This window comes from Pararhizobium sp. PWRC1-1 (assembly GCF_049897905.1).
Taxonomy (GTDB): domain Bacteria; phylum Pseudomonadota; class Alphaproteobacteria; order Rhizobiales; family Rhizobiaceae; genus Pararhizobium.
On the sequence record NZ_JAFCXE010000006.1, the window covers coordinates 223,501 to 280,225 of the forward strand.

Genomic DNA, 56,725 nt, shown 5'->3' on the forward strand with positions numbered 1-56,725 from the left:
GACAGGCGCTTGCCTTCGATCAGATCCTTGATCTGCACGAGGCCCTGTGCGCGTTCGTCGCCGCCCTGGATGATGGCGAGTGGCGAGCCGCGGCGGTCGGCATATTTCAGCTGGTCGCCGAAGTTCTTCTTGTTGCCCTGGTACATTTCGGCGCGGATGCCGGCATGGCGCAGAGCTTGCGTGAACTGCTGGTACTTGCCGAGGCTTGCCGTGTCGCGGTCCATGACGCAGACGACCACCGGGGCGATGACCTCTTCCATGCCGACCTTGCCGAGGTTCTTCAGCGCCGTCATCAGGCGCGAGACGCCGATGGAAAAGCCTGTCGCGGGTACCGGCTGGCCCATGAAGCGCGAGACCAGGCCATCATAACGGCCACCGCCGCCGACCGAGCCAAACACGACCTTTTCGCCCTTTTCGTTGGTGACGGCGAACTGGAGCTCGGCTTCGAAGACGGGGCCAGTGTAATATTCGAGGCCACGGACGACCGACGGGTCGATCTTGATGCGTCCGGAATCGTAGCCAGCGCTTGTCACCAGACTGCCGATCAGGTTCAGCTCTTCCACGCCCTCGGCGCCTTTCGACGTTCCGGCCACCAAGGCGGCCAGATCGGCGGCACTCTCCGCGTAATCGGTGATGCCGATGAAGAAGATCACTTTGGCGATCTGATCCTCGTTCAGCCCCGCGCCCTTAGTGAAATCGCCGCTCTCGTCCTTGCGGCCGGGGCCAAGCAGCAGCTTGACGCCTTCCGGACCGAACTTGTCGAGCTTGTCGATGGCCCGCAGCACACTCAGCCGACGCCCAGCATTGTCGTCGCCACCAAGCCCGATGGCCTCGAGCACGCCGTCCAGAACCTTGCGGTTGTTGACCCGGATCACATAGTCGCCGCGCGCAATGCCCAAGGCTTCCATCGTGTCGGCCATCATCATGCACATTTCGGCATCCGCCTGAACACCGGCAGCGCCGACCGTATCGGCGTCGAACTGCATGAACTGGCGGAAACGGCCCGGACCCGGCTTTTCGTTGCGGAAAACGTAACCGGCGCGATAGGTGCGGTAGGGCAGCTGGATATCGTTGAAATTTTCAGCGACATGACGGGCGAGCGGCGCGGTCAGGTCGTAACGGGCGCTCATCCATTGCTCGTCATCATCCTGCAGCGAAAAGACACCTTCGTTCGGGCGGTCGCTGTCGGGCAGGAATTTTCCGAGCGCATCGGTATATTCGAACAGCGGCGTTTCGACCGGATCGAAGCCGTAGCGCTCGTAGACTTCGCGGATCTTCGCCGTCATCTCATCGACGGCGCGGATATCAGCGGCGTTGCGATCGACGAAACCGCGCGGCAGGCGGGCTCTCAGCTTCTGTGGCTTCTTCTTTTTGTCGTTCATGGCAGCAGCACTTTCAGCGTCGATCGGTCGTGCCCGATCCGTCATGGGAATTGGCGCTTTCCCTATCCGATCAAGGCCAAGGCGGCAAGTCTTTGCGCTGTCTGGCCCGGTCTAAACCCGCCGCGACAGGGTATCCCAGGTGTGAACGATGGTGCCCTCGCTCATCGTTGCTTCGGCCACGGGAATGAGGATCGAATGCGTGTCGCCGCGGATGACGCCTCTCACTTCCGACTGGAAGCGCATCCGCTTGAACTGCACGAAGCCGTCGGGAATGCTGGTGACCGACATGGCCGCCCCGCTGTAAAAATCGATACTGGCCAGTTTGCCGGATTTCAGGCTCGAAACGATTGCCGGATCCTCGATGAAGTCTTGGTACAGCCCGGTCATGTAGCGGCGGATGCCCTTGCCGACCATCGCCCGCATCAGCGGTGTCTCGACGAACTCCTGCCGCGAGCCTGCGAGATAGCGGATGTCCTCGCCCTCCCAGAGATTGCGGCTGTCGTTGGCCGAAAGGATCGACCGTAGCAGGACCTTCTCGGTATGTGCGTCAGCGCGCCGCAGGAAATCGACGATGGCCCCGATGGCGCGCAGGTCCGGCGTTGCAGATACCGCGCTCCCAGCGGGAGACGGTTGGCAGCGAAAAGCCCAGTTTCCAGGCGATGTCGCCCTGCGTCAGCCCGGCCTTCAGCCGGTAGGCGTGCAATTGCCCGACCAGTTCGCCCCGAATGAGATACACAGGATGCAAGTTTTCATAAAATCATGAGTTGTGTCTAGTATTTTTAATGGGCTAAAGGGAGAGTCAATGATCAATTGCCGCCGTTTCGGCGAAAGCTTTTGTCGACTATTTTTTGAAACCATGAAGACCAATTTCTGCTGACTGCAACGCCGCAGCGAACCACCAGACTCAGCGCTTTTCCGGCTGCCGGTAAAGCGCTTTTTGACGAAGGCGCCGAACTCGCTGCGGAAAGTGTCTCAGACTTGAAAATGCCGCGCGCAAGCGGCCGTGGGAAACGGAATAGCATGCTCAGATTCGTGAAACCCGGCTTCGGTACGATCCTTCCTGAGGACACGCGCGCCCACGAAGAGTGGATCGCCGAACTCACCGGGCATGACTATGTCATCGAGGGCTGGCACTGCGATCTTTCCACCGGCATCTTCTCCGTCGGCAAGATGGCGCAGCGTATTCACACGCTTGAGCAAAACCTCTGCGGGTTGCTCGATATCATCCGTGGATATGCGGAAAATCATCGCAAGATCGTTCTGAGCATTCTGGAAGAGGCAACGGCTTCGGCCTCGTCCTTCTGTTATTGCACGGATGTTACGCAGGCATCTGCAGGTCCTGTCCACTGCATCGGAACATCAAGGATCGACATCGCGGCGGCGTCCGGCCTTATGCAGGGTGTCTTTGCGTTTTCAAACGTGGGTCGCTGACCGGACAGCCTCCTTTTGAAAAAAGTCTGTGCCATCAGCCTTTTAATCGACATCGGCAGCCTCTATGTTTACGTCATGCGTATCGTGATCCTTACCCTTGCCCTCTTCTGCGCCTTGATCAGCGGCTGGACGGCGGCGCTCGCCCAGGTACAGGGCCTGAATGGCAATGCCGCGGGTCATCATAGGATGACCGCGATCCATCACGTGGTCTCGGCGGATGCCAGCGATCACACCTGCGCAACCGCAAAATCCTGCTCCCATCAGCCGAAGTTGGTGCATCCGATCTCCTGTTCGGCCTGTTTTGCCGTCATTCTGGATGCGCACAGCATCGACCGTGTCGAGCTTCCGACAGCTACCATCCTTCCCGCATTGCAAAAACCAATGCTGGCGACGCTCCTCAAACCGCGTTTCCCGCCTCCCAAGATCCCCCTTTCGTTTTCCTGAACGCGGGCCAACAGCCTGCACATTGCGATTTTAGAAACGAAAGAGAGCACATGATGTCTCTGAGAACGATCACGGCTGCAACATTGCTGGCCATTGCCTTCACCACCCCTCTTGCTGCTCAAGAAATGGACCACAGCAAGATGAACCATGGCGCCATGACAATGGACGGCATGGCGGAGCCGAAAGGTGACACAAGCGCGCCCAGCAAAGCCTTCACAGAAGCCAACGCCAAGATGCACGCCGGCATGGACATCGCCTTTACCGGCAACGCCGATATAGACTTCGTCCGCGGCATGATCGCCCATCACCAGGGTGCGATCGACATGGCGAAGATAGAGATGGAATACGGCAAGGATGCCGGGCTTCGCAAACTGGCCGAAGGCATCATTTCCGCCCAGGAAGCGGAGATCAAGACGATGACGGATTGGCTGGCCAAGAACGGCGGTTGATCGCCGATGATATGCGGCGCCGGGGCTTGTCTCCGGCGCTTGTCCGACCTTCCTCTTGACGGATGTTGACCGAACGCGGCCTTGCGCACATAATTTCCTCCAGTGCGTGGGAGGACGTCATGAAGGTATTCAAGAATATCGCAGGCATCGTCATCATCTTGCTTGGCGGCCTATGGATGCTGCAAGGCTCCAACATCATTCCCGGCATGGCCATGTCGGGCAACAGGGAGTGGCTGGTGATCGGCGCCATGCTGGTGATCTTCGCCATCGGGCTGCTCTACCAGAACAACCGGCCGACAACCCGGTTGCACGGCATGCCCGACGATCTCTTTTAGGACACTCCATCCTGATCAGGACGGCGTGTTTAGGGCCGCACGAACGCGCTCCGCAGGTCTTCGATCCTGCCGCGGCAGTAGCAGCCTTCGATGTGATCGTTGACCAGGCCCATCGCCTGCATGAAGGCATAGACCGTAGTCGGTCCGACAAAGGTCCAGCCGCGCTTTTTCAAGTCCTTGGAGATGAGCGTCGAGGTCGGCGTGGTCGGGTTGGCGACGATCGCCTCCCAGGTGACGATCTTCGGCCGCTCGTTGCCACCCGGCTCATGGCTCCAGAAATAGCGCGCCAGCGAACCGAACTCGGCCTTCAACTCCTGTGCCCGCTTGGCATTGTTGATGGTCGAGACGATCTTGCCGCGATGGCGCACGATGCCGGCATCGGCAACGCAGCGCGCAATGTCCTCATCGCCGAAGGTTGCCACCACATCGAAGTCGAAACCGGCAAAGGCGGCGCGAAAGGCCTCGCGCTTGCGCAGGATGGTCAGCCACGAGAGGCCGGACTGGAACCCTTCCAGGCAGATCTTTTCGAACAGCCGGATATCGTCGGCCATCGGCTTGCCCCACTCTTCATCATGGTAGCGCTGATAGTCCGCCAGATTGGCATGCCAGGCGCAGCGGTCTACGCCGTCCTCTCCGGTGATGATGCCCTTTGCCGTCACGCGCTTCTCCCTGAATTGTTTCAACTTCCACGGCGACCTTTGCGCGTGATGAACGTGCGGCGCTGTCGTTTACCGATTGCCAACCATAGTCATAAAGCCGGCGATAACCCTACCCAAAGCTTTATCCGGGCGAACGGCTTTTAATGAACCGGCATTTACCATTCGGTTGCTGCCAGGTGCCACGATCTTTCCATTCCGCCAATGGTTTTTTGGCGTCCGTAACGCTCGTCATCCGCGTAACCGCGGACGGCGAAGCTATGAGATATCCCGGCGAAAGGTAGTGAGTCCGTCCGATGCTGAAGAAAACCCTTATCCTTGCCACATCCCTGCTCGTTGCGTTGACTAGTCTGGCGCAAGCGCAGGACCGGTACCAGAACCGTCCGCCTGTCGTCATCAGCCCGGACCTGACAGCCCCCTGGGTAACCCAGCTCGGCGGCACACCGGAGCGGGTCGTCTATCGCCAGCAGCGGCCTATCGCGGTTCAGCAGCCGGGCGCCACCCGAAAACAGTATCTGTTCCAGAAGCGCGTTCAGCGTTCCGGCGCCGGCGTCGCACAGCCGGTGGCGATGACCCGCGCCCAGAGGCCGGTGCGGCAGTTGGACCCGCAGTTCCTGCCGCAGACCGTTGCCTATAACAGCAAGGAAAAGGCCGGCACGATCGTCATTGATACCAATAACCGCTTCCTTTATCTGGTCACCGGCAATGGCGAGGCACGGCGTTACGGCGTCGGCGTCGGCAAGCCGGGCTTCGAGTGGGCCGGCGCCCACAAAGTGACCCGCAAGGCGGAATGGCCAAACTGGACGCCGCCTGCCGAAATGCGCGCTCGCGAGGCGGCCAAGGGGCACTATCTGCCGGTCAGCATGAGCGGCGGCCCGGAAAACCCGCTCGGTGCGCGCGCCATGTATCTCGGCTCGACGCTCTACCGCATCCACGGCACCAATGCGCCCTGGACGATCGGTTATGCCGTTTCGTCAGGTTGCATCCGCATGCGCAACGAGGACGTCACCGACCTCTACGAGCGCGTGAAGGTCGGCACCAAGGTCGTGGTGATCTAAGCTGCCGCTTACCCGCCGGAGGGCCACAACGTGGCCTTTCGGCAACAGCGGTTCCAGCGATACTGCCATGTCGATCACATTTTCTCTATCCAGAACCCATAAGACTTGCGTAAAACGCGATATTGAATAGCGTTTCGCAGCTTAGGGCTGGAGAGGGAATCCATTGATGAGATATGCGTTGAAATCGTTGGCCGCGGCCGGATTTGCGGCCGCTGTCGTGCTTGGCGCGTCGAGTGCATCGGCCTTCATGCCGGGCGAACCGGCAGGCGCAAAGCCAAACTCCGACGTCACGCTGGTGGCGATGGAAAGGAAGCCGGCGCAAAAGTTTTGGCGCACCAAGGTTCGGCTGAGCACGGATGAGGCACCGGGCACCATCATCGTCGATACCAACAACAAATATCTCTATTACATCGAAGGCCCGAACCGGGCGACCCGCTACGGCATCGGCGTCGGCCGCGAAGGCTTTGGCTGGTCCGGCGTCGTCAAAGTGCAGCGCAAGGCCGAATGGCCAGGCTGGACACCGCCAAAGGAAATGATCGCCCGCGAACGCAAGAAGGGCCATATCCTTCCGGCCTTCCAGGAAGGCGGCATCGACAATCCGCTCGGCGCCCGTGCGCTCTATCTCTACAAGGGCGGCAACGATTCCGGCTTCCGCATCCATGGCACCAACCAGCCCTGGACGATCGGCCTCAACATGTCGTCCGGCTGCATCCGCATGATGAACAAGGATGTCGAGCACCTCTACGAGCGCGCCTCGATCGGCACCAAGGTCATCGTCGTCGGCCCCGGCAACAAGCAGGGCAATGTTTCCTACAATGACCGTGGCGTCGACCTCCTGCGGACGATCTTCGGCGGCTGAGGGTCTATCTCCCTCTTCTCCCCAGCGGGGAGAAGAGCCTGATGTAGCGAGGCGATGAGGGGGATGCTTCGGCAAACTCGGAGCGTACCGCCCCCTCATCCGGCCCTGCGGGCCACCTTCTCCCCGGCGGGGAGAAGAGGGATTTTTACCTCCCCCTTGAGGGGGGAGGTCGCGGCGCAGTCGCGGGTGGGGGTGACCACCGCGAACACCACAAGCCATTGGTTATGCCGCAGATCACCCCACCCCGGCGCTTTGCACCGACCCTCCCCCTCAAGGGGAGGTTGGAATGCCGGCGGGCTGCTCGCCACCATAGGCCCAGTCCAGCAATTCGACCGTGTGCAGGATCGGCATGGCTGTGCCGGTGGAGATCTGGGTGATGCAGCCGATATTGCCGGTGGCGATGATGTCGGCCTTGGTCGCCTCGATATTCTTCACCTTGCGCGCCTTGAGCGTCGCCGAAATTTCCGGCTGCAGGATGTTGTAGGTACCGGCCGAGCCGCAACAGAGATGGCCTTCCGCCGGATCGCGGACGGTGAAGCCGGCATTGCGCAGCAACAGTTTCGGCGCCAGGGTGATCTTCTGGCCGTGCTGCATCGAGCAGGCCGAATGATAGGCGACGATCAGGTTTTTTGGCTCCTGGCGGGGCAGATCGAGCGTCGCCAGATATTCGGTAATGTCCTTGGCCAGAGCCGAGACACGCGCGGCCTTTTGCGCATAGGCCGGATCGAGCCGCAGCATATGGCCGTAATCCTTGATAGTGGTGCCACAGCCCGATGCGGTAATGATGATGGCATCGAGCCCGCCCGTGTCCGCAGCCTTCACCCAGACATCAACATTGCGACGGGCAGCAGTCAGCGCCTGCTCTTCGCGGCCCATATGATGCACCAGCGCGCCGCAACAGCCCTCGCCTTGCGGCACCACGACCTCGACGCCGAGCCGCGTCAGTAGCCGGATGGCTGCCTCGTTGATCCCGGGCTTCAGCACCGGCTGGGCGCAGCCGGTGAGAATGGCGACCCGGCCGCGTTTCTCGGTTTGGGCAGCACGGATGCCGGGCACGGATGCCGCGGAAGCCGGGGCTATGTCTGAGGGTGCAAGGTCCAGCATGACGCCGAAGGTCTTCAAAAACGGCACCCGCTTCACCGCCGCCGCGAGCGGCTGACCAAGCCGGGCCGCCTTCAGCGCCAGCCGGAACCGGCCGGGATAGGGCAATACCGCCGCCAGCACGCTACGCACCAGCCTGTCCCTCAAGGGGCGCTTGTAGGTCTGCTCGATATGGACGCGGGCGTGATCGACCAGATGCATGTAATCGACGCCGGACGGACAGGTGGTCATGCAGGCCAGACACGACAGGCAGCGGTCGATATGGGTGACCACTTCCTCATCGGCCGGGCGGCCGTTTTCCAGCATGTCCTTGATCAGATAAATCCGTCCGCGCGGACTGTCGAGCTCGTTGCCGAGCGTCACATAGGTCGGACAGGTGGCGGTGCAAAAGCCGCAATGCACGCATTTGCGCAGGATCCCCTCGGATTCGGCCACATGCGGATCGGTGAGCTGATCGGGGGTGAAGTTGGTCTGCATCAGGTGGCATTCCCCATGTCTGGCCCCTTATCCGGGGACGCATACCCCCCTCTGTCACTACGTGACATCTCCCCCTCAAGGGGGGAGATCATTCTTTTCCCAAGTTGGCCCTTTGGTAAGGCGGGCTTGGGGCTAGCGAGCAATCTCCCCCCTTGAGGGGGAGATGTCCCGGAGGGACAGAGGGGGGTGGACCGCATGCGCATCATCACCCCATTCTCCCCGGATTGAATATCCCCCTGGGATCGAATTTTTCCTTGATCCGCGCCGACAGCGCCGCAACAGGAGCAGGCTCCTGCTCGAAGGCCGGGGTAACCGCGCGAACCGCATCTGACGCCCGCAACAGTGTCGCATGACCGCCGCCGACACCCTTCACGAAGCGGCGCAGCATGTCGGCTTCGGCATCGGCTTCCATGCGCAGCCAGACGAGGCCGCCCTGCCAGTCGTAGAAGGCGTCGACGCCGGTTTGCAGCCGCAGGGCCGCGACCAGTTGATGGCCTGCGGTTGGGGCGACGGACACGCGCCAGAGCGGCTTTTGCGTGCCGTCGGCATAGGGTTTGACATCGCGGATGTCCCGCCAGAGCTTTTCCGTCGCCTCGTGATCAAGCACCGTCGCGGGCGCGACCTGGGCGAAGGCGGCTTTGAGTTTTTCGGCCCGGACAGCAACCGAGGCCGGTAGCCCCTCAAGCCGCAGGACCGTGGCCGCGCCCTCCGGATGACTGCTACCGACGAAGCGGTAACGGACGCTCTCCGTCAGGTGGGCGGCGCCGGACACCTCGACCGGCATGGACAACGCATGCGCCATGGCAGCGGCGGCCTGCGCGTCATCGAGGCCGAACGCCACGATGGTCGCGGCGGCAGGCGGCAAGGGCAGGACCTTGAAGGTGACTTCGGTGAGGAGCCCCAGCGTGCCGTGCGATCCGCACAGCAGCTTGACCAGATCGAGCCCGGTGACGTTTTTCATCACCCGGCCACCAGATTTGATCGCCTCGCCCGCGCCGTTGAAGAAACGGATGCCAAGCAGGTGATCGCGGGCGGCACCGGCGGTGATGCGGCGCGGGCCGGAGACATTGGCGGCAAAGACGCCACCGATGGTCGGCTCGCCGCTGGTGCCCATGACGCCGCGGTGATCCATCGGCTCGAAGGCAAGCATCTGCCGATTGGCGGCAAGTGCTGCCTCGATCTCGGCCATCGGCGTTCCCGCCTTCGCGCTCATCGTCATCTCGGCCGGATTGTAGCTGACGATGCCGGACAGTTTCCGCGCCGAGAGCACCTGTTCTGCCCGGACGCGGTTTCCAAAACCCGAACGTGTACCGCCGCCGGTGATCGCCAGCGGCATTCCCGATCCCGCAGCCTGCCGGATGATATCGGCGGCTTCCATTTCTGATGTCGGTTCGAAGTCCATGCTCATGCGGCTGGGCGTCCTTCCAGCGGAAAGACTTTTGACGGGTTCATGATCCATTGCGGATCGAAGGCGGCACGCGCGGCCATCTGCTGGTTCAGATCGACCTGGGTAAACTGGTGCAGCATCAGGTCGCGTTTCTCGATACCGACGCCGTGTTCGCCGGTCAGGCAACCGCCGGCATCGACGCAGAGCCTCAAAATATCGTTGCCTGCGGCTTCGGCGCGGGCGGCGTCTTCCGGATCGTTGATATTGTAGAGGATCAGCGGATGCATGTTGCCGTCACCGGCATGGAAGACGTTGGCGACGCGCAGGCCGTAGCCGTCGATGATCTCGGCGGTTTTCTTCAGGACATAGGGTAGCTGGCTGAGCGGCACGGTGCCGTCCATGCAGATATAGTCGGCGATGCGGCCGGTGGCGCCGAAGGCGGATTTCCGGCCTTTCCAGATCAGCGCGGCTTCCGTTGCCGACTGACTTTCGCGGATGGTGGCGACGCCATGGCGGCGAGCGATTGCGATGATGCTCGCCAGCATCGCCTCCATCTCGGCTTCCGATCCCTCGACCTCGATGATCAAAAGCGCCTCGACATCCATCGGATATCCGGCCTGCGCGAACGCCTCGCAGATGCCGATGGCCGGCTTGTCCATGAATTCTATGGCAACCGGGATAATGCCGGAACCAATGACTTCGGCGACACAAGTCCCCGCCTCTTCCGAAGACATGAAGCCGAAGAGGACCGGCCGCGACCCTTCCGCCTTGGCAAGCAACCGCACAGTCGCCTCGGTAACGATGCCGAGCTGGCCCTCCGAGCCGCAAACGAGGCCGAGCAGGTCATAGCCCGGTGCGTCCAGCGCCTTGCCGCCGAGTTCGATCACCGTGCCGTCGAACAGCACCATCTTGACGCCGAGCAGATTGTTGGTGGTGACACCGTATTTCAGGCAATGGGCACCGCCGGAATTCATGCCGATATTGCCGCCGATGGTGCAGGCAAGCTGCGAACTCGGGTCCGGCGCATAAAAGTATCCGTCAGTGGAGACCGCTTCGGAAATGTTGATATTGGTGACACCCGCCTGCACCGTCGCAGTGCGGTTGGCAAAATCGATATCGAGGATGCGCGACATTTTTGACAAGCCGATCACCACCGCATCGGATTGCGGAATGGCGCCGCCCGACAGCGAGGTGCCTGCCCCGCGCGGCACGACGGGAATGCCGTAGCGGCTGCAATATTTCAACACGGCCGCCACCTGCGCTGTGGTTTCAGGCAAGGCGACGGCCAGGGGCACCTGGCGATAGGCGATGAAGGCATCCGTCTCGAACGGCACCAGCCCACGTTTTTCGCTGATCAGGCAGCCGGCGGGCAGAATATCGGCGAGATCCTCGACGATCTGATGGCGGCGCGCGAGCACGGATGGTTTCGGCTCCAGAAAGGCAATCGTCTCCGGCATATCGGCCTCCCGGCGTAGTCGTCCTGCAGCATGATTGGTATTTTTTCTTTACCACTTTCACCATGACGCAGCAAATGCTAATCAGTTTTTCTGTTTTCGAAACAATGGTCAAGATTGATGACAAATCTGGGCGATCTTGAGGTGTTCACGCGTGTCGTATCCTCCGGCAGTATGTCGGCGGCGGGGCGGGCATTGGGGTTTTCCCCAGCTGTTATTTCCAAACGCATCAAGCGGCTGGAAGACCGGCTCGGCACGCGGCTGTTTCAGCGAACCACACGGCAGATATCACTGACCGAAGCCGGACAGGGATTTTACGACCGGGTGCTGGGGATCATGGCCGGCATCGAGGAAGCGGAGGCTTTTGCCTCCGGCCGCTCGGGGCAGCCGCAGGGCACGCTGCGCATCACCGCCCCCACCTCGTTCGGCCGCATGCATGTGGCGCCGCATCTCGCCCGCTTCATCGAGGCGCATCCCGATCTCATTTTGAATATCGTGCTCTCCGATGAATTTACCGACATCGTCGCCGAAGGCTTCGACCTTGCCATCCGCATCGGCGAACTCAGCGATTCGACGCTGGTGGCGCGTAAATTGGTGCCGGTTCGGCGCATCCTCTGCGCCTCGCCGGCCTATATCACTCGATATGGCACGCCGGACACGATCGACGACCTCGGCGACCATATCTGCCTGCGCCAGCATAATCACGACACCTGGAAGCTGGAAAGCGAGGCGGGCTCGATGAGCTACAAGCCGCAGGGACGGCTGATCACCAATTCATCGGAAGTGGTGCGCGAAGCCGTGCTTTCCGGCGCGGGCATCGCCCTGCGTTCCACCTGGGATGTCGGCAGCGACCTGAAATCGGGAAAACTCGTACAGGTCCTGCCCGAATGGGAGGGCTCCCGCAACCTGTTCGTCTCGGCACTCTATCCCAGCCGCCAGTTTCTGCCAGCCAAGGTGCGGCTGTTCATCGATTATCTGGCCGGGCTCTATGGACCGGAGCCTTACTGGGAGCGGTAGGTTTCCGGTGGAATGCGGTCCCAGAAACCGTGCCGGCGGATATGCTGCCTGCGCAGATCCGCGACATAATCGGCGTGTGACATTAAACCGTCATTGCCACCGGGACGTTTGGCTAGCGCCGCAAGCCGTGCAAGATAATCGGCGCCGTATCCATAGGCCTCCGACAAGCCCCGGCCGATGATGCGATCAAGCAGGGCGCGGTAGAGCGCGGTTGCCGCCGCGGGATAATCGGTAGCTTCGAACGCTTCGGCAGCGGGCAGAAGAAACTCGTAGAACTCTCCTTCCCAGACGCCCCAGCGGGCGACGACATAGCGCGCCGCGAGATCAAGCCTTGGCCAAGCCAGATAGAAGCGCAATGCGGCATGCGGTTCGCGGTGCTGCTCGACAAACGCGAAGGCCTTGTCCAGCGCCTCGAATTCCTCGAAATCGCCAGCCTTGGCGATATATTCGCGCAATATCCCGGCATCGAGGCCTTGTTCGAAAATCTTCCAGCGCACGGCCTGCGATGCGGCGCGATCCTTCATCCCATCCAGAATGGCGGCCTCGAGCCGGTCCTTGTCCGGCAATGCCTTCAGATCACCGCTGAGAATATCGGCGCGGCGGGCAAAGCCGATCCGCGATTTGCGGGGCTTGCGCACCCAGATCAAGGCTTCCGCCTGACGGTCGGCGGCATGCAGCCGCTCGGCAACCACGACAGGTTCGCGCAACGCCTCGGGCAGGCTCTCCTCGATCGCCACATAGGCATCGAGATCGGTGCGGGCATCGGCAATGGCGCGGCGCACATGGACGATGGCCGGCAGAATGGTGGTTCCGGCCGGTATCTTCGTGGCCGCAGCCAGGGTTTCGTCCCAGGATTTCAGGACGCCGGGCGATAGCGCAGCCGCAATCCGCACCGCCAGCAACGTCTTGACGCCGTGATAGTCCATGCCCTGCAGGCCAGGCGTCAGCAATGGCGGGATACGCGCCTGCTGGTCGAGGGGTACGAGTGGGGCGAGACGCCCAGCGGCCTCGCAGGCCTGGACATAGATGTTGGCGATGCGGCCGCTGGAATCGTTGACGCGCTCGGAAATCCCCTCATAGCCGAAGACGAAACGGATCAGCCGTTCCAGTGCCATGCCGGGATCGACGGCGCCGAATTCCTTGACGATGCTTGCCGCAATGCTGTCGAGGTCGTTGCCGAAGGCGCGTTCCTTCTGCCAGCGGATGCGCGTGCCCGATTTTTCAAGCGCCGTCAGGCGGCTGTCGATCAGCTTGGCCACGCCAGCGGCACCGCTGATGCCGGCAAGCGCCGCGCTCAGCCGTTTCTTGAAGGATGTGTTGAGGGCCGCCTCATCCAGCGCGATCTCGATCAGACGCTCCAGCCCGAGCGCCGTCAGGCCATCCCGGTCGAGTTTTGCCTTCTTCGCCGCTTTTACCGCTTTTGCCATGGTGTCGCCGGGTCGATTCGTTTCGAATATCCCAAAGGCTTAAAGACTTTCGCGGTCCTCGTCAGCATGGTGCTTGCGGATGCGCCTGACGACCAGCCACATGGCGAGAACGGCGACCGGCACGAAGAAGCCGGTCAGCACGCTCGACTTGATCGGAATGCCCTCGCTTTCCAGCGCCTTGGCAATGTAGCCGAACAGGCCGACGACATAATAGGAGATCGCGGCGACCGAGAGGCCTTCGACCGTCTGCTGCAGGCGCAGCTGCAGCTTGGCGCGGCGATCCATCGAATTGAGCAGCACGGTGTTTTGCCGCTCGAGCTCGACATCCACCCAGCTTCTGAGAAGCGCCGTAGCACGGGTGAGTTTTCGCGATAGGTTGGCCTGGCGCTCTTCCACCGACTGGCAAGTGCGCATGGCCGGCGCCAATCGCCGCTCCAGGAAGGTGCCGAGCGTTTCATAGCCCGGCACGCCGGTTTCGATCAGCGAGCGGATGCGCTCCTGAACGATGCCGTAATAGGCGCGGCTGGCGCCGAAACGATAGAGGCTGAGCGCCGCACCCGCTTCGAGTTCGGCGGCCAGAAGGGTGATTTCAGCCAGCATCTCGTCGGCCTTTTCGCGGGCGCTGGTGCGCATCCGCTGGGTGACGCCGGTCAGCCCGTCCTCGATCCGGCGGATATCCGGCGATAGCGATTGCCCCAGCGGCAGGCCCAGCATCGCCAGCGTGCGATAGGTTTCGATATCGAGCAGCCGCTGGACCAGCGCGCCGGTTCCGGCCTCGGTCATGCCGCGGTCGATGACGAGGATCTGCGTCAGGCCGTCGCCGTTCTGGCGGAAATCGGTCAGCACCACCGACTGGCCGTTCTTGATATCGCTGTAACAGAGGCTGGTCGGATCGAACGCGCTCATCGCCGCGCGCGTTTCCTCCGAATCCGGGCGGATTTCCAAGCGGATGCCGGAGATCAGCGTTCCCGGCGGCGAAAAACCATCGCCGAAGGGATGGGTGGTGACCTCGCCGCCAAACTGATCAGGAATGACGCCATCCCAGAAATAGGTCGAGAATTCGGTGTGGCGCTCCCAGCGTAGCGTGCCCTGCCCCCAGGACAGCGCATGATGGCTGGCCTCACGGCTGGGTGGCGAGACGCCGCGGGCACGCGACAGTTCCGAGAGCACGGCATGATCGACAGCAGCCCCGCCATCCGTCATGAAGGCGAGCTGGAAGATGACGCGCGGCGACGTCACCAGCGCATATGGACGCGCATGGATCTCGCCCAGCGCCTGGGCGCGGGCCGGAGCCGACGGAAATGCAAAACTGCGTTTGACCATGAAGCGTTTTCCCCTCTCACGCATCAATCAGAACTGTCTTATCAACAGGATGAGCAAAAGGGAAAGGACGCTTTGACGCAGGCCCGCGTTTGTTTCGGCCAGCCCACCATTGCATGGCTTTGAAAAGTGGCTAAAGAAATTGACCACTTTCGATGGGGTGACTAAGTTGGTGCTAAGGAGAGCTGCCGTGACAGACGACACCATCGATGCCTTTGCCCGCATCCCGCACAGCCGGACCTCCGGCGAAATCATCCAGCAGATCGAACTCCTGATCCTTGAAGGCGTGCTGCGCGACAGCGAACGGCTGCCAAGTGAACGGGATCTGTCGCGCCGCTTCGATGTCTCACGGCCGATCCTGCGCGAGGCGCTGAAGGAACTGGAGGCGCGCGGACTGCTGGTCAGCCACCATGGCGGCGGCACGTTTGTTGCCGATGTCATAGGCCAGGTGTTTTCCAGGCCGGTGATCGACCTGATTTCGCGCCACCAGAAGGCAACGCAGGATTACCTCGAATACCGCCGCGAGCTGGAAGGCATGACGGCGGAACTGGCCGCACGCCGCGCCACCCGCTTCGACCGGGATATGCTGACCCGCATCATGGAAGAAATGCGGGCGGCGCATCTGTCCGGTTCTGCCGAGGGCGGGTTGAAGACCGATGTCGAACTGCACAGTGCCATCGGCGAATGCGCCCACAACATCATCCTCTTGCACACATTGCGCGCCTGCTACCGGCTTTTGAGCGGCGGCATTTTCTTCAGCCGCGAGGTGCTGTTTGCAGCACCGGGAGCCGGCGACATGCTGCTTGCCCAGCATGAGGCAATCTATGACGCGATCATGGCCGGCGACCCGGCGCGTGCCCGTGAAACGGCCCAAGCCCATATCGACTTCATCATCACCGCCACAAGGGATGCCGAGCGCTCTGGCGAATGGGCCCGCATCTCGCAGTTGAGAATGCAGCAGCGCGACCGGCAGGCCGGCGCCTGAACCGTATATCAGCGACACAGAAGACACGCTCCCGGCAAATTTCTGTGCGTATCTCGCCAATGCCGTAAACATGCCTTATAAAGGCGCAATCGACACATCCCGGTGGTGCAATCCTACTAAATTGCCGGTCTTTCGCGTTGTCGCCCCCTTCATCAGAGGCGCCGCGATAACTATATGTGTCTCACCAAATCTGCGCGTTTACAGGCCGTTTAAAGCGAGCATATTGAAACGATATTGCAGACTAAAATGATTCGTTTTTTGAAAGGATGCCCCGACGTTGAATATTCTGAATCGCATTGTCACTGATGTACGCCTGATGTTCCGCCGTCCGGTGCGAATGCAGTGTGCTGCGCTGTGCTACCGGTTCAAGAAGAAAAGCGCGGTGCCCGAGATGCTTTTGATCACCAGCCGCGACACAGGCCGCTGGGTCATCCCCAAGGGCTGGCCGATGGAAGGCAAGATGTGTCATCAGGCTGCCGAACGCGAGGCGTATGAAGAAGCTGGCGTTAAAGGCGAGACCGGCGCAGAGCGGATCGGCTTCTACATGTACGACAAGGGCATGGATCAGGGCCTCAAGGTCCAGTGCATGGTTCAGGTCTATCCTCTGGTTGTTCTGGATATGCTCAAAAGCTTTCCGGAAAAAGGTAGCCGGAAGATGGAATGGGTGAGCTTTCAGGAAGGTGCCAAGCGGGTAGCCGAACCAATGCTCAAGGACCTCATCCTGAGTTTCGAACAGCGTCTGCTTGCCACCATGAACCCGGTTCAGAAAACCGCAGCGCAATAAACGTCCGAACATGACTGACCATGGGCGACGTGAGGCATACCCGACCCTGCTGCGCAGACTGGTGCTTGCTCCATGCGGGCAGGCTGCCTGAATTGGAGAACAGACGGTGACAAAACCGCGCCCGAGCCTCGAAAAGCCGACCCTCGACAAGTACCTGGACAAGGTGACCCTGACGGAGGAAGCAACGCACCATGTGTTGCGGCCGTGGGCCGGTGTCGGCCTCGGGCTTCTGTTCATGCTAGTCAGCGTGATTTTCGCTGCCGCCTATGTTTCCGAAGAGCCCAAGTACCTGATCATTCTCGCCGCCGCGGCCGTCGCCGGTTACATGGCGATGAACATCGGCGCCAATGACGTGACCAACAATGTCGGTGCTGCCGTGGGATCCAAAGCGATCACCATGAGGACGGCGTTGATCATCGCGGCCATCTTCGAGGTCGCGGGCGCCGTGTTTGCCGGCGGGCGCGTTGTTTCGACGATCGAGGCCGGCATCGTCGATGCGACACAGATGCCGTCCGGCGAGGCATTCGTCTGGGTGATGATGGCCGCTCTGGTTTCGGCCGCCGTATGGATCAACATCGCCACCTGGTCCGGCGCACCGATTTCGACCACCCACTCGATCGTCGGCGGTATTCTCGGATCCGGCGTTGCGGCAGCGGGCTTTTCCTCGGTTCACTGGGTATCGCTTGCGGGAATAACGGCAAGCTGGACAGTATCGCCGATCCTCGGCGGCGGCATAGCCGCACTGCTTCTAGCCTTCATCAAGACCTTCATCATCTATCGCGAAGACAAGATCGAGGCTGCAGTTTTCTGGACACCGATCCTGCTCGCCGTCATGACGGGATCGTTCGCCACCTATTTTACCGTGATCGGCATCGAGAAGGTGGCTCACATTCCCATGACCCAAGGCATCCTGATCGGCCTGGCCGTGGCGGCGCTTACCATTGTTGCAGGCAAGCCCTGGATCGCGCGGCAGGCTCAGGGGCTCGACAATCGCAACCAGTCGCTGCGCAAGCTATTCCAGATGCCGCTGATCCTGTCGGCAGCGCTGCTCTCTTTTGCCCACGGTGCCAACGACGTGTCGAATGCGGTTGGCCCGCTTGCGGCCATCGTTGCCAACGTCAACGGCCTCGCCATCGTGCAGACGACCTATGTGCCCCTTTGGGTCATGCTGATCGGCGCATTCGGCATTTCCTGCGGACTGCTGCTGTTCGGCCCGAAACTGATCCGGGTCGTCGGTGAGGAGATCACCAAGCTCAATCCGATGCGGGCCTATTGCGTGGCGCTGGCAACGGCGATCACCGTTATCATCGCCACATCGCTCGGCCTGCCTGTCTCGACCACGCACACCGCCGTCGGCGCGGTTTTCGGGATCGGCTTCTTCCGCGAATGGTACACCCGCAACTCGAAGCGGCGGCTGGAATATGTGCGCCAGAAAACCGGGCATCTGGACTTCGAACGGCGCGTCCAGCACAGTCCGGAAGAATCGCACCGCCGCCGCCTGGTGCGGCGGTCGCACTTCATGACAATCGTCGCTGCCTGGGTTATCACCGTTCCCGTTTCAGCGCTGTTGTCGGCGGCGGTCTACATGGTTTTCGCAGTACTCTTCATCTAAGGACTGATCTATGCGCGCCAACTTCCGCATGCAGCGGCTTTTCATCGACGTGCCGCTGGTAAAGGGGACGATCTACGAAGTCTCGCGGGAGCAATTCAACTATCTCGTCAATGTACTACGCTTCGAGGCGGGCGACGCTGTGCTCGTCTTCAACGGCCGTGACGGCGAATGGCAGGCGGAACTTTCATTTCCGACCAAGAAGCGCCTTTTCCTGACGGCGACCGAACAGGCCCGCCCACAACCGGCGCCGTGCGATCTGCACTATCTGTTTGCGCCGCTGAAGGTCGGCAGGCTCTATTATCTGGTGCAGAAGGCCGTGGAGATGGGCGCCGGCCTGTTGCAGCCGGTGATGACCCAGCATGTGCAGGGCAAGATCAGTAATCTCGACCGCGTCCGGGCCAATGTCATCGAGGCGGCCGAGCAATGCGGCGTTCTCGGCATTCCCGAGGTCGCCGAGCCGCGCAGGCTGGAAGACGTTCTCAACGGCTGGCCGAAAGACCGCCGGATCATCTTTTGCGACGAGGGCGATGCCGGACAAAACCCGCTGCCGGTTCTGGCGGCGGTGAAGGAACGCAAATTGGCGCTGCTGATCGGTCCCGAAGGCGGTTTTTCGGATAGCGAACGGTCTCTGCTACGCAGTCTGGATTTCGTCACCGCTATCCCGCTTGGCCCACGAATCTTGCGGGCGGATACGGCGGCGGTGGCAGCGATGGCCGTCATTCAGGCAGCGATTGGCGACTGGCAATAGGAACTGAGAAATTCAAGCCGTTTCGAGGTGTTGAAAATTTGAACCGGTCTTGAAACAATTTCACTTGCACCACACCTCAATCCGGTTCAATCACCCTCCTGATGTCTGCCGTCCGGCAGGTCCAGCCCGCTCAAAAGAAGACGCCCATGGCCAGAGACACCACCGACCAGACGCCGGTTACCTCGCTTGCAGACCTGACCGAATATCTGGCCGAGGGCAACAAGCCCAAGGACAAATTCCGCATCGGGACGGAGCATGAAAAGTTCGCCTTCTTCAAGGCAGACAACAGCCCAGTTCCCTATTCCGGCGACGCCAGCATCTCGTCGCTTCTGAACGGCATGGCGCAGAAAAGCGGCTGGGAACCGATCATCGATGCCGGCAATATCATCGGCCTTGCCGAACATTCCGGCCAGGGCGCGATTTCTCTGGAGCCCGGCGGCCAGTTCGAACTATCCGGCGCGCCGCTCGAAAATCTGCACCAGACTTGCAAGGAATCCAACCGCCATCTGGCCGATCTGCGCGAGATCGCCGAGCCCCTCGGCATCCGCTTCCTTGGCATCGGCGGCTCGCCGAAGTGGACGCTGGCGGAAACGCCGCGCATGCCGAAATCCCGTTACGACATCATGAGCCGCTACATGCCGAAGGTCGGCACGCAGGGCCTCGACATGATGTATCGCACCTGCACGATCCAGGTTAACCTCGACTTCTCGTCCGAAGAGGACATGCGCCGCAAGATGCAGGTGTCGTTGAAGCTGCAGCCGCTGTCGACGGCGCTGTTTGCCAGCTCGCCTTTTACCGACGGCAAGCCGAACGGCCTGCTCTCCTGGCGCGGCGATATCTGGCGCGACACCGACAACCAGCGCGCCGGCGTGCTGCCTGCGGTCTTCAATGCCGATTTCGGCTTCGAGGATTACGTCAAATGGGCGCTCGACGTGCCGATGTATTTCGTCGTTCGCGACGGCAAGTACCATGACTGCACGCATGTGACCTTCCGCCAGTTCATGAACGGCGCGATGAAGGGCGAGCTTGCCGACTGGGAGCCCAATATGGGCGACTGGACCAATCATCTCTCGACGCTGTTTCCGGATGTACGCCTGAAGCGCTTCCTTGAAATGCGCGGCGCCGATGGCGGCCCGTGGCGCCGCATCTGCGCGCTGCCGGCCTTCTGGGTTGGCCTGCTTTATGACGATGCAGCCCTTGACGCCGCCGAAGACCTGACCCGCGACTGGACCTACGAAGAAACGCTTGCCATGCGCAATGCGGTCCCAGTGCAGGGCCTGTCTGCCACCCATCGCGGCACGTCGTTGTTCGACGTCGCGCGCGAAGTGCTGGCGATTTCGCGGCTTGGCCTGAAGAACCGCAACCGGCTGAATGGCGACGAGGTCGATGAGAGCATCTTCCTCGCCCCGCTCGACGAGGTGCTGGCCAAGAAGGCGACACTCGCCGAGGATCTTTTGTCGCTCTACAATGGGCGCTGGAACGGTTCGGTCGAGCCGGTGTTTACCGACTACCAGTATTAAAATCGCTTCTTCAGGAAGTAACGGGGAATAGCGTTCGGGGCGCCTTCAAGCTCGCCGAACACCGTGTAGCCGAGCTTTTCATAGAACGGCCGCGCCTGAAACTCGAACGTATCCAGCCAGACGCCGATATAGCCGCGTGCCCGCGCAATCGCCTCCGCCTCGGCAAGCAGGCGCGAGCCCAGACCCTGGCCGCGATATTCATCCGGAACAGCCAGGTATTTGACGAAGGCCCAACCGAACCCGTCCATCCCATAGAGACCGCCGACAACCGCTTGCGTGTCCGGATCGCGCAGGAGAATGGCGAAATCCGGCTGTTCCTCGATTGCGCCGATATGGAGCGCTGCATGCTGATCCAGCACGGCAAGGATCGTTGCGGCATCCTGCTGACTGGCGTTTTCGGGGATGATGTCGATGATGGGGCGTTTCATGCCGGTTCGGTTCCTGGCTGTGCCTGAAAAGAGAATAGGCGAGCATCCGAACCGTGTGGAGGGTGAAATTCTGCCCGCATTGGCCGTGTGCCGGGCCGCATTGTCCCGGCTAACAAAAAGCGGTGTTCTCGCAGGTTTTTCCCGTTATAGTGCAGACACATGCGTGGCGCTGCCTGCTGGAGAGGACGAAAAGATGATCCCGCTTTTTGATATGATGATGCAGGCGCAGAATGGCAATGCCATGGATGTGATGGCCAAGCAGTTCGGTCTCGCCCAGGAACAGATGGCCAAGGCAACGGCGGCCCTGATGCCGGTCTTTTCCACCGCACTCAAGCGCAACACCGCCAATCCCTACGACTTCAGCACCTTCCTCGCTGCCATGTCGAGCGGCAACTACGCGCAATATTTCGAGGACATGAACAAGGCCTTCACGCCGCAGGGACTGGCGGACGGCAACACTATTCTCAATCAGCTTTTCGGCTCCAAGGACATGCTGCAGGCCGTCTCCGCACAGGCCGCCCAGATGACCGGCATCGGCCAGGACATCTACAAGCAGATGCTGCCGGTGGTGGCGAGTGCGATCATGGGCGGGCTGTTCAAGCAGGCATCCGGCCAGATGAGCGGCTCGATGGGGGGAATGGCGAACCCCTTTGCCAATACGCCGATGGAAGCGATGATGAAGCCGTGGCTGGAAGCATCCGGTTTTACCAAGAAGCCGCAGGCGGCGCCCAATCCGTTCACGCAGGCGATGCAAGGCTTCTTCGGCATGGGAAAGCCCGAGGAAAAACAGCAATCCTCCCCGGACATGTTCGCCGCCAATCCTTTCTTAAAGGCCTTTCAGGACATGATGAGCGGAAAGCCGCAAACTGCGGCCGCACCGGAGCCGGAAAAAAAGCCTGCCGACACCAATCCGATGGCGCCGTTCAGCGAGATGTTCAACAGCATGTTCGACAGCGGGCTGGAGGCGCAGAAGGAATACCAGAAGAACATCGATGGGCTGTTCGAGACGTACCGGAAAAATACGCCTGCCTGATCATCGGGGTTAGCCCCCTATAACGCCTTGGGCGATGGTTCTGCCGGAAGTTTAAGGTCCATCCACTCGGCATATCTGGACAATTGCATCGACAATTCCTTTGCGGCGGAACTTGAAAGCGACACCTGGATCTGATGCGGTGCCTGGTCCGTACCGTTGTAGATTTCGTGCTCTCGCTGCGAGCGGACGTAGCCTATGCGCAATACAATCTGCCCCAAGACCGATGCTACGCCCCATTCGACCAGCCCTTGGGTCGTCATTTTCCCGTTGTCATCGAAATCCCACTTGCTCGTATCGGAATTGCTCACTGCAAAACTCCTATTGGAGGACGTTGCAGGGATACAATACGTTGAATTAGACTGATACACTATCAACCTTGAGGTGTATCCCGAGGTATACTTAATCCCCCCGCAGCTCGTCTGAGCGAGAAGGCGCCGATCCTTGGTATAAGTGCCTCCTACGATAAATGAGGCTCTAAGCCCTTCGCTCGGATCCCCGGCATCCCTTTGCCAATCCCCAAAAAAGAAAAAGCCCGGCACCGGGTCTTGGGGACCGGGCACCGGGCAAGCAGCAGGGCAATTGGCTCTAACCCTGCGGGGAACGGTAACGCGCAGAGGCGGCTGCGCGTCCCTGTTGCGTGGAACGTTTTTCAACGTCTGAGGCACGCAACAAAACTCTTCAAGCGCCGTCCTGGAAACTCTTCAAGCTCCAGGAGAGGCAGCGAACGCACAGCTCAGTCGAGGCGCGCCTTCCGGTAAAACGTGTTCGCCCGGTCGCGGGACGCCTGCGTCAGATGACGGCCCGGATCGTCGAAGAAGGGCGAGGTCATCGCCTCGCGCACTTCATGGCGGCTAAGCCCCATGTCGAGCAGCTGGTGATCGTCGAGATCCTGGAGGCTGCCGATGGCATTTCGGTTTCGCAGCTGGCGCCATACCGACGCCAGCACGCCCATCCGCCCCGTCTGGCGGGATGGCGCGGACAGCTTCCCGGCTAGGGTGAGGTCAAGTGCGTGGTCGGTCGTGCGCATGATGCTTACTCCTTTTTCAGGGCACGTCAGCGCCGCACGTCTTTCCAACGTGCAAGGTCGCTGTCATTCTCGATTTTGCATAATTTCCCAGATCGATTCCGATCTGGGAAATTATACAAGGGCGACCCATCCCCCGCAGGGAGGTCGGCGCGGGGGTTGGGTCGAAACTATGATTGTGGACCGGTTTTGCAGAAGGCTCGCCGGAATGGTTCAGAATGCGATTTGCCAGGCCAAATTCGCAAATCCTTATTGATCAGTCCAACGAATGTTTCTAATGGTATTCATCAAACAATTTTATGAGTGCTCTTTTTGAGGACCAAAGCCATGTCCGCACCGCTCGATATCGATCAACTGCAGACTTTCGTTGCCATCGCCGATACCGGTAGCTTCACCAAGGCGGCCGATCGAGTTTTCAAGACGCAATCGGCGGTGTCGATGCAGATGCGCCGGCTGGAAGAGCGCATCGGCAAGCAGCTTTTCGCCAAGGATGGACGCGGCAACCGCTTGACGACGGAAGGCGACCGGCTGCTCAATTTCGCTCGGCGGATGATCCGGCTGAATAACGAAGCCATCGCCTCCTTCGACGACAACCGGCTGGAAGGCACGCTTCGCATTGGCACGCCTGACGATTATGCCGATCGCTACATGCCGGAAATCATCGTCCGCTTTGCCAAGACCCATCCGAATGTCGAGCTCAACATCGTCTGCGAGCCCTCGGTGGATCTTGCCGAGAAGATGGCCAAGGGCGAACTCGACATCGCGCTGGTGACGCACAATCCGCGCGCCCGCGCATCCGACGTCGTGCGCACCGAGCCGCTCTGCTGGGTCAGCTCGATCAATCATCCGCTGCCGGAAAATGCGCCGGTGCCGCTCGCCGTCGGCAAGCGCGACTGTGCCTGGCGCCAGGCCGCCTGCTCGGCACTCGATGCCACCGGCAAGGAATACAATATCCTGTTTACCAGCTGGTCCTCGACGGTGGTGGCGGCTGCGGTCCTGGCCGGCATGGCCGTTTCGGTGCTGCCGGAATCGGCGCTGCGCACCGGCATGAAGGTTCTGACCCAGGCAGACGGTTTTCCCGCGCTGGCCCCAGTTCAGATCGGCATCATGAAGCGTCCGGGCCTTTCGCCCTCGCTGTCGAATGCGATCACCAATCACATCACAGCCTGCCTCGACAACATCACGCCGACGACAAGCACCGATGATCTCGACGGCGACATGAAGAACTTTCCGCGCTATCCGCGGCTGCGGCAGAGCCATATGCTGCCTGGCTGGTAAGCACTCACGACAGACCAGCAAAAAGGCCGTGCTCGTTGTGGAGGCGCGGCCTTTTTGTATCTGCTAATATTGATACTCAGCCATAAAACGCGGCCGTAAAAATCGACTGCAATATAGTTTGGTCATACGCAGCCCCAAAAAGTGCTACCGAGCTTTTATACGCTAGTTTGAATATATGCCCAAGGGGCCAGGATGGACCATTTTTGGTGGAATCCCCTATCAAATTAGGGGTTGGTTAACGATAAAAATGCTTTCATCTCGCCCTCTCAACGCAAAGCGGGCCCTTTTCAGAGCCCGGCTTCTTAAATCCCGATAGGGAACCCGCCGCCTGCGGCATGGATCGCGTATCGTAAACCGGATCAGGCGATATCGAACCGGTCGGCGCTCATCACCTTGTTCCAGGCAGCGACGAAATCACGAACGAATTTGCCCTGTGCATCGTTCTGGCCATAGACCTCGGCCAGAGCGCGCAGCTGGGAATTCGAACCGAAAACCAGATCGGTGCGGGTGGCGGTCCATTTCAGCTCGCCCGTCGCCCGGTCACGCCCTTCGAAGACTTCCTTGTCCGGCGAGGCCGCCTTCCAAACCGTGCCCATGTCGAGCAGGTTGACGAAGAAGTCGTTGCTCAGGGTTTCAGGGCGTGTGGTGAAGACGCCATGCTGGGACTGGCCGTGATTGGCGTTCAGCGCCCGAAGGCCGCCGACCAGAACCGTCATTTCCGGAGCCGTCAGGGTCAGGAGCTGTGCCTTGTCGATCAACAGTTCCTCGGCCGATACCGTGAAGCTTGCCTTCTGATAGTTGCGGAAACCTTCCGAAACCGGCTCGATCACCGAGAAGGATTCGATATCGGTCTGTTCCTGCGACGCATCGGTGCGGCCGGGCGTGAAGGCAACGGCAACATCCTGACCGGCATTCTTTACTGCCTTCTCGACAGCGGCTGCACCACCCAGCACGATCAGATCGGCCAGCGACACTTTCTTGCCGCCCAGATGGGCGTCGTTGAAGGCTCTCTGGATGCCTTCGAGGGTAGCGAGGACCGTCGCCAGCTGCTCGGGCTGATTGGCCTCCCAATCCTTCTGCGGGGCAAGGCGGATGCGTGCACCATTGGCACCGCCGCGCTTGTCCGAACCACGGAAGGTCGAGGCCGACGCCCAAGCGGTCGACACCAGCTGGGAGACCGACAGGCCGGATGCGAGGATCTTTTCCTTAAGGTCGGCAATATCGGAAGCATCGATCAGCGGATGGTCTGCTGCCGGGATCGGGTCCTGCCAGATCAGGTCTTCGCTTGGCACTTCCGGACCGAGATAACGCACCTTCGGACCCATGTCGCGGTGGGTCAGCTTGAACCAGGCGCGGGCAAAGGCATCGGCGAACTGATCCGGATTTTCGTAGAAGCGGCGCGAGATCTGCTCGTAAGCCGGATCGACGCGCAGCGCCAGATCGCTGGTCAGCATGGCAGGCGCATGGCGCTTTTCCGGATCGTGGGCATCCGGCACCGAGCGGGCACCCATGCCGTGCTTCGGCGTCCACTGATGCGCACCGGCCGGGCTCTTGGTCAGTTCCCATTCATAGCCGAACAGGTTCCAGAAGAAGTTGTTGCTCCAGCGCGTCGGCGTCGAGGTCCAGGTGACTTCGAGGCCGCTGGAAATGGTGTCACCACCCTTGCCGCTGCCATAGCTGCTGGCCCAGCCGAGACCCTGTTGCTCGATATCAGCACCTTCCGGCTCCCGGCCGACATGGGCTGCGTCGCCGGCACCATGGGTCTTGCCGAACGTGTGGCCGCCAGCGATGAGGGCAACGGTTTCCTCGTCGTTCATGGCCATGCGGGCGAAGGTTTCGCGGATGTCGCGGGCCGAGGCCAGTGGGTCAGGATTGCCGTTTGGGCCTTCCGGGTTGACGTAGATCAGGCCCATCTGCACGGCTGCAAGCGGGTTTTCGAGATCGCGGTCGCCGCTATAGCGCTTGTCGTCGAGCCAGGTGCGTTCCGCACCCCAATAGATATCTTCTTCCGGCTCCCAGACATCGGCACGGCCACCGGCAAAACCGAAGGTCTTGAAGCCCATCGATTCCAGCGCGCAATTGCCGGCGAGGATCAGAAGGTCTGCCCAGGAGAGCGTGTTGCCGTATTTCTGCTTGATCGGCCAGAGCAGACGGCGGGCCTTGTCGAGGTTGACGTTATCCGGCCAGCTGTTGAGCGGCGCAAAGCGCTGGGTGCCGGAAGACGCACCGCCACGGCCGTCGCCCGTGCGGTAGGTGCCGGCGCTGTGCCAGGCCATGCGGATGAAGAAGGGACCGTAATGGCCGAAGTCGGCCGGCCACCAATCCTTCGAGTCCGTCATCAGGGCAAAGATGTCCTGCTTGACCGCGGCGAGATCAAGCGTCTTGAACGCTTCGGCATAATTAAAGCCAGTGCCCATCGGATCGGAAAGCGCGGAATTCTGATGAAGAATCTTCAGGTTAAGCTGGTTCGGCCACCATTCCCGGTTCGATGTCCCCTCGCCGGAGTTGCTGGTGAGCGACCCGTGCATGACCGGACACTTGCCCGTTTTCTCGACTTTGGCGTCCATTTCTGCCTCCTGTTTGAAATGCAATTGTTTTGGTTCCGCCGCAACATCCTCCATAAGTTCCATAATTTCCAATTGTATTTAATTGAAATATCGATAGGATAAACTTATCATGATCACCATACGCCAAATGCGCTATTTCGATGCGCTCGCCAGCGCCCGGCATTTCGGACGGGCAGCCCTGATGGTCAATGTCAGCCAGCCTGCACTCTCGGCGCAGATCGCCGAAATGGAACGCGAACTGAGCGTCAAGCTGGTGGAGCGCGGCAAAGGGCCGACACTGCTGACGCGCGAAGGCGAGGCTCTGTTGCCGGAAATGCGCAAAATCCTCGGCGGTATCGACCAACTCTACCAGCAGGCGCGGCAGGTCACCGGGGTCCTGGAGGGCAAACACCGGCTGGGGATCATCCCGACCGTTGCCCCCTATCTCGTGCCCGTCCTCATTCCACTGGTTCGCCAGCGCTATCCCAATCTGCAGATCGAACTGAAAGAGCTTCTGACCGGCCCCCTCCTCGACGACTTGCGCCACGGACGGCTCGACAGCGTTATCGTTGCGCTTCCGATCGACGAGGAAAACCTGTCGAGTTCGCTGCTGTTCGAGGACCGGTTCCTGATTGCCAGCACGGCGGATGAAAACACCATCCTGATGTCGCCGATGACCGAGGACAAGGTCGATGTCGAGCGGTTGCTTCTGCTTGAGGAAGGCCACTGCCTGCGCGACCATGCGCTGGCGGTCTGCGGCATCCACTCCGGCAAACGCGTCGCCAACTATGGCGCAACCTCGATGGCCACCCTTTTGCAGATGGTCAGCCACGGCATGGGCATCACGCTGATCCCGGAGATTGCGGTCAACGACGAAAAGACCCGCAACCGCATGCGGATCGTTCCCTTCGCCGAGCCGCAACCGTCCCGCAAGATCGGGCTGGTCTGGCGCACGCGCAGCGGCCGCCAGAACGACCAGCACGCGCTGGCCAGCCTGATTTCGGAGGCCGCCAAACGCCTGCTGCAATAGGTCAGACGACCTTGGCTTTCAAGAACTCCACCGTCCGGCCCCAGGCGAGATCGGCAGCTTTCTTGTCGTAGCGGGCGGCCGACGTGTCGTTGTTGAAGGCGTGGTTGACGCCGTCGTAGATATGGATGGTGAAGTCCTTGCCGTTGTCGGTCAGCGCCATCTTATAGGCATCGATGCCGGCATTGATCCGGTCGTCGAGGCCGGCATATTGCAGCAGAAGTGCCGCCTTGATCTTTGGCACGTCTTCAGCCGGCGGCTGGGCGCCGTAATAGGCGACACCGGCTTTCAGGTCGGGTGAGGCAACGGCCAGCTTGTTGACCATGCCACCGCCCCAGCAGAAACCGATGGCGCCGGCCTTGCCGGTGGTGAGGTCATTGCCTTCGAGATAGGTGACGGTCGCAACCGCATTATCAACGGTGTGCTTGCCATCCAGCGCGCCGATCATTTCGCGCGCCTTGTCCTCGTCGGCCGGAGTTCCGCCGGCGGGCGACAGGAAGTCCGGGGCGAGCGCCACGAACCCTTCGAGCGCCATGCGGCGGGCGACATCCTTGATATGCGGATTGAGACCGCGGTTCTCGTGAATGACGATGACGGCGGGAAGCTTGCTGGTCGCATCGGCCGGGCGGACCAGATAGCCCTTCATCTCGCCACCGACGCCCGGATAGGTGACATCCTCGGCTTTCACCCGCGGGTCGGCTTCAGGGATCATTTCAGCCTGCGCGCTGTTGGCGGCAAGCAGCGGGGCGATTGCCGCGGCGGTTGCGGCGGATCCCGTCAGTGCTGTCAGCGTGCGCATGAAGGCGCGGCGGTCGAGGCTCAAATGGGTGTACTCGTCATAGGCGTTGATCATCGCCTGGGTGATCTGCGGCTTGTCCATGCTTTCCTCCTGTGGCCGGCGCCATCAGGTCCCAAGGACATGCAGGCGCGCTGTGATGGCGTTCGGTCACGACACAGTGCGAGCATGACCGGCCAAGACACAGAATTGCGGCACTTGCAGATTTAGACAATGACAACACCGTCACGTTGACGCAAACGTGATCCGGACGATGCCGGCCGGATCACGTTTGTTGCCTATTGCATGTACCAGCCGTGGCTGACGACGAGCGACTGGCCGGTCAGCGCATTGGTCTCGAAGCCAGCGAACAAGAGCGCCACTTCGGCGACATCCTCGACGGTGGTGAATTCCGTATCGACGGTGCCGCCGAGCATCATCTTCCTGACGACTTCTTCTTCCGAGATGCCGAGAGCCTTCGCCTGTTCCGGGATCTGCTTTTCAACCAGCGGCGTTTTCACGAAGCCCGGGCAGATGACGTTGGCGCGCACACCGTCCGGTCCGCCTTCCTTGGCAACCACGCGGGCAAGGCCGAGCAGGCCGTGTTTGGCGGTGACATAGGCGGATTTCAGCGGTGAGGCCTCGTGTGAATGAACCGAGCCCATATAGATGATCGCCCCGCCTTTCTGCGCCTTCATATGCGGAATGCAGGCCTTGGTGGTCAGAAACGCGCCGTCGAGATGAATCGCGAGCATCTTCTTCCAGTCGGAAAAGGCATAATCCTCGATCTTGTTGACGATCTGGATGCCGGCATTGGAGACGAGCACATCCACCCTGCCCCATTTGGCAACGACAGCGGCGACGCCGGTGTTAACAGCGTCTTCGCTGGTGACGTCCATGGCAAGGCCGATCGCCTCGCCCGGTCCCCGCGCCGTCAGGTCCTTGGCCGTCGCTTCCGCCGCTTCGAGCTTCAGGTCGGCGATGACGACCTTGGCGCCTTCCGACACATACTTCTTGGCGATCGCCAAGCCGATGCCGCTGGCCGAGCCGGTGACGACGCAGACCTTGTCCTTGAGTTTCATGGTTTTAACTCCCTATTTTGCAAGATAATCATGGACCACTTCGCCGAGGCCTAGCGTCAGGTCGGAGAGAATATGGACGGCGGATCTGACCTCCAGCACCGGCAGATCGGCGACCGGGGCAAGCGCGTGCGGAAACAACGCTAAGGCCCCCGGGCCTTCCCAGGCGCCCTTCACCGTCAGGTCTTCGAGATAATAGCGGACGAGCTCGCAGATGCGCGGCGTGCAATCGACATGCGGAATGATCTTCAGCATGAAATTCGGCTGTTTCAGACTTTCCAAGACCTTGGCCTTGTCGAGCGTGCGGTGCTTGAAACCCATGGTCGCGGTTGCCACCCGCTGGCCGCCATATTCAAGCGTGCCGACCAAAGCATCTTTCATCGATGTCAGCGACGGCTCTGCGAGCTTCTTCGGAAAACCCCAGATCTCGCGGCCACCGGCGATCGGCGCGTCGTCATTCAGATACATCGAATGCACATAGCCGCCGTGCACGCCTTGATAGGTGACCGGAATGACCTGGCCGGACTCGGTGTAATCGCCGAAACCGGTCGAATCCGGCATGCGGATGAACTCGTATTTCACCAGCGGCTCATCGAATTGCAGCGGCTCGGGCACCACCCGGCGCAAGGCTTCCGGATCGGTGCGATAGGTGATGATCATGTATTCGCGGTTGACGAACCGGTATGGCCCCGGCGGATAAGACGGGCTGGTCAGCGGCATGGCAAAGGCATTGCGAACGACATCTTTGATTTTCATGATTTTTTCTCGCCTCCATGTTTTTCACAAAGATCGAAGACGCGAATCCCGTTGGTTGGACGGGTGCGGCTCTGCCAATCAGGATGATTAAGTGTCCTGACCACATCGTCGTGTCCGGCCTTCCAGTGTTCTTCCACTGACAATCGGGAAAACTCGTAGTCCTTCGATCCGCTTTCATAGGCGGCGTGACGATAGATCAGATGCACCATCGTCACGGCAGAATCATTGCCGATCTTTTCGAGGAGCCGGGCGTCAGGATCATCCTTCAGCTCATCCGGCAGCTTTTCCATCAGCCGCTTGGCGGCCATGCGGATCGTCTGCAGCTTGCGGAACTGGTCAGTGTTCAAGCGGGTGCGGCTGGAAAAGCGGATTTCCTTTTCGCGGGCTTCGACATCGAAGAGGTCCTTGGGCAGAGGGCCCCTGGCGCTGAACAGATCGACCTGGAAGATGCACAGGTCGCTTTCCAACTCCCCGCCGCCGAGAATACGCTGCAGCGGCGTGTTGGAGACGATGCCGCCATCCCAATAGAAGCGGCCGTCGATCTCGACCGGCGCAAAGCCCGGCGGCAAGGCGCCTGATGCTGCGACATGCTTTACCGAAAAGGCACAGTGATTGTTATCAAAATAGTTGAAATTGCCGCTCATGACATCGACCGCGCCGAGGCTCAGGCGAATGGCGCTCGAATTGATCAGGTCGAAATCCACCAGGCCGGCGAGCGTCTCTTCCAGCGGCGCGGTGTCGTAGAGACTGATTGCCGCCATCGGATCGCCGGGAATTTTCCATGGTGCAAAAGCGCGCGGTGTGAAGAAGCCGGGAACGCCGGTCAGCGATCCGAGAACGGCAGCGGATTCATTGAACCATTTCCGCATCACATCGCCATTGCCGAGAAAATGGCCTGGCAATCCCGACGAGACCCGGTGCCAGAATGTCCTCAAGTTATCGATGCGACGGTCGACGGGGCTTCCGGCAATGATCGCAGAGTTGATCGAGCCGATGGAAATGCCGGCCAGCCAATCCGGCCGGATACCCGCTTCATGTAGCGCCTCATAAGCCCCTGCCTGATAGGCGCCGAGAGCACCGCCGCCCTGAAACACCAAAACGGTCTTCTCTTCCGGTATTGTGCTCACGGGACGCTTTCCTTTGGACTGCTGCAGCTGCGAATAGACAACGCTAGGCGGGTTGTCCGGTTCCGCATCCGCAGATTAAGTTTCGGTAACGTGGGAAAGGCAATTGGGAGGCGTTATATTCCATTAAACCAATGGGTTGAACTTGAGACGGCGCTTCTTTTCGCGCCACCGGAGCCGGATGATAGTCCGGTCTTGTGCACTGCGCAATGCAAGACAATGTGACAGCCGCATCAATCAAAGTCCGGCCAGATGGATGGCGAAAAGCAACCACAGACTGAAATTGAGGACGAACCCGACCACGAAGAGGCGTTGGCGTATCCGAAGCCTGTTGGACGTTACATGCACATAGGCGTGCGAGTAGCGGCTGAGCACGAAGAGCCAGGCAATGGCCAGCACCACATAGTTTACGCCTGCAGTCAGGTGCAGCAGAACGCAGACAAGGAAGAAAAGCACCGGCAATTCGAACTGGTTGATCAGGCTGCGGGCAACGGTGGCACTTGGCTCCGGTTCGATCGCCGGAACCCAAAAGTCCGATGCCTTGGCGGTTCCGGCGCGCACGGCGCTGTAACGGCGCCTCAACATCAGAAAATAGATCGCGTGGATCAACGCAACCTGCGCGATGACCGGCCAGAAGATTGCAGTCGATATGGGCATGATCACTCCGTCGATTCGAACTCGCCCTGATCTATAGCGAGCCAGCGGAAAATCCAGAACAAGCTAGCACCAAGCCCGCATCGCGCTCCATGCTTGACAGCTGTTTTATGAATGAACGATGTTCGAAAACAGTGCCCCTGCAGCCCGCGAGAAAGAACCGTATGTCCGAACAGCATGCTCCCGCCGCCCCGCTGCCCACCCATCATGCCGCCGCGATGCGCGGACGCGATCCGCACGAACACCACCGGGTGGCGACACCGCTCGAGCTGCTGTTTGACCTGACCTTCGTCATCGCCTTTGGCGTTGCCGGATCGCAGCTCGCCCATCTTCTGGCAGAGGGCCATTACGCGGCCGGGTTGACGGGCTTTGGTTTTGCGATGTTCGCCGTTTGCTGGGCCTGGGTGAATTTCTCCTGGTTCGCGTCCGCCTTTGATACCGATGACTGGATCTACCGGCTAACCACGATGGTGCAGATGGTGGGCGTGCTCATCCTTGCGCTCGGTTTGCCGCAGATGTTCGAATCCATCGACAAGGGCGCACATGTCGATAACGGCATCATGGTGCTCGGTTATGTCATCATGCGCGTCGCCATGATCTTCCAATGGCTGCGCGCCGCACGGCAGACCCCGGATCGGCGCCCCGTCTGCCTCGCCTATGTGACGGCGATCTCCATTGCCCAGATTGGCTGGATCGCGCTGATCTTCATCGACATGCCGCTGCTGCCGACCTTCCTCTGCGTCGTCCTGCTCACCCTCATCGAAATGCTGGGCCCTGTCGTTGCCGAACGCAGGGGCGGCGGCACGCCCTGGCATGCGCACCATATCGCCGAACGTTATGGCCTCTTGGCGATCATCACACTCGGCGAAGGTGTCGTCGGAACGGTGGCCTCGATCTCCGCCATCGTCGGCGAGCAGGGATGGAGCCTTGACGCCATCCTCATCTGCGTTGCCGGCACCGGTCTTACCTTCGGCATGTGGTGGCTCTATTTCCTGCTGCCGTCCGGCCAGATCCTCCATCGCTTCCGCAACCGCGCTTTCCTCTGGGGTTACGGTCACATGCTGATCCTTGCATCGATCGCGGCGACCGGTGCCGGTCTGCATGTGGCGGCCTATTACATTGAGCACAAGGCGCATATCGGCGCGGTTGCCGCCGTTCTCACCGTCGCCGTGCCGGTGTTTGCCTATGTCACGCTGATCTTCGCGCATTACGTCTACCTGCTGCGCAAGCTGGAGACCTTCTACCTCGGGCTGATGATCGGCATGACGGCAGTGGTGGCGCTGGCCATCCTGTGCGCTGCCGCCGGCATCAGCATGACAACCTGCCTCATCATCCTGATGTTCGCGCCGCTCGTTCCCGTGGTCGGATACGAGGTCAAAGGCCATCGCTACGGCAGCGCCGCACTTCAGAGGGCGCTGGAAGCCTGAGATCAAAGAAAAAGCGGCGAAGACAACTCCGCCGCTTTTTCATATTCACATTTATCGAACGTCGCTTACATCGCGCCCGGATAGTTCGGGCTTTCGCGGGTGATCGTCACGTCATGGGCGTGGCTTTCGCGCAAGCCCGCACCGGAGATGCGCACGAAGGTGGCGCGTTCCTGGAAGTCCTTGATGGTCGCACCGCCGACATAGCCCATGGAGGCCTTCAGACCACCAGCCAGCTGATGCAGAACGCCGGAGACCGGCCCCTTGTACGGAACCTGGCCTTCGATGCCTTCCGGTACCAGCTTCAGCGTGTCGCGGACTTCCGCCTGGAAATAGCGGTCAGCCGAGCCGCGCGCCATGGCGCCGACGGAGCCCATGCCGCGATAGGCCTTGAACGAGCGGCCCTGATAGAGAAACACTTCGCCCGGGCTTTCGTCGGTACCAGCGAGCAGCGAGCCGATCATGCAGGCCGAAGCACCGGCAGCGATGGCCTTGGCCAGATCGCCAGAGAACTTGATACCGCCATCGGCGATAACCGGGATATTGGCGGCCTGCGCTGCCTCCACAGCCGACATAATGGCTGCGAGCTGCGGCACGCCGACACCCGCGACGATGCGGGTGGTGCAGATCGAGCCCGGGCCGATACCGACCTTGACGGCGTCCGCACCGGCATCGATCAGCGCCTTGGTGCCGCCGGCCGTGGCGACATTGCCGGCCATGACGCGAACCGAGTTCGACATGGTCTTGACCTTGGTCACCGCGTCGAGAACGCGCTGCGAATGGCCGTGCGCGGTATCGACGACGATCAGGTCGACGCCAGCATCGATCAGCCGCTCGGCCCGCTCGATACCGTCATCGCCAACGCTGATGGCGGCAGCGGCACGCAGGCGGCCCTGCGCATCCTTCGAGGCATTCGGGTTGAGCTGCGACTTTTCAATATCCTTGACCGTGATCAGACCGACGCAACGGCGGTCAGCATCGATGACCAGCAGCTTTTCGATGCGGTGCGTGTGAAGAAGACGCTTGGCTTCCTTCTGATCGACGTTTTCGGTGACCGTGATCAGGTTTTCACGGGTCATCAGTTCGTAGATTTTCTGGCCTGGGTCCGACGCAAACCGCACATCGCGGTTGGTCAGGATACCGACGAGGCGGCCGGGAATCTTGCCGGTTGCATTTTCGACGACCGGGATGCCGGAGATCGAATACATCTTCATCAGCGCCAGGGCATCGGCCAGCGTCGCGTCAGGGCCGATCGTGACCGGGTTGACGACCATACCGCTTTCGAATTTCTTGACCTGGCGGACCTGCTCGGCCTGTTCGATCGGGGTGAGATTGCGGTGGATGACGCCGATGCCGCCGGCCTGTGCCATGGCGATTGCAAGACGGCCTTCCGTGACCGTATCCATCGCCGAGGAGAGGATCGGCAGGTTGAGGTCGATATCCTGGGCGATGCGGGTGGCGATATTCGTCTGCCCCGGCATGACCTCGGAATGTCCGGGTTGCAGAAGAACGTCGTCGAAGGTCAGAGCCTCCAAACCGGTTGCCGTTTCGATGATGCGCGCCATTGCCAAATCCCTTCAGTAAAAGGTGTTCTCCCCGCACAGTTTGACAACTGTGCGGTGGAAGACTCGCCGCGCTCAAGCGGGCGAGAGTTTCTTGGAAGTTGGCGAGGGCTGGTAACACGGATATGACGGGTTGGAAATAGCAAAAGCCCGGCAAGAGTGCCGGGCCAGCCAAGATTCTGTTCGCAAGTGCAATATCAGGTTTCGAACTGGTAGGTCTCCGGCACGAATCGATAGCCCTGTTCGAACTTCTCGATGAAGCCGACGGCCGGGAACGGCATGTGGTAGCCGACGAAGGGCAGGCGGTCGGCGGCGACCATGTCGAAGACCTTTTTGCGCGATGCGGCAGCCTTGGCCTTGTCCATGTCGAACTTCACTTCCCAATCAGGCCGCTGCAGCGACAGCACGAAATGGTTGGCGGTATCGGCCGTCAGCACCAGACCCTTGCCTTCCGATTCGACCTTGAAGACCATATGCCCCGGAGAATGGCCAAAGGCCGCCATCGAGGTGATGCCGGGCACGACCTCTGCACCATCGGCGATGAAGGTCATCTTTTCGGCCAGCGGCACGACGTTTTTCAAGACGCCCTTGCGCCCGCCCTCGGCCGGCGTTCCGACGCGGGCTTCGTCCTTCCAGAAATCGAACTCGGCCTGGCCTGCGACATAGCGGGCATTCTTGAAGGCCGGGGCGCCGCCTTCCATCAGGCCGCCGATATGATCGCCGTGCATGTGGGTGATGACGACGATGCTAACCTGATCCGGGGTGTAACCGGCGTTTGCGATCCCCTCCAGCAGATGACCAGCACCAGCCGCACGGCCACCCTCACCCATGCCGGTATCGAACAGGATCACCTCCGATCCCGTATCGATCAGGGTCGGCGAGAAGCCGTTGGCGAATTTGTCGGTGGGCAGGAAATTCGCCTTCAGCAGATCTCCCACCGCTTCCGGCTTCTGGTTGATGCCGAAGGTTTCCTCGGGTTTTTCGCCGATGCGGATGCCGTCGCTGATGACGGTGACGCCGAAATTGCCGATCTTGAAACTGCTGGTCCTGCCTGCCGGTATTTTCATCGTGTCCGCTTTCGGTTCGCTTTGCGCAAAGGCCGCCCGGTTCATTACGAACGGTACTGCCAGCGCGCCAGCGGCCGTCGCTCCAAATAGGGCACGGCGGCTCAAGGGAATAGACGTCGTCATGCTGTTCTCCATTTTTTTGATTGGAAGGCTGGCATTGTTGGGCTGAACGGTGGGTGCGTCCAATCAACAAGGCGACATCTAGGGTCTTGACAGGAGATGGCCGCTGAACTCACACGGATGTGATCGCAAAGTGAGCGCCGCATGACGACTTTTGCCAAAAAAGTCCTATGTTCCGGTCGCTCCGCAGTCGCGCAAGGCCGTTCGCATGAATCGCATCGTTCCGATGATCCTCGCCGTCGCTCTGTTCATGGAGCAGATGGATTCCACCGTCATTGCCACATCGCTGCCGGCGATTTCCCATGATCTTGGCGTCGGGCCAATCACGCTGAAGCTGGCGCTGACGTCCTACATGGTGTCGCTGGCGATCTTCATTCCCTTGAGCGGCTGGATGGCCGACCGGTTCGGTGCCAAGCGCATCTTTCGCGCTGCAATCCTCGTCTTTGTCTTCGGCTCGATCCTCTGCGCCGTTGCCGACAGCGTGTTTGCCTTCGTCGTTTCGCGCTTCCTGCAGGGCATGGGCGGGGCGATGATGACGCCGGTTGCCCGCCTTGTGCTGGTGCGCTCGACGCAGCGCAGCGAACTGGTCGGCGCCATGGCGCTCTTGACCATTCCCGCCCTCGTCGGCCCGCTTGCAGGCCCGCCGCTCGGCGGCTTCATCACCACCTATTTCTCCTGGCACTGGATCTTTCTGATCAACGTGCCGGTCGGCATTATCGGCTATATCCTGTCGGGCGTCTACCTGCCGGAGATCAAGAGCGACGCGCCACCGCCAATCGACATCAAGGGTTTCTTCCTCAGCGCCATCGCCGCCTCCGGCACGATGTTCGGACTGTCGGTGATGAGCCTGCCGGCGTTACCACCGCTGATCGGCGCGGCCGCCGTCATCATCGGTGTCATCTGCGGCTTCCTCTATGTTCGCCATGCGCGGCGCCACCCTGCCCCGCTCCTCGATCTCAACCTGTTCAAGGACAGCGCGTTTCGGGCTGCGGCGATTGGCGGAACGCTGTTTCGTATCTCGATCGGTGCCGTTCCCTTCCTGATGCCGCTGATGCTGCAGGTCGGCTTTGGCCTGACGCCGTTTCAGTCCGGCATGATCACCTTCATCGGCGCCGTCGGCGCGCTGACAACCAAGTTCTTTGCCAAGCGCGTGCTGATCTTTGCCGGTTTCCGCACCACGCTGATCTTTGCCTGTATCACCGGAACGATCCTGACGTTCGTCAATGGCCTGTTCACCCCGGCAACGCCCTATGCCGTGATGATGTTCATCCTGCTTTTGGCCGGTTTTGCCCGCTCGTTCTTCTTCACCAGCGTCAATGCGCTGGCTTTCGCCGATATCCCGGATTCGATGGCGAGCAAGGCGACATCGATGACTGCTGTTCTGCAGCAGATGAGCCTGGCGCTCGGCGTTGCCGTTGCCGGTGCCATCCTTGAAATCGAAACGACTCTGACGGGATCGAAACTGGAGCTGGGGGATTTCCAGCTCGCCTTCATGCTGATCTCAGCAGTCACCCTGACGGCGATCATTCCGCTGATCGGCATGTCGAAGACGGCAGGCTCATCCGTATCGGGTCACCGGATGCGAACCGATCCGGAGACAGAGACGATCAGCGTCAAGTAAAACGGGGGTGGCCTATTCCGGGCGCTCGCAGACGGCCGACAGCTTGTTGCCATCGGGATCGCGGACATAGGCCGCGTAGAAATGAGCGTGAAAGGGCCGGAGGCCCGGCCCACCCTCGTCGGTGCCGCCATTGGCAAGGGCTGCCTGATAGAAAGCATCAACCACGGCGCGGCTTTCCGCTTCGAGCGCAACCATCGAGCCATTGCCGATCGTCGCAGGCTTGCGGTCATAGGGCGAGACGACCCATAGGCGGCAGCGGCTGTCGCTCTCCGCCCCGTAACCGATTTCGACATCGTCCTGCTTGCGGCGTTTCAAACCCAGCGGAGCGAGCGCTGCGTCATAAAACAGCTGCGCCCGGTCCAGATCATTGGTGCCGATGGTGAGGTAGAGAAGCATCGCTTAATCGGCCTCGACCGAATCCCGCTCATCCACCACTTCGCGCTCGTCAATCTCGGTCTCACTGTCATAGAGTGAGCGGGCGCCGGGCTTGCGGCCCTTGAAACCCTTGGCGAGCAGGAACATCTCAACCGATTCCGCCCGCGAGGCCGCCGGTTTCACATGGATGACCTGCTTGAAGTTCTGCTTCAGCAGGGTCAAAAGCTCGCGCTCGGCACCGCCCTGGAAGGTCTTGGCAAGGAAATGCCCGCCTTCGCCGAGAACGTCGATGGCGAAATAGGCAGCGACCTCGCAGAGATGCATGGTGCGGATATGGTCGGTCTGGCGATGGCCGGTCGTCGGCGCAGCCATGTCCGAAAGCACCAGATCCGGGGTGCCACCCAGCGCCGTCATCAGCTTTTCCGGAGCCGTCGGATCGAGGAAGTCCAGCTGCAGGATATGGACACCAGCCAGCGGGTCGAGTTCGAGAAAGTCGATTGCCACGACCTTCGGATCGCTGTCGGTCGAGTTCGTCACCTTGGCGGCGATCTGCGACCAGCTGCCCGGGGCAGCGCCCAAGTCGATAATGCGCCTGGCGCCGGTGAGGATCTTGTGCTTCTCGTCGATCTCCAGCAGCTTGAACGCCGCGCGGGCGCGATAGCCTTCGAGCTGCGCACGCTGCACATAGGGATCGTTGATATGCCGCTCGATCCAGCGCCGCGACGACGCCTTCAGCTTGCCCTTCTTGACCTTCTGGCCAAGCTTGCGCCCGGTGCGGTTTCCGCCGATCGGGGGTTTTGTCATTGTGAGTTTCCTTCGTGGGAACCGTACTGCATGCCGCGCGGATGCCGGCGGACGCGTCCGCGCCGCCATACACCATCATCGGCCATCATGTCGGTCAAAAGCCCCTCGCGCAGGCCGCGATCGGCAACGCGCATGCGCTCCGATGGCCAGCGGCGGCGAATGGCTTCGAGAATGGCGCATCCGGCCAGAACCAGATCGGCCCGATCCGGCCCGATGCAGGGATTGGCCGCGCGGGCGGTGAAATCCCAGGACAGAAGACGCGCCTGCATCGCCGAGACCTCGTCGTCCGACAGCCAGAGACCATCGACCTTGCGGCGGTCGTAACGCGGCAGGTCGAGATGCACGCCAGCCAGCGTCGTCACCGTGCCGGAGGTGCCGATCAGGTGAAAACCGTTCTCGTCGCCGGGATTGTCGAGCGTGTGGATGGCCGGGCAATCGAAATTGGACAGCATGCCCTGAACCTCGACCACCATCGCCTCGAAGCTTTCCGGCGAGACGTCCTGGCCGCCATGGCGCTCCGACAGCGTCACGACGCCGACCGGCAGCGATGTCCAGTGGGTGATGTGATTGGCCAGCCGGCTCGACCGGGTTTCGCCGATCTTGATGACGGCGATTTCCGAGGAGCCACCGCCGATATCGAACAGAACCACCGATTTGGTTTCGCGGCCGACCAGCGACGAGCAGCCGGAGACGGCAAGCCGTGCCTCGGTTTCGCGGTTGATGATCTCGAGTTCCAGCCCGGTTTCGGCCAGAACGCGCTCAAGAAAAGCCTCGCCGTTTTCGGCGGCACGAGCGGCCTCGGTGGCAATCAGCCGGGTCTTGCGGATTTCGCGGGTCTTCAGCTTGGCAGCGCAGACTTTCAAGGCCTCGATCGAACGGTCCATTGCATCCTGCGACAGGCGGCCGGACGCACCAAGCCCCTCACCGAGCCGGACAATGCGCGAAAAAGCATCGACGACACGGAACTGGCCGGGACGGGTCGGCTGCGCAATCAAAAGCCGGCAATTGTTGGTGCCGAGATCAAGCGCCGCATAAAGCGGCGAGCCCGCATCAGAGCCATACGAAAACGCCTGGCCATTGCCGCGCCGCTCATGGCCGTTATTGCCGGACGATGGCCGTTCCTCGACCCGCGCGCTGGAAGCCGCAGATTGCGACGGCTGCTGCCTTGCGGCGTCGCTGACGGGCCGCGGCTTTTCGGTGGCCGCAAGCGGGCGGCCCTGCAAGCTGCGGCGCTGCCTGCTCTTCTTGCTGCGTTTGCGGTTGGAATTGTCTGCGCCTGGGACAGCAGCGGCCTTTGGACCATCGGCATCGGCGCTTACGCCCGCTGCTGCTGACGGCTGTTCCTGGCCGGATTTGGAACGGCGCCTGCGCTTGCGTTTGCGCACCGGTTCTCCGGTGGCATCTGTCACTTCGGGACGCCGTGTTTCTCCGTTACCAACGGAGGAACTGGCATTCGCAGAGGCTGCGCGGGACGGTTTCCCCCGCCTACGCTTGCCTTTGCCGGAACGAGGTACTGACTGCCCATCGTTGCGGTCTGCTGCCGACGCCCCGGAAACGGACGGCTGTTCGCCGTTGTCGGGGTCTCTCACGTGTCTGTCCATTGCGCCGCGCGGAACGATAGCCGCTCGAGGCGCTCTCTTGATTTTCGTTGGCTGGACTTTACCAGTGCCATCCCAAATCGCCAAATTCTTTTTGCACACCGTGCAGTACGCGCCCATCGCGCACCTTTCACGGCCACCTTCCAGAGTTTTTGCCGGGGCTTGCGGATTTTTTGCCAAAATCTATTGCATCCCCCGATCTTTTGTTTATAAGCCCGCTTCACCGGCTGGGCACAAACATCGCCCAAGCAGTTTTGGGGAATAGGTTAACGGTAGACCCACGGACTCTGACTCCGTTAGTCCTGGTTCGAATCCAGGTTCCCCAGCCAATCTTCTTTATCAGCAGTTTCAGTCAGTTAGCGCGTTGCGGCACAGGTGCTGCAGCATTGGTAAGTGCTCCGTATCACTGAGTGTGACAAGGCTCCGATGCGCTTGATCCTGCTGAAAGACGCGGCCGCAGTTTGCCCAACGCACTTTTAGAGCCTTCCACTCGCAGAAGCCCCGCCCTCATCAATCAGCGGCCTATTCCTCGAAGCGGTCTGTAGCGCTCCGGTCGCGGTCATATCGTTTCATGAGCGGAAACGGCGGCAACCAGGTTTCGCGGCGGGTCGTCCAGAGTTCGTAGGTTGGTATCAGTTGGTCGGGAACATCGAGAGACCCGAGGTTCACTTCGATCTCGTCAGCATCGCGTGCGAAAACGGGCGAACCGCAACGGGGACAGAAAAAACGGCCGGCGTAGTCGCGTGTCTCGCCTTCGATCGTCACCGCATCCTGCGGAAAGATCCCGGAGGCGTGAAAGAGCGCTCCGTGATGCTTGCGGCAGTCGAGACAGTGACAAAGGCCGACCCGATAGGGAGCGCCCAGCGCGACAAATCGGACTGCTCCGCACAGGCAGCCGCCGGTGAATCGATCCATGCTGGGTGTCCCCTCCATCAAGCCGATGGAATGTTACAACGCACGGCCTTGTCTTTGCAATTTCCCAACGCAGGCGGCGATATGCAGCGTGTCCGTAGGAATGGGAGTGAACGTCGCTGCCAGCGAATTGAACGGCCTGACACTCCTGATGCAACATCGTCGTGTTTGGGGGGCGCGTCGCGCGGCAAGCGGCATATCGGAAAACTTGGCAGCGTGCATGACAACCGCCCATTGTCGCCGGAGCGCAGGCCCCCATCAGGCGCGACGGGTGAAATCATATGGTGTTGAAACCCTTGATTGTTGATCCCATTTTCAACATGGTTGTGCAGATGACTTAATCCAGAAGGTGCACGATGCCGGCCATCACCAAGCGGGCTGCGGTGGAACAGATGATTGATGGCGCAATGCGAGCGCATGACGGGCAACAATACGCAGCCGCCGTTACACTGGCCGCGGCGGCCGGAGGAGCCATGCCGCAGCCGGCTGAGAAAGCACTGCTCGATATCACGCGGGACGCATTTGCCGGCTATGCTGCGACGAAGGAAATCGTTTCGCAGTTGAACAGAGAACGCGACTGGTTGAAGCACGACAATCTTGAGCATCCGGATCAGATGGACATCGATCGGGGATCCTCACTGATATACATTATCCGGGCCATGTCCAGGTTTCATGCTGTATATGGTAGAGAGCAGGAGACGCCCGCGATGGCAGAATTCTTCGCCATTGCCCGCGCATTCGGCCCTGACGACTGACGGCAACGATGAACGGGCTCGATACGCCGAGGCCGGATTTCCATATTGACATCACAGTGCTCCGCACCGCGCCAGTCAGAGACCAATACGGCGTAGTCAGAACCCGGATACATATCCGATCAGCATCGAATCCTCGTGCGTCGGCGCCGGGGCAATGTTGATTTTCCCGCGCATGGTCTGCAGGTTGAGGCCGATGCTGAAGCCGGTTTTGATGATGGTACCCTGATTGGCGTTCAAGGCCCGCAGGGCCTCGTCAATCTGGATATCGATCAGAAACCGCAGGCCCTTTTTCAATTGCGACCTGTCGCTCAGCGCCAGCCTGCTGCGCAGCATAGCAAGGAATGGGTCATTGAAGAGGAAGATCTTGCGTTCCCTGGTCAAAACCATCGTCGGGGCCGGTGATGCCTGAACGATGGCATTCAAATTGGCCATCGACGCCTTGGCTTCGAGAAGCTCGATGCGGCACAGCGCCCATTTGAAACTGATCGCCCTCAGCAGCGATGCAAGATTAGTGGAGTCGGGTATCTGGCCTGCTGCCGATTCGACGAGGTCTGCCGTGCTGACGCCCGATCCGGCGGCAATGCGGCTCAAACCATCCCAATAGATACGCTCAAGCCGGATTCCCCGCCGTTCGCCCGTCCGCCCACCAACAGCCTTGAAATGTGGCTCCACCTCCTCGGCAGCGATCCTCGGCAACGCGCCGCGTGTCTCCAGAGTTGGTGAAGAGGCCTCGCTGACCGGCATGGCATCGTCCAGTGCCATATCAACGCTCCGTCAGCGCTTCCGAGCGCGCCTTGTTGATCGGCTTGAGGAGATAGCTCAGGATCGTCTTGCGGCCGGTCATGATCTCGACCGAGGCGACCATGCCCGGCATGATCGGATAGGATTGTCCGTTTCTCTCAAGCTCGGATCGGTTGGTCTTTACCTGAACAAGATAATAGGTCTCGCCTTTTTCCTTCTCCACCAGACTATCGGCCGATATGTTGACGACCTCGCCATCCAGCCCCCCGAAGACGGAAAAGTCATAGGCGGTCACCTTGACCACCGCTTTTTGGCCGCGACGCAGGAAGGCGACGTCACGCGGCGATATGCGCGCTTCGATCAGCAACGTATCGGCCGTTGGCACGACACCGGCGATGACGCTGCCTGGATCGACATAGGCACCGATGGTGTTTACCTCAAGCGTATTGACGATGCCTTCAACGGGCGAGCGAATGTCGGTGCGCTTCACCCGGTCGGTCGCGCCACGGATCGTTTCGTCGACGACCGAAAGCTCCGACAGGGTCTGCGCCTTCTCCGTCAGGGCCTGCTGTTGCAGCTCAAGGGTGACGTCGTTGACGAGAAGTTTCGCCTCTTCGATGCCGCCTTGAAGCCGCACCAGGCTTTCTTCATAGACCCTCAACTGTCCCTGCTGGTCCGTCAGGTCGCGCTCAACCTTCAGCACTTCCGTTTCGGCAACGAGTTTCTTTTTGGCAAGCGGTGCGATCAGGTCGCGCTGGCGCTGCGCGCTTTCGATATTCTGCTTGATATGAGCGATGTTGGCGTAAGCTTCACTCAGTTCGTTCTGCTTCTGCTTGGTCCGTTCATTCAGCACGCTGACCTTGTTGCGATAGCTGGCGCGGTTGGCGTCCAGCAGCTTCTGCTCATTGAAGCAGACATCCTTGGCAACAGCGAGGATCTCCGGCGGGCAATTGAAGATGGCGGTGTAATCGCCTGCCTCCTCCAGTGTCAGCCGGGCAACCCTTGCCCCGAGCGCACGGGCCTTCGCCACCGATTCGCCAAGTGACGATTCTGTGGTGGTATTTTGAAGCTGAACCAGCAACTGACCCTTGCGGACAACCTGGCCGAGGTGGACAGCGATTTCCTGAACGATGCCGGCTTCCGATGTCTGGACGACCTGGGTTTTCGAGACCGGGATGACCCGCCCTTCGCCCCGCGCCAGTTCGTCGATTTCGGCAAAGGCTGCCCAGGCGACGAAACAGACGATGCACAGCGCTACCAGCCCGAGGATGGCGCGGGCAAGCAGTGGCGGATTGTCCAAATGGGCGCTGCTCATGCCTGCACCGGACGGCTGCGCTGCATAGATTCGAAAACAGTGGCCTTCGGACCATCGGCAACGATGCGCCCCTTGTCGACGACGATCAAGCGATCGACCAGTTCCAGCATGCTATGGCGATGGGTCGCAATCAACAACGTGGTTTGAGGTCCAAAAGCGTTTCTCAAGCGGGATATCAGATGCCGTTCGCTGGCAAGATCCATCGCGCCCGACGGCTCATCGAGGAAAACGATTTTCGGTTTGACGAGAAGCAGCCGGGCGATTGTCAGAGCCTGCTTCTGCCCACTCGACAAGTTGGTGCCGCGTTCGCCAACCGGCATGTCAAACCCGCGTGGATGATTGGCAACGAATAGATCGACGCCAGTCATGCGCGCGACCTCGAGAAGTTCGTCATCGGTCGCGTCCGCACGGCCCATCAACAGATTTTCTTTGACCGTTCCGGAGAGCAAATCCGACGATTGGCCGGCAACCGCAACGGCGGCTCTCACCTCAGCCATGTGATATTGGCGGATATCGACGCCATCGACCAGAAGGCGGCCCGATGCCGGCAGATAAAGGCCGTCGAGCAGCCGCCCGATCGTCGTCTTTCCCGATCCGATACGGCCGATAATGCCGACCTTCTCGCCCGGCGATACCGAGAACGAGAGTTGACTGATGACCGGATAATCCGAACCCGGATATTGGAAGACGACGTTTTCAAAGCGGAAACTGCCCTGCTTGATCTGCCGGTTGACGAACCCTGCGGTGGACGGCCGGTCGTCGGGCTGTTCCATGATCTTGTCAAGAATACGCAGGGACATCGTCGCCTGCCGGAAACGGGCAAGGGTCATGGCAATTTGCCCCAGCGGCGCACCCGCCCGGCTTGCCAGCATGACGGTGGCGATGATCGCTCCCATCGCGATCTTGCCTTCCGCAAACTCATACGCACCGGCAATGACGATCAGCGTACTGACGGATTGCTGGATAAAGGTGGTCGTGTTCACCGCATTGGCGGAGATATGTTTTATCTTCTCGCTGGTCCGGCTGGAATTCTTCGTCAGTTCCTGCCAGCGCCGCAGCATTCCCGCCTCAGCACTCAGGCTTTTCAACGTTTCGATCGTTGAAATCGTCTCGACCAGAAGAGACTGCCTGCGGGATGCCTCATTGGCCGCCGTCGCCATGCTCTTGCCGATCTGGGCTTGCGCAACCAGACCGACGATGACGGTCAAGACAAAAGCGACGGCCGGGATGACCACCAGCCAACCGGCGATCAGATAGATGACGAACAGGAAGATGAAGACAAAGGCACTATCAATCAGGACGCCGATCGTATTCGACGTGAAAAACTCACGCACGAACTCATATTGCGTCACCCGGTTTGCATATTCCCCGGTGGACTGCGGCCGCGATGCAAGCGTCGAGTTCAAAACCTTGTCGAAAATCAGCTGCGACAGGCGCAAATCCGCCTTTCGCCCGGCATAGTCGATCAGCGACGCTCGTGCGGTTTTGAGCAGAAAATCAAAGAGATATGCCAGTGTAATACCGACAGCGAGGACCCAAAGGGTCGGCATCGCCTTGTTCGGTAAAACCCGGTCATAGACGTTCATGGTAAACAGCGGCGAACCGAGCGCGATGAGGTTGATGAACAGCGCTGCCACGATGACGCGCACATAGGTCCGCCAATAGGGAATAAGCGTCGTTGTCAGCCAATGGCGCTTTTCGATCTCGACAGCATTGCCGACTTGCGCCTCTTCCGAGGCGTTGACGTAATACACGCTGAAGGCAAAAGCAGCCAAGGGCTTGAAGCTGGTCAGCTTTTCGCCCGGCAGACGGATCGCCGCTCCATTTTTGGCGATCATGTCAAGAAGATACGCACCATTCTCATCACGATCGAGAAGTGCCAGCACCCGGCCTTCCGGCAGGAGGACCACGGCGGGACAGTCAAAATTTCCCGTGCGGCAATCGCGCTCCTCGACCTTGCGGACCTGCAGGCCGATACGTTCGGCGATGCGCTCGACATCATCCAGTTCGAGCGATTCCGTCAACTCATCCGGCAGGCCGGAAAAAAGAACGGTATCGGATGCCGGCCGCCCAAAATAGGTAGCGACCGACTTGAACGCCGTTTTGAAGTTCCGCAACGGAATGGCACCGGTACTTTCCATTGCTATGTTCAGCATCGCTGTGCACCCGGTTGGTTACTGGGACCGGATAGGGGCGAGCAGATCGAAGGGCTTATCGGCGCTTTGATGAGAATCAAGCTCGACATAATTTGCATCTTGGACAGTGGCGGGAACGCCAAACTCCTGGCGGGCATATTCAGTACCCTGATCCATCGGCTTCAGGCCCATCGTTGCCACGAGCTTTCCAGATGCGGCCAGAATCTTGTACTCGGCGAAAAGTGCTGCGAGACGGGCTGTGTCGGATAGAACGCTGGTGTTGAAGCGTGTGTTCTGCGCATCCAGCACGTCCAGCAATGACCGCTGCCCGACCCGGAACTGTTCACGGTACGAAGAAACCAGTTGGGCATTTGTCTTGGACTGGCGGGAAAGAGCAGCGGCAAGCTCGCCGCGGCTCTTGCGCTCGTTCCAGGCCGACCGGACGGATTCTTCGACTTCGCGATGGGTTTCGTGAAGAATTTCGCGCTGCTCACCTGCACGGCGAATCTGCTCCTGCTCGCGGGCAATATCAATGCCGCCACGATACAGATTCCAGCGAGCAACGACGCGCGCCTGCAGATCATTGGTATTGCCGTAGTCGCCGTTTATGTCGTCACCCGTACTGGCGCTTGCCTCCAGATTGACCTTCGGCAGGTAGTTTGCCCGGGCGCCCTGCACACCGGCATCGGCAGCATCGATATCGGCAGACGCCGATGACATTCGCGGGCTGCTCTTGGTCGCAATGAAGATTGCGTCATCAAGCGTGCGCGGCAGGTATTTCGCAACGGAACCGGGTGTTTCCACCTTGGAAATCGCCTCGCCAACGACTTTCAGGAAACGGATCTTCGTTGCCTCGAGTTCCTGATTGGCTTCGATCAACCGCGCACTGGCCGCCTCCAGGCGTTCGTTGCCCTGAAGCCCGTCGGCGTCGGTCAAAGTACCGCCCTTGATGCTATCCTTGATGTCGCCGAGTATCTGCCGGTGAAAACCAAGGTTATCCTTGGCGGCCTGAACAATCTTGGTCTGCAAGATGTATTCCAGATAGCTTTGAACGACCTCGAGCGCCAGGGACTCGGACCTCTCGAGAACCCGGAACGACGCGCCGTCGACGCGCGATGCCTGACGGTTGACTTCGGCACGCCGCGCTCCGCCGTCATACAATGTCTGGGTAATGCTCAGACTGACATCGGACGGTGACAGGCTATCGTGATCGGTCGAGAGACCACCCGAAGTCGGGCTCGCCAGCCGGCGTTTGCCGGCGCCGGCTTCCAAATCAATCGATGGCAGGTAAAGCCCCCGCGCCTGACGCAGCTCGAATTCCACGGCTTCGCGATTTTTTGTCGCCTGCAGAATCTGTGGATTGGTTTTCAGCGTCTTATCGATTGCCTGCTTCAGGCTCATCGCCTCTGCAGTACCGCCAAGAACAAAACCAAACGACACAGTTGCACACAACACTGCTATCAGCCTGCTTTTCATTTTCATCACGTATCAACTCCCAGCCGTGCATAGAGCCGTTCCGCCCAAGAACAGAGCTCACGAAATTCCAAGAGGAAAATCCCCAAAACGAATATTTATAGTCTCCACCCAACCGCGGGAATTTCGAGTCACATAAATATCAATAGTTTTTATTATAAAATCACCGGTCAAAACTGGTTAATATTTATTTCTTCGAGAAAATACCCGAACAAGAATCCCCGAAATGCCCCGACCTCAGCGCAGTCATACGCCAACTGATTTTTTTTAGCCTGTCCATTTTTGGGCCATTCCATCGCAAAAGAATCTTCCCAACAGATAGTTGCATTTCTGCGACAGAAACCAGTCAATCCCTCGGCAAATAAACACCTACCAATATTGAATTCCACTACCAAATATCATTGTACACATAAAATCTTGAGGGCGACTCGACATTGCAATTTAACCTTAACTTCAAAAGAAAACGCGGCCGATAATTCGGCCGCGTCACTATTCCGGCAAGGTCATTGCCCATTCGTTAGTTAGACGGAATGCGATGTCGAGGTTGTGTTGTGGTCGTCATCATAAAGAACCTTGACCGTCGATGTGTAGTCCTGAAGAACCGCAACATCATGCCAGGCGCCGTTATCGTTAACGCTGACCACAGTATCGGCGCCGCTAATGGACGTGTTCACATTCGCCATGGCATCGGCTTCCGTTGCCTCGTGACCGAGCAGCGATGTAAGGAGGCTGGAAACATCCAGTACGTCACCTTCACTGTCCTTGTAGTCGGCAATGACGTCTGCCAGAGCAATCCCCCTGAAGGCATCGGCATCCAGAACGAAGGTGTCCGCCCCGGCGCCGCCCGTCATGGTCATGTGGGCCAAGCCACCGGCTAGGATGTCATCGCCTGCTGTGCCGAACGAACCGTCACCGACGATCGTGTCGAAACCGACCTCGATGAAATGACCATTCGAACCGTTGTCGAGGGTGAAAGTGCCCTCGGCAAGAACCGACTGGCCATCTTCCAGCCCGTCCACCGGTGTTGCACCAAGCGAGAGGCTCGCAACATGGTTGTCAGCCAGGCTCGACAGCTCACCCGCATCGCTGATGCCGTTGTTATTGGCATCAATCCAGATGGAGAGCTTGGAGAAGGCATCGTCGTCAGCATCGATCTTGCCATCGCCATTGCTGTCGAGCGTGGCAAGAGCCGCGACGCCACCGGCATGGTTGCCACCGGCAAAGCTCGGAGTGAAGATCTCCGAACCATTGTCGATCTTGCCGTTGCCATCGAGGTCGTAAGCCAGGATGCCATCCGCGCTGGTCCAGGCGACCTTGTCGGCCTTGCCATCGGCGTCGATGTCAAAGGTGACGCCATTCTCGATCGATGAGAAGGCAAAGCCGTTGTTATCGAGGTCGAGGATGATGGGGTCGGTTGCGCTGTTGTATGCAACGAAATCCGCACGTGTGAGCGCGGCAACTTGCGCAGCGGTGACCCCGTTCAGCGTAGCGACCAACGAACGGCTCGCCCCTCCCCCTGAATTCCAATTTGTATCAAACCAGATCTGAGCGGCACCTGCGGTACTGTTGTAAACCACGACGTAAGACTTATTGGCACTGTCGGTAGCCGCCAGGATCTGCGCTTCAGTCTGTGCGGTTGTAATGACGATCACCCTATCATCAAGGGACGAATCGATCGCTGTGATGCTTGCCACTTTGTCGAAATCGTCTTCATCCAGAGTCGTCCCTGCAGAGGAACCCGACGTTTTGTTAAAACCCACAGCGCCAGAGCCATTTCCATCCAAGAAAGCAATCTTGTCTTTCCCGGCAATGAACCCATTCACAGTATCGCTTCCCGTGTTGGTGGCGAAACGTATCTGGTCCTGATCCGAATTTGCAGCAGAGAGATTGATTGTATCGCTTCCGCCCCCTGCATTGATCGTATCGTTTCCGCCTCCGCCAGTTATGGTATCGGCACCGGACGACCCCGAGATCTTGAAGCCTTCCGACTGGTTGGAGAGGTTGAGGGTCGTCGCACTGGTCAGCGTGAACCCTTCTACGTTTACAATCTGAGCATTGCTCGAACTCGTAAAGCTGGAGCCCACGCTGACGGTATCGGTACCACCACCGCCATTGATCAGATGATCGTTCTGGTCGCCAACAATGGTGTTGTCGGAATTGCCGCCAATGATGTAATCGCGTCCACCACGACCATCGAGTACCGCCTCTGAAGACCGGGCATCGATCAGAATGTCGCCTCCGGAGCCGCCGAGGATAAGCTCATCGTTGCTGGAACGCTGCACGGCAACGGCCACACTGCCCGTCGAAGCAATGCCGTCCGTGGCGGCATAGGTGAAGGAGCCGGATGCGCCGTCGTTCAGATCAACGACGACTTGCGTGTTCCCATTGTCAAATGCACCCGAAGAGACGATCGCAACGCCGCTCCCGGATACCCAGCTATAGCTATTGATCGTCAGGCCGTCGCCGTTGGCATCGGTATCATTGCTCAGCAGCCACCCGTGATCAAATTCAACTGCCGTGCCTGGGCCAAAGCTGGAGGCGTTGGTAAAGATACGGTCGGCGGCACCGACCGGTGCTATATTTTCGACCACGTCCGTCACCGTAACGGCCACATCCTTCGTCGCCGCCGGATTGACGCCATCCGAGGCGTTGACGGTGAAGTTGTAGACATTGTTGCCACCGGCGTCGGCCGGGACCTCGAAGTTCGGCGATGCTTTGAATGTCACCGCACCCGTGGCGGAGATATTGAACAGATTAGCATCGGCACCGGTTAGCGTGTAGGTCAAGGCCACGCCTTCCGGATCGTTTGCAACCGTCTGGTATACCACGTTGGAAATGACGGTATTCTCGGCTTCGCTCCCTGTCGCACCGGACGTTATTACGGGCGCTTCGTTGACGTTTGTCACCGAAATCGCGACGGCCTTCGTCACTGCCGGGCTCACACCGTCCGTCACATTGACAATGATGTCATAGACATTGTTGCCGCCGGCATCCGCCGGCGCTTCGAAATTCGGAGATGCCTTGAATGTGACAGCGCCTGTCGAAGAGATAGTGAACAGAGATGCGTCTGCCCCGGCCAGAGAATAGGTCAGGGTAGAGCCTGGGTCCACGTCGCTCGCCACGGTCTGGTATACGACATTGGCGATCGGCGCGTTTTCAGCCTCGCTTCCGGTCGAACCAGAGCTGATAATTGGCAGATCATTCACCTGCGTTACCGTCAAGTTGAAAGTCCCAACCAGCGGTACCGAACCATCTTCGTTGCCGTCTTCGACCTTGACGTTGAAGGACGCGGTGGAGCCCTCCGAACCGTCATGGTTGAATATGATCAGGCCAGCGATCAACTCGGCAGCTGTAAATGAAGTCGCTGAAGCGCCACCGTTGGTAATCGTACCGTGTGACAGGTTGGATACCTGGAATGTCACGCCGGCAGCGTTGTCATCCACATCGGCATAGCCGAGCTTGGCAAGCGTCAGCACGACACTACCACCTTCAGCAACAGTTTCCGTCAGGGTACCGGCAAGGACCGGCGCATCATTGATTGCGATCAGATGGATGGTCGCCACCTGCGGCGCGCTGTCGGCGAGGCCGTCGTTGACGACCACCGTCACAGTCCGGTCCAGAGCAACATGCGGGTTATCGCTGCTGTTCAGATAGGTGATGTTCTTCAGGATGGTTTCGTAACGGCTAACCGACGCAGAGCCGGTAATCTGCATGACACCGCTTGTGGCGTCGTAGGAAACGGTCAGGCCTGCTGCGGCAACCGTCGCGGTCGCGTTGAGCGACAGTGTTTCGGCTGTTGCGTCCTGAATGTTGCCGAGTGTCAGCTTCATTGACTGCAGGTTCGGCGAGTCGACATCTGAGAGACCAGCTTGCCAGGCAAACTGCTGCGGCAACTGTTCGACCGCATTGGTCGTTGTATCGTTGCCCGCAGTCTCCGTGCTCAGATCGATCACCGGAATGTCGTTGGTGCCGGTGATCGTGAGAGCGATCTCCTTGGTGACGCTATCCCCGTCGCCATCGGCAACCGTGTAGGGGATATGCAACACCACAGTCTGGCCAGCCGCAAGGACGTCGAATGCCGTTCCCGGCACAATCGAAATCTGGTGGTTGGCGGTGTCGAAGGTGATGTCTGGCGTACCCAGGGTAATCCCATTCGGAATACCAGTGTAGCTCGGCGTACCGAATGAGAACGCCTTGCCAAATTCGTCGGCCCCGAAATTGAAGTGAACGCCCTCAACCAGAGTGACACTCTTGCTCTCGTTTTCGGTCATGGCAGCGGTCACATCGGTCGCAACCGGAGCCTCGTCGTGGATTGTCGAGCGGATGATGCCGGTGACGGCATCGCCGTCGCCATCGGTAAATCTGACGGTCGCATCGACCACCAGCCTGTCGATGGCAGCGCCGTTCTGCGCGGCGATGTGATCGATGTTGCCGTACAGCGTCGTCTTGGCGCTGCTATCGGTGTCCGTCAGCTTGATCTCGATGATCAGCTCATTGCCGGCGAAACCCCGGATGGTGTTGGCATCAACCATAGTGAAGACGATCTCGCGGCCTTCCGAAGTGAACTTCGGCGAGCTGTCGGAGCCGTTGGCCAGGTTCAGATTCACATTGCCGGCAAGACCGCCGCCGATATCGAGCTTGAGAGCGCCGGTGAAGGCTGTCGCGCCGTAACCGTCCGCACCGTAGGTAACTGCAAATGTGCTGTTGTCAGTACCGGTTGCCGCGCCAATACCCGCTTCATAAACGTCGTTGTAACGCAGCGTTTGCGTCAGTGTCGGAACGCTGTCTGCAATGTTGATCGTGAACGGCTGATCGACGAAGTCGCCGTCGCCATCATAGACGCGGGCCACCATGTTGAGGGCCAGGGTGGTATCATTGCCGCCGACATGGTCGATGTTCTGATAGAGCGTGGCTGCAAAACTGCCGGGATGCAGAACGGCGACGATGAAGACCGGGTTGGCCGCAGTATCGCCCTGCTTGAAGGCAACCAGTTCCTCATCCACCCCATTGGTTGTCCGCACGATATACTGCAGCGGAACGCCGTCGGAGGTGAGGCCGGTATTGATAATCGGGACGCCGCCGCTCATGCCGATGCTGACATGGGTGCCCTTATTATCAGCTCCGATATCGATGTTCAGGCTGGCAAACGTTGACGACACCAGTGGCAGGCCTGCTTCAGACAGCGTGCCGGTCTGCGCCGCGCCGATGGCGACCGGAGCCTCGTCGTGGATTGTCGAGCGGATGATGCCGGTGACGGCATCGCCGTCGCCATCGGTAAATCTGACGGTCGCATCGACCACCAGCCTGTCGATGGCAGCGCCGTTCTGCGCGGCGATGTGATCGATGTTGCCGTACAGCGTCGTCTTGGCGCTGCTATCGGTGTCCGTCAGCTTGATCTCGATGATCAGCTCATTGCCGGCGAAACCCCGGATGGTGTTGGCATCAACCATAGTGAAGACGATCTCGCGGCCTTCCGAAGTGAACTTCGGCGAGCTGTCGGAGCCGTTGGCCAGGTTCAGATTCACATTGCCGGCAAGACCGCCGCCGATATCGAGCTTGAGAGCGCCGGTGAAGGCTGTCGCGCCGTAACCGTCCGCACCGTAGGTAACTGCAAATGTGCTGTTGTCAGTACCGGTTGCCGCGCCAATACCCGCTTCATAAACGTCGTTGTAACGCAGCGTTTGCGTCAGTGTCGGAGTGTCGTCGTCAACATTGAGCGTCAACGTGCCGGTCGCAACGTCGCCGTCGCCGTCGGTAACGCGATACTGGAACGAGACCTGAAGGTTATCCTCCGTCCCGACAGTGTCGTGCTTTACCGCAGCCAGTTGGGTAACCTGATAGGCGCCAGTCGCCGGATCCGTGACCACGACTTTGAAGACACCCACATAGGCGCCGTTCTGCAGCTGTGTGATCGTCATCGTCTTGCTGTCAGCGGACAGATCGTACCAGAAGCCGTTCGGCAAGGTCAGGCCATTGGGTGCCCAAAGAACCGAAGCGGTCCCGTCGCCGCCGCCGCTGTGCGACAACACACCGGTCAGTATGGAGTTTTCGGCGTCATCGCCAGCGCCTCCGGGGTTGCCGCCGCTCAATGCGTCGTCATCAAGGGCAATCACCGCGTTCGCTGCAACCGTCGGTGTATCATCATCGACGTTGATGCTCAGCGTTCCTCTAACCTGATCACCATCACCATCGGTGACATCGTACGAGATTGTGAACTGGACATTATCCTCGAAGCCCGGAATCGTGCCCTGCGGATGGTCGATCGGCGCGACCTGCGCGACAGAGTAAGCGCCAGTCGCAGTATTGGTGATGGTCGCGGTTGCCACCGGCACATAGACTCCACCCTGCAACTGGGTAATCGTCATGACCGTACCGTCGGTGGAAACCGAGAACCAGAAGCCAGAGGGAAGCGTTAGTCCGGCAGACGACCAGAGGACGGATGCCGTGCCATCAACTCCGCTGTCGTGCGCCAGCGTGCCGGTCAGGGCGGCACCGTTGATATCGTCGCCATCTCCTCCGAAATTGCCACCCGAAAGAACGTCCTCATCGATCTGCACAAGTGTATTGGCAAAAACACGCGGCCCGTCATCATCGAAGCTGATCTTGTCGCCGATAGTGACGGACTTCGAGATCACGTCGCCATCATGGTCGGTGGCGGTGATGACGGCCGAGATCTTGCCGGCGAGACTGATCGCCTCGTCGTTCGAGCCGGTATTTGGATGCGCCAGAGACATGTATTGCGCGACGCTGACATCACCATTCGGCTGGATCGCAATCGCAAAGGCGGCTTCGCCGCTGGCAATACGACCAACCACCACGTCGCCTTGCATGGACAGAGTGATCGCCTGGCCCTCGGTAGTGAACAGGCCGGAGGCGACATTGTCGATCCGCAATGTCAGGTTGCTCGTCACCGTGTCGTCGGTGCCGCCGGTGACCGAGGTGTCGACCACATCATGGCGGGCGTAGATCGCTCCGCCCATGTCGGCATCCGAGCCCTTGACGGTGACGCCGTTGAACAGGTTGCGGACGCTGTTGCTGGTCGTGTCGTCGTTCTGGTTGCCCGCGCTTTCGTCGATCGTCACTGAACCGACCGTCGAGATCGACACTTCCGGCACGTCGTCGCGAACCGTGATCAACAGCTTGCCGGACAGATTGACAACATCGCCGTCACCGTCCGTCGCATTGATAACCGCGCCGAAGTTGATCGACGCAAGGCCGTTGGCAAGCGTGGTGTTCTGGCCGTTGCCAGCGGCATGGTCAAGCTGGTCGTACTGACGGAAGGTGAAGGCACCGTTCGTCTCGTTCAACTCCAGGGACATGACCGGACGATCGAAGACCGGCTGGAAGCCGCCGAAGGCGCCATTGACGTAACCGACGATCGCGTCACCGACCACCGCAAAGACGACCGCGCCGCCCTTGGACGTCAACCCAAGGCCATTGAGCGTGGCAAGCGCGTCGGACGTGAAGCTGAAGCCGCCGCCAGCTTGTTGACCGTCGGCGCCAAACGCAACCGTCGAGGCAACGCTGCCCGAAACTGTCGCAGCCAGACCACCGCCCAGAAGCGCAAATTCCGACGACGAGCCATCAGCCGTGCCGTCACTCGGGCTCGTGCCTCCAGAACGAAGGTTGCGAATATCATCCTCGTCCACCGTCGCGCCGATCGATGAGCCGCTGAAAACAGGCGCATCATCGATGACATTGACGGTGAAAGTGCTGCTGCTGGCATCGCCATCGCTGTCGGTGGCGGTGTAGTTGAAGGTCAGCGACAGGCTGTTCTCGCCGTCGCCAGTCGCATGATCGAGCGGCTTGACCAGCGTGAAGTCATAGCTGCCGTTGGCAGCATCCGAGACCGAAGCGTAGAACACGACATTGGCCGAGCCTTCGCCGGTGATCGCCGTCGGGGCAGTCTCGCCGGTATAGCCGACCAGCACGCCGTTGATCAGGGTGGTCGAAACCGCCAGGCCAAGCGAGGTCAGCGTCGCACCGTTGGCGCCGGACACTGCGACAGTGGTGTTGGTGAAGGCAACCGTGCGATCGTTGGCACCGCCGGCATTGGCGTTGTCGGCACCCCAGTTGATGTTCAGCGACACGCCCGACACACCAGCCGAGAAGCCGTCGGCCTCTTCGTTGTTGCCGCCGTTGACCGCTTCGTCCTCGACCGTCGAACCCGTGCCCACGTTGGCAACCAGTGCATCATCGATGACATTGACGGTGAAAGTGCTGCTGCTGGCATCGCCATCGCTGTCGGTGGCGGTGTAGTTGAAGGTCAGCGACAGGCTGTTCTCGCCGTCGCCAGTCGCATGATCGAGCGGCTTGACCAGCGTGAAGTCATAGCTGCCGTTGGCAGCATCCGAGACCGAAGCGTAGAACACGACATTGGCCGAGCCTTCGCCGGTGATCGCCGTCGGGGCAGTCTCGCCGGTATAGCCGACCAGCACGCCGTTGATCAGGGTGGTCGAAACCGCCAGGCCAAGCGAAGTCAGCGTCGCACCATAGGTGCCCGAGACCACGACAGCGGGGGTGTTGTTATTGGCGGTGAAGGCAACCGAACGGTCGTTGGTACCGCCCAGATTGGCGTTGTCAGAACCCCAGTTGATGTTCAGCGAAACGCCGGAGACGCCGGCCGACAGAAGGTCATCTGGCTCGTTGTTGC

General features: G+C 60.1%; 47 protein-coding genes and 1 tRNA gene (1 of these 48 cut by a window edge). 19 read left to right on the plus strand and 29 right to left on the minus strand.

Annotation, left to right across the window (positions count from 1 at the left end):
- From hisS to ACP7E0_RS12435, 3 genes are all read right to left on the minus strand, one after another.
- On the minus strand, positions 1-1,382 hold the 5' portion of the coding sequence (gene hisS, locus ACP7E0_RS12425; RefSeq protein ID WP_426125327.1) for a histidine--tRNA ligase. Its footprint begins 130 nt before the window's first position; 1,382 of the gene's 1,512 nt are visible here — the first part of the coding sequence; its start codon is at positions 1,380-1,382; the stop codon falls past the left edge of the window.
- A gap of 111 nt (positions 1,383-1,493) precedes the next feature.
- Positions 1,494-1,805, minus strand: a complete 312-nt coding sequence (locus tag ACP7E0_RS12430) for a hypothetical protein (protein WP_426125264.1) — start codon at positions 1,803-1,805, stop codon at positions 1,494-1,496.
- Between the two features lie 124 nt (positions 1,806-1,929).
- Positions 1,930-2,118: a helix-turn-helix transcriptional regulator gene (locus tag ACP7E0_RS12435; protein ID WP_426125265.1), complete on the minus strand. Its 189-nt coding sequence runs from the start codon at positions 2,116-2,118 to the stop codon at positions 1,930-1,932.
- Positions 2,119-2,402: 284 nt separating this feature from the next.
- Between ACP7E0_RS12435 and ACP7E0_RS12440 the strand changes: the two genes are divergently transcribed.
- The 4 genes from ACP7E0_RS12440 to ACP7E0_RS12455 all read left to right on the plus strand — a co-directional run bounded on the left by ACP7E0_RS12440 (position 2,403) and on the right by ACP7E0_RS12455 (position 4,041).
- The gene (locus ACP7E0_RS12440; protein ID WP_426125267.1) at positions 2,403-2,813 is read left to right on the plus strand and encodes a hypothetical protein; all 411 of its coding nucleotides are present in this window, start codon (positions 2,403-2,405) and stop codon (positions 2,811-2,813) included.
- A gap of 15 nt (positions 2,814-2,828) precedes the next feature.
- Complete coding sequence (locus ACP7E0_RS12445) at positions 2,829-3,257, plus strand: hypothetical protein (protein WP_426125268.1); 429 nt, start codon at positions 2,829-2,831, stop codon at positions 3,255-3,257.
- A 53-nt stretch (positions 3,258-3,310) separates the two neighbouring features.
- Positions 3,311-3,706, plus strand: a complete 396-nt coding sequence (gene copM, locus ACP7E0_RS12450; RefSeq protein WP_426125328.1) for a CopM family metallochaperone — start codon at positions 3,311-3,313, stop codon at positions 3,704-3,706.
- A 119-nt stretch (positions 3,707-3,825) separates the two neighbouring features.
- Positions 3,826-4,041, plus strand: a complete 216-nt coding sequence (locus ACP7E0_RS12455) for a hypothetical protein (RefSeq protein WP_426125269.1) — start codon at positions 3,826-3,828, stop codon at positions 4,039-4,041.
- 29 nt (positions 4,042-4,070) lie between these two features.
- Here ACP7E0_RS12455 and ACP7E0_RS12460 read toward each other — a convergent pair whose 3' ends face one another.
- Positions 4,071-4,700, minus strand: a complete 630-nt coding sequence (locus tag ACP7E0_RS12460) for a DNA-3-methyladenine glycosylase I (RefSeq protein WP_426125270.1) — start codon at positions 4,698-4,700, stop codon at positions 4,071-4,073.
- 293 nt (positions 4,701-4,993) lie between these two features.
- Here ACP7E0_RS12460 and ACP7E0_RS12465 point away from each other — a divergent pair, with 293 nt between their 5' ends.
- Positions 4,994-5,755: a L,D-transpeptidase gene (locus ACP7E0_RS12465; protein ID WP_426125271.1), complete on the plus strand. Its 762-nt coding sequence runs from the start codon at positions 4,994-4,996 to the stop codon at positions 5,753-5,755.
- A gap of 166 nt (positions 5,756-5,921) precedes the next feature.
- On the plus strand, positions 5,922-6,614 hold the full coding sequence (locus ACP7E0_RS12470; RefSeq protein ID WP_426125273.1) for a L,D-transpeptidase: 693 nt from the start codon (positions 5,922-5,924) through the stop codon (positions 6,612-6,614).
- Between the two features lie 270 nt (positions 6,615-6,884).
- Here the strand turns inward: ACP7E0_RS12470 and glcF are convergent, their stop codons facing one another.
- The 3 genes from glcF to ACP7E0_RS12485 form a co-directional block, all read right to left on the minus strand.
- Positions 6,885-8,192, minus strand: coding sequence for a glycolate oxidase subunit GlcF (glcF, locus tag ACP7E0_RS12475; RefSeq protein ID WP_426125274.1), 1,308 nt, complete (start codon positions 8,190-8,192; stop codon positions 6,885-6,887).
- Positions 8,193-8,397: 205 nt separating this feature from the next.
- Positions 8,398-9,600, minus strand: a complete 1,203-nt coding sequence (glcE, locus tag ACP7E0_RS12480) for a glycolate oxidase subunit GlcE (protein WP_426125276.1) — start codon at positions 9,598-9,600, stop codon at positions 8,398-8,400.
- A complete protein-coding gene (locus tag ACP7E0_RS12485; protein WP_426125277.1) occupies positions 9,597-11,036 on the minus strand; it encodes an FAD-linked oxidase C-terminal domain-containing protein in 1,440 nt (479 codons plus the stop codon). The genes glcE and ACP7E0_RS12485 overlap by 4 nt, the downstream gene beginning before the upstream one ends.
- 117 nt (positions 11,037-11,153) lie before the next feature.
- Between ACP7E0_RS12485 and ACP7E0_RS12490 the strand changes: the two genes are divergently transcribed.
- Positions 11,154-12,050 carry a LysR family transcriptional regulator gene (locus tag ACP7E0_RS12490; protein WP_426125278.1) on the plus strand — a complete coding sequence of 299 codons (897 nt, stop codon included), beginning with the start codon at positions 11,154-11,156 and terminating at the stop codon, positions 12,048-12,050.
- Here ACP7E0_RS12490 and ACP7E0_RS12495 read toward each other — a convergent pair.
- Both ACP7E0_RS12495 and ACP7E0_RS12500 read right to left on the minus strand, forming a co-directional pair.
- Positions 12,035-13,477, minus strand: coding sequence for a DUF6880 family protein (locus tag ACP7E0_RS12495; protein WP_426125280.1), 1,443 nt, complete (start codon positions 13,475-13,477; stop codon positions 12,035-12,037). The genes ACP7E0_RS12490 and ACP7E0_RS12495 overlap by 16 nt on opposite strands.
- 39 nt (positions 13,478-13,516) lie before the next feature.
- Entirely contained in the window at positions 13,517-14,800 is a 1,284-nt protein-coding gene (locus ACP7E0_RS12500; RefSeq protein ID WP_426125281.1) for a DUF3422 family protein, read from the minus strand.
- A gap of 187 nt (positions 14,801-14,987) precedes the next feature.
- Here ACP7E0_RS12500 and ACP7E0_RS12505 point away from each other — a divergent pair, with 187 nt between their 5' ends.
- The 5 genes from ACP7E0_RS12505 (at position 14,988) to ACP7E0_RS12525 (ending at position 20,446) form a co-directional block, all read left to right on the plus strand.
- A complete protein-coding gene (locus tag ACP7E0_RS12505) occupies positions 14,988-15,782 on the plus strand; it encodes a FadR/GntR family transcriptional regulator (RefSeq protein WP_426125282.1) in 795 nt (264 codons plus the stop codon).
- Between the two features lie 277 nt (positions 15,783-16,059).
- On the plus strand, positions 16,060-16,566 hold the full coding sequence (locus ACP7E0_RS12510) for an NUDIX hydrolase (protein ID WP_426125283.1): 507 nt from the start codon (positions 16,060-16,062) through the stop codon (positions 16,564-16,566).
- A 106-nt stretch (positions 16,567-16,672) separates the two neighbouring features.
- Entirely contained in the window at positions 16,673-18,178 is a 1,506-nt protein-coding gene (locus ACP7E0_RS12515) for an inorganic phosphate transporter (RefSeq protein ID WP_426125284.1), read from the plus strand.
- A gap of 10 nt (positions 18,179-18,188) precedes the next feature.
- Entirely contained in the window at positions 18,189-18,926 is a 738-nt protein-coding gene (locus tag ACP7E0_RS12520) for a 16S rRNA (uracil(1498)-N(3))-methyltransferase (protein WP_426125286.1), read from the plus strand.
- 146 nt (positions 18,927-19,072) lie between these two features.
- Positions 19,073-20,446, plus strand: a complete 1,374-nt coding sequence (locus ACP7E0_RS12525; RefSeq protein ID WP_426125287.1) for a glutamate--cysteine ligase — start codon at positions 19,073-19,075, stop codon at positions 20,444-20,446.
- Here the strand turns inward: ACP7E0_RS12525 and ACP7E0_RS12530 are convergent.
- Positions 20,443-20,874, minus strand: coding sequence for a GNAT family N-acetyltransferase (locus ACP7E0_RS12530; protein ID WP_426125288.1), 432 nt, complete (start codon positions 20,872-20,874; stop codon positions 20,443-20,445). The genes ACP7E0_RS12525 and ACP7E0_RS12530 overlap by 4 nt on opposite strands.
- Before the next feature lie 193 nt (positions 20,875-21,067).
- Here ACP7E0_RS12530 and ACP7E0_RS12535 point away from each other — a divergent pair, with 193 nt between their 5' ends.
- On the plus strand, positions 21,068-21,907 hold the full coding sequence (locus tag ACP7E0_RS12535) for a DUF937 domain-containing protein (RefSeq protein WP_426125289.1): 840 nt from the start codon (positions 21,068-21,070) through the stop codon (positions 21,905-21,907).
- 17 nt (positions 21,908-21,924) lie between these two features.
- Here the strand turns inward: ACP7E0_RS12535 and ACP7E0_RS12540 are convergent, their stop codons facing one another.
- Together ACP7E0_RS12540 and ACP7E0_RS12545 are read right to left on the minus strand one after the other, a co-directional pair.
- Positions 21,925-22,215 (minus strand): hypothetical protein, encoded by a 291-nt coding sequence (locus ACP7E0_RS12540; protein WP_113316602.1) that lies wholly within the window; start codon positions 22,213-22,215, stop codon positions 21,925-21,927.
- 425 nt (positions 22,216-22,640) lie between these two features.
- Positions 22,641-22,934, minus strand: a complete 294-nt coding sequence (locus ACP7E0_RS12545) for a DUF1127 domain-containing protein (RefSeq protein ID WP_426125291.1) — start codon at positions 22,932-22,934, stop codon at positions 22,641-22,643.
- 324 nt (positions 22,935-23,258) lie between these two features.
- On the opposite strand from ACP7E0_RS12545, the gene ACP7E0_RS12550 reads away from it, so the two are divergent.
- A complete protein-coding gene (locus ACP7E0_RS12550; protein WP_060504715.1) occupies positions 23,259-24,209 on the plus strand; it encodes a LysR substrate-binding domain-containing protein in 951 nt (316 codons plus the stop codon).
- Between the two features lie 359 nt (positions 24,210-24,568).
- On the opposite strand, the gene katG is transcribed toward ACP7E0_RS12550, so the two are convergent.
- Positions 24,569-26,776 carry a catalase/peroxidase HPI gene (gene katG / locus ACP7E0_RS12555; protein WP_426125292.1) on the minus strand — a complete coding sequence of 736 codons (2,208 nt, stop codon included), beginning with the start codon at positions 26,774-26,776 and terminating at the stop codon, positions 24,569-24,571.
- Between the two features lie 109 nt (positions 26,777-26,885).
- Between katG and ACP7E0_RS12560 the strand changes: the two genes are divergently transcribed.
- Positions 26,886-27,785, plus strand: coding sequence for a hydrogen peroxide-inducible genes activator (locus ACP7E0_RS12560; RefSeq protein WP_113316605.1), 900 nt, complete (start codon positions 26,886-26,888; stop codon positions 27,783-27,785).
- Between the two features lies 1 nt (position 27,786).
- Here the strand turns inward: ACP7E0_RS12560 and ACP7E0_RS12565 are convergent, their stop codons facing one another.
- The 5 genes from ACP7E0_RS12565 to ACP7E0_RS12585 form a co-directional block, all read right to left on the minus strand.
- A complete protein-coding gene (locus tag ACP7E0_RS12565) occupies positions 27,787-28,662 on the minus strand; it encodes a dienelactone hydrolase family protein (protein ID WP_426125294.1) in 876 nt (291 codons plus the stop codon).
- Between the two features lie 194 nt (positions 28,663-28,856).
- Positions 28,857-29,639: a 3-hydroxybutyrate dehydrogenase gene (locus ACP7E0_RS12570; RefSeq protein ID WP_426125295.1), complete on the minus strand. Its 783-nt coding sequence runs from the start codon at positions 29,637-29,639 to the stop codon at positions 28,857-28,859.
- A 12-nt stretch (positions 29,640-29,651) separates the two neighbouring features.
- On the minus strand, positions 29,652-30,392 hold the full coding sequence (locus tag ACP7E0_RS12575) for an acetoacetate decarboxylase (RefSeq protein ID WP_426125296.1): 741 nt from the start codon (positions 30,390-30,392) through the stop codon (positions 29,652-29,654).
- Complete coding sequence (locus ACP7E0_RS12580) at positions 30,389-31,519, minus strand: DUF3734 domain-containing protein (protein WP_426125297.1); 1,131 nt, start codon at positions 31,517-31,519, stop codon at positions 30,389-30,391. Before ACP7E0_RS12580 ends, ACP7E0_RS12575 begins: the two co-directional genes overlap by 4 nt.
- 234 nt (positions 31,520-31,753) lie before the next feature.
- Positions 31,754-32,173, minus strand: coding sequence for an MAPEG family protein (locus tag ACP7E0_RS12585; RefSeq protein WP_426125298.1), 420 nt, complete (start codon positions 32,171-32,173; stop codon positions 31,754-31,756).
- Between the two features lie 161 nt (positions 32,174-32,334).
- Between ACP7E0_RS12585 and ACP7E0_RS12590 the strand changes: the two genes are divergently transcribed.
- Positions 32,335-33,597 (plus strand): low temperature requirement protein A, encoded by a 1,263-nt coding sequence (locus tag ACP7E0_RS12590; protein WP_426125299.1) that lies wholly within the window; start codon positions 32,335-32,337, stop codon positions 33,595-33,597.
- Between the two features lie 65 nt (positions 33,598-33,662).
- On the opposite strand, the gene guaB is transcribed toward ACP7E0_RS12590, so the two are convergent.
- On the minus strand, positions 33,663-35,159 hold the full coding sequence (guaB, locus tag ACP7E0_RS12595; RefSeq protein WP_426125301.1) for an IMP dehydrogenase: 1,497 nt from the start codon (positions 35,157-35,159) through the stop codon (positions 33,663-33,665).
- Between the two features lie 194 nt (positions 35,160-35,353).
- On the minus strand, positions 35,354-36,346 hold the full coding sequence (locus ACP7E0_RS12600; RefSeq protein ID WP_426125302.1) for an MBL fold metallo-hydrolase: 993 nt from the start codon (positions 36,344-36,346) through the stop codon (positions 35,354-35,356).
- Positions 36,347-36,551: 205 nt separating this feature from the next.
- Here ACP7E0_RS12600 and ACP7E0_RS12605 point away from each other — a divergent pair, with 205 nt between their 5' ends.
- Positions 36,552-37,964 (plus strand): DHA2 family efflux MFS transporter permease subunit, encoded by a 1,413-nt coding sequence (locus ACP7E0_RS12605; RefSeq protein WP_426125303.1) that lies wholly within the window; start codon positions 36,552-36,554, stop codon positions 37,962-37,964.
- A gap of 12 nt (positions 37,965-37,976) precedes the next feature.
- Here ACP7E0_RS12605 and ACP7E0_RS12610 read toward each other — a convergent pair whose 3' ends face one another.
- The 3 genes from ACP7E0_RS12610 to ACP7E0_RS12620 are packed head-to-tail and all read right to left on the minus strand — an operon-like array spanning position 37,977 to position 40,732.
- Positions 37,977-38,360, minus strand: coding sequence for a VOC family protein (locus ACP7E0_RS12610; RefSeq protein ID WP_426125304.1), 384 nt, complete (start codon positions 38,358-38,360; stop codon positions 37,977-37,979).
- Positions 38,361-38,363: 3 nt separating this feature from the next.
- Positions 38,364-39,143, minus strand: coding sequence for an RlmE family RNA methyltransferase (locus tag ACP7E0_RS12615; protein WP_426125305.1), 780 nt, complete (start codon positions 39,141-39,143; stop codon positions 38,364-38,366).
- A complete protein-coding gene (locus ACP7E0_RS12620) occupies positions 39,140-40,732 on the minus strand; it encodes a Ppx/GppA phosphatase family protein (protein WP_426125306.1) in 1,593 nt (530 codons plus the stop codon). The genes ACP7E0_RS12615 and ACP7E0_RS12620 overlap by 4 nt, the downstream gene beginning before the upstream one ends.
- Before the next feature lie 264 nt (positions 40,733-40,996).
- Between ACP7E0_RS12620 and ACP7E0_RS12625 the strand changes: the two genes are divergently transcribed.
- A tRNA-Gln gene (locus tag ACP7E0_RS12625) sits at positions 40,997-41,070 on the plus strand.
- 193 nt (positions 41,071-41,263) lie between these two features.
- On the opposite strand, the gene ACP7E0_RS12630 is transcribed toward ACP7E0_RS12625, so the two are convergent.
- Positions 41,264-41,656 carry a GFA family protein gene (locus tag ACP7E0_RS12630; protein ID WP_426125307.1) on the minus strand — a complete coding sequence of 131 codons (393 nt, stop codon included), beginning with the start codon at positions 41,654-41,656 and terminating at the stop codon, positions 41,264-41,266.
- Positions 41,657-42,009: 353 nt separating this feature from the next.
- Between ACP7E0_RS12630 and ACP7E0_RS12635 the strand changes: the two genes are divergently transcribed.
- Complete coding sequence (locus ACP7E0_RS12635) at positions 42,010-42,408, plus strand: hypothetical protein (RefSeq protein WP_426125308.1); 399 nt, start codon at positions 42,010-42,012, stop codon at positions 42,406-42,408.
- A 96-nt stretch (positions 42,409-42,504) separates the two neighbouring features.
- On the opposite strand, the gene ACP7E0_RS12640 is transcribed toward ACP7E0_RS12635, so the two are convergent.
- From ACP7E0_RS12640 to ACP7E0_RS12660, 5 genes are all read right to left on the minus strand, one after another.
- On the minus strand, positions 42,505-43,170 hold the full coding sequence (locus ACP7E0_RS12640) for a ribbon-helix-helix domain-containing protein (RefSeq protein WP_426125309.1): 666 nt from the start codon (positions 43,168-43,170) through the stop codon (positions 42,505-42,507).
- A 1-nt stretch (position 43,171) separates the two neighbouring features.
- Positions 43,172-44,464 carry an HlyD family type I secretion periplasmic adaptor subunit gene (locus ACP7E0_RS12645; RefSeq protein WP_426125310.1) on the minus strand — a complete coding sequence of 431 codons (1,293 nt, stop codon included), beginning with the start codon at positions 44,462-44,464 and terminating at the stop codon, positions 43,172-43,174.
- Positions 44,461-46,620, minus strand: coding sequence for a type I secretion system permease/ATPase (locus ACP7E0_RS12650; RefSeq protein ID WP_426125312.1), 2,160 nt, complete (start codon positions 46,618-46,620; stop codon positions 44,461-44,463). The genes ACP7E0_RS12645 and ACP7E0_RS12650 overlap by 4 nt, the downstream gene beginning before the upstream one ends.
- Before the next feature lie 18 nt (positions 46,621-46,638).
- Positions 46,639-48,081: a TolC family outer membrane protein gene (locus tag ACP7E0_RS12655; RefSeq protein WP_426125313.1), complete on the minus strand. Its 1,443-nt coding sequence runs from the start codon at positions 48,079-48,081 to the stop codon at positions 46,639-46,641.
- A 512-nt stretch (positions 48,082-48,593) separates the two neighbouring features.
- Positions 48,594-56,725, minus strand: an 8,132-nt coding sequence (locus ACP7E0_RS12660) for a DUF5801 repeats-in-toxin domain-containing protein (protein ID WP_426125314.1), incomplete at its 5' end; no start/stop codon positions are given.

What these genes read in the sequence shown, in the direction of transcription:
- ACP7E0_RS12430 (WP_426125264.1), bottom strand. Translation starts at nt 1,805, where the DNA reads ATGCGGGCGATGGTCGGCAAGGGCATCCGCCGCTACATGACCGGGCTG.
- ACP7E0_RS12440 (WP_426125267.1), top strand. Translation starts at nt 2,403, where the DNA reads ATGCTCAGATTCGTGAAACCCGGCTTCGGTACGATCCTTCCTGAGGAC.
- copM (WP_426125328.1), top strand. Translation starts at nt 3,311, where the DNA reads ATGTCTCTGAGAACGATCACGGCTGCAACATTGCTGGCCATTGCCTTC.
- ACP7E0_RS12455 (WP_426125269.1), top strand. Translation starts at nt 3,826, where the DNA reads ATGAAGGTATTCAAGAATATCGCAGGCATCGTCATCATCTTGCTTGGC.
- ACP7E0_RS12465 (WP_426125271.1), top strand. Translation starts at nt 4,994, where the DNA reads ATGCTGAAGAAAACCCTTATCCTTGCCACATCCCTGCTCGTTGCGTTG.
- ACP7E0_RS12470 (WP_426125273.1), top strand. Translation starts at nt 5,922, where the DNA reads ATGAGATATGCGTTGAAATCGTTGGCCGCGGCCGGATTTGCGGCCGCT.
- glcF (WP_426125274.1), bottom strand. Translation starts at nt 8,192, where the DNA reads ATGCAGACCAACTTCACCCCCGATCAGCTCACCGATCCGCATGTGGCC.
- glcE (WP_426125276.1), bottom strand. Translation starts at nt 9,600, where the DNA reads ATGAGCATGGACTTCGAACCGACATCAGAAATGGAAGCCGCCGATATC.
- ACP7E0_RS12485 (WP_426125277.1), bottom strand. Translation starts at nt 11,036, where the DNA reads ATGCCGGAGACGATTGCCTTTCTGGAGCCGAAACCATCCGTGCTCGCG.
- ACP7E0_RS12490 (WP_426125278.1), top strand. Translation starts at nt 11,154, where the DNA reads ATGACAAATCTGGGCGATCTTGAGGTGTTCACGCGTGTCGTATCCTCC.
- ACP7E0_RS12495 (WP_426125280.1), bottom strand. Translation starts at nt 13,477, where the DNA reads ATGGCAAAAGCGGTAAAAGCGGCGAAGAAGGCAAAACTCGACCGGGAT.
- ACP7E0_RS12500 (WP_426125281.1), bottom strand. Translation starts at nt 14,800, where the DNA reads ATGGTCAAACGCAGTTTTGCATTTCCGTCGGCTCCGGCCCGCGCCCAG.
- ACP7E0_RS12520 (WP_426125286.1), top strand. Translation starts at nt 18,189, where the DNA reads ATGCGCGCCAACTTCCGCATGCAGCGGCTTTTCATCGACGTGCCGCTG.
- ACP7E0_RS12525 (WP_426125287.1), top strand. Translation starts at nt 19,073, where the DNA reads ATGGCCAGAGACACCACCGACCAGACGCCGGTTACCTCGCTTGCAGAC.
- ACP7E0_RS12530 (WP_426125288.1), bottom strand. Translation starts at nt 20,874, where the DNA reads ATGAAACGCCCCATCATCGACATCATCCCCGAAAACGCCAGTCAGCAG.
- ACP7E0_RS12535 (WP_426125289.1), top strand. Translation starts at nt 21,068, where the DNA reads ATGATCCCGCTTTTTGATATGATGATGCAGGCGCAGAATGGCAATGCC.
- ACP7E0_RS12545 (WP_426125291.1), bottom strand. Translation starts at nt 22,934, where the DNA reads ATGCGCACGACCGACCACGCACTTGACCTCACCCTAGCCGGGAAGCTG.
- ACP7E0_RS12550 (WP_060504715.1), top strand. Translation starts at nt 23,259, where the DNA reads ATGTCCGCACCGCTCGATATCGATCAACTGCAGACTTTCGTTGCCATC.
- katG (WP_426125292.1), bottom strand. Translation starts at nt 26,776, where the DNA reads ATGGACGCCAAAGTCGAGAAAACGGGCAAGTGTCCGGTCATGCACGGG.
- ACP7E0_RS12560 (WP_113316605.1), top strand. Translation starts at nt 26,886, where the DNA reads ATGATCACCATACGCCAAATGCGCTATTTCGATGCGCTCGCCAGCGCC.
- ACP7E0_RS12565 (WP_426125294.1), bottom strand. Translation starts at nt 28,662, where the DNA reads ATGGACAAGCCGCAGATCACCCAGGCGATGATCAACGCCTATGACGAG.
- ACP7E0_RS12570 (WP_426125295.1), bottom strand. Translation starts at nt 29,639, where the DNA reads ATGAAACTCAAGGACAAGGTCTGCGTCGTCACCGGCTCGGCCAGCGGC.
- ACP7E0_RS12575 (WP_426125296.1), bottom strand. Translation starts at nt 30,392, where the DNA reads ATGAAAATCAAAGATGTCGTTCGCAATGCCTTTGCCATGCCGCTGACC.
- ACP7E0_RS12585 (WP_426125298.1), bottom strand. Translation starts at nt 32,173, where the DNA reads ATGCCCATATCGACTGCAATCTTCTGGCCGGTCATCGCGCAGGTTGCG.
- ACP7E0_RS12590 (WP_426125299.1), top strand. Translation starts at nt 32,335, where the DNA reads ATGTCCGAACAGCATGCTCCCGCCGCCCCGCTGCCCACCCATCATGCC.
- guaB (WP_426125301.1), bottom strand. Translation starts at nt 35,159, where the DNA reads ATGGCGCGCATCATCGAAACGGCAACCGGTTTGGAGGCTCTGACCTTC.
- ACP7E0_RS12600 (WP_426125302.1), bottom strand. Translation starts at nt 36,346, where the DNA reads ATGACGACGTCTATTCCCTTGAGCCGCCGTGCCCTATTTGGAGCGACG.
- ACP7E0_RS12605 (WP_426125303.1), top strand. Translation starts at nt 36,552, where the DNA reads ATGAATCGCATCGTTCCGATGATCCTCGCCGTCGCTCTGTTCATGGAG.
- ACP7E0_RS12610 (WP_426125304.1), bottom strand. Translation starts at nt 38,360, where the DNA reads ATGCTTCTCTACCTCACCATCGGCACCAATGATCTGGACCGGGCGCAG.
- ACP7E0_RS12615 (WP_426125305.1), bottom strand. Translation starts at nt 39,143, where the DNA reads ATGACAAAACCCCCGATCGGCGGAAACCGCACCGGGCGCAAGCTTGGC.
- ACP7E0_RS12630 (WP_426125307.1), bottom strand. Translation starts at nt 41,656, where the DNA reads ATGGATCGATTCACCGGCGGCTGCCTGTGCGGAGCAGTCCGATTTGTC.
- ACP7E0_RS12635 (WP_426125308.1), top strand. Translation starts at nt 42,010, where the DNA reads ATGCCGGCCATCACCAAGCGGGCTGCGGTGGAACAGATGATTGATGGC.
- ACP7E0_RS12640 (WP_426125309.1), bottom strand. Translation starts at nt 43,170, where the DNA reads ATGGCACTGGACGATGCCATGCCGGTCAGCGAGGCCTCTTCACCAACT.
- ACP7E0_RS12645 (WP_426125310.1), bottom strand. Translation starts at nt 44,464, where the DNA reads ATGAGCAGCGCCCATTTGGACAATCCGCCACTGCTTGCCCGCGCCATC.
- ACP7E0_RS12650 (WP_426125312.1), bottom strand. Translation starts at nt 46,620, where the DNA reads ATGCTGAACATAGCAATGGAAAGTACCGGTGCCATTCCGTTGCGGAAC.
- ACP7E0_RS12655 (WP_426125313.1), bottom strand. Translation starts at nt 48,081, where the DNA reads ATGAAAATGAAAAGCAGGCTGATAGCAGTGTTGTGTGCAACTGTGTCG.